This is a genomic window from Psychrobacillus vulpis, from assembly GCF_006861825.1.
Taxonomy (GTDB): Bacteria; Bacillota; Bacilli; order Bacillales_A; family Planococcaceae; genus Psychrobacillus; species Psychrobacillus vulpis.
Genome location: NZ_VDGI01000006.1, coordinates 115343 through 163162 on the forward strand (window position 1 = coordinate 115343; position 47820 = coordinate 163162).

General features: G+C 36.1%; 43 protein-coding genes and 1 riboswitch (1 of these 44 running past the window's edge). Of the genes, 26 read left to right on the plus strand and 17 right to left on the minus strand.

Annotation, left to right across the window (positions count from 1 at the left end; all coding sequences use genetic code 11):
• Nucleotides 1–92: riboswitch (TPP riboswitch) on the plus strand; it begins 12 nt to the left of the window's first position.
• A 98-nt stretch (nt 93–190) separates the two neighbouring features.
• From FG384_RS08005 to thiW, 3 genes are read left to right on the plus strand one after another with little or no spacing between them, the layout of a single operon-like run.
• The gene (locus FG384_RS08005) at nt 191–1468 is read left to right on the plus strand and encodes an acetylornithine deacetylase (RefSeq protein ID WP_142642070.1); all 1278 of its coding nucleotides are present in this window, start codon (nt 191–193) and stop codon (nt 1466–1468) included.
• A gap of 28 nt (nt 1469–1496) precedes the next feature.
• The gene (gene tenA / locus FG384_RS08010) at nt 1497–2180 is read left to right on the plus strand and encodes a thiaminase II (protein WP_142642071.1); all 684 of its coding nucleotides are present in this window, start codon (nt 1497–1499) and stop codon (nt 2178–2180) included.
• 22 nt (nt 2181–2202) lie between these two features.
• Nucleotides 2203–2712 (plus strand): energy coupling factor transporter S component ThiW, encoded by a 510-nt coding sequence (gene thiW / locus FG384_RS08015; protein WP_142642072.1) that lies wholly within the window; start codon nt 2203–2205, stop codon nt 2710–2712.
• Nucleotides 2713–3392: 680 nt separating this feature from the next.
• Here the strand turns inward: thiW and FG384_RS08020 are convergent.
• The 4 genes from FG384_RS08020 to FG384_RS08035 all read right to left on the minus strand — a co-directional run bounded on the left by FG384_RS08020 (nt 3393) and on the right by FG384_RS08035 (nt 7490).
• Nucleotides 3393–5537 carry a type IA DNA topoisomerase gene (locus FG384_RS08020; protein ID WP_142642073.1) on the minus strand — a complete coding sequence of 715 codons (2145 nt, stop codon included), beginning with the start codon at nt 5535–5537 and terminating at the stop codon, nt 3393–3395.
• Nucleotides 5538–5690: 153 nt separating this feature from the next.
• Nucleotides 5691–6368 (minus strand): DUF2306 domain-containing protein, encoded by a 678-nt coding sequence (locus FG384_RS08025; protein ID WP_142642074.1) that lies wholly within the window; start codon nt 6366–6368, stop codon nt 5691–5693.
• A 21-nt stretch (nt 6369–6389) separates the two neighbouring features.
• On the minus strand, nt 6390–7001 hold the full coding sequence (locus FG384_RS08030; RefSeq protein ID WP_166462408.1) for a TetR/AcrR family transcriptional regulator: 612 nt from the start codon (nt 6999–7001) through the stop codon (nt 6390–6392).
• A 165-nt stretch (nt 7002–7166) separates the two neighbouring features.
• Nucleotides 7167–7490, minus strand: coding sequence for a YflT domain-containing protein (locus FG384_RS08035; protein ID WP_142642076.1), 324 nt, complete (start codon nt 7488–7490; stop codon nt 7167–7169).
• 111 nt (nt 7491–7601) lie between these two features.
• Here FG384_RS08035 and FG384_RS08040 point away from each other — a divergent pair, with 111 nt between their 5' ends.
• Nucleotides 7602–8132: a flavin reductase family protein gene (locus tag FG384_RS08040; RefSeq protein WP_240793372.1), complete on the plus strand. Its 531-nt coding sequence runs from the start codon at nt 7602–7604 to the stop codon at nt 8130–8132.
• A 902-nt stretch (nt 8133–9034) separates the two neighbouring features.
• Here FG384_RS08040 and FG384_RS08045 read toward each other — a convergent pair.
• Nucleotides 9035–9772 carry a metallophosphoesterase family protein gene (locus tag FG384_RS08045; protein ID WP_142642077.1) on the minus strand — a complete coding sequence of 246 codons (738 nt, stop codon included), beginning with the start codon at nt 9770–9772 and terminating at the stop codon, nt 9035–9037.
• Between the two features lie 40 nt (nt 9773–9812).
• Entirely contained in the window at nt 9813–10502 is a 690-nt protein-coding gene (locus FG384_RS08050) for a TVP38/TMEM64 family protein (RefSeq protein ID WP_142642078.1), read from the minus strand.
• Nucleotides 10503–10617: 115 nt separating this feature from the next.
• On the opposite strand from FG384_RS08050, the gene FG384_RS08055 reads away from it, so the two are divergent.
• Together FG384_RS08055 and FG384_RS08060 are read left to right on the plus strand one after the other, a co-directional pair.
• Entirely contained in the window at nt 10618–11292 is a 675-nt protein-coding gene (locus tag FG384_RS08055; RefSeq protein WP_142642079.1) for a YdeI/OmpD-associated family protein, read from the plus strand.
• On the plus strand, nt 11293–12024 hold the full coding sequence (locus FG384_RS08060; RefSeq protein WP_142642080.1) for a class I SAM-dependent methyltransferase: 732 nt from the start codon (nt 11293–11295) through the stop codon (nt 12022–12024). It begins immediately after the preceding gene.
• Between the two features lie 32 nt (nt 12025–12056).
• Here the strand turns inward: FG384_RS08060 and FG384_RS08065 are convergent, their stop codons facing one another.
• Entirely contained in the window at nt 12057–12872 is an 816-nt protein-coding gene (locus FG384_RS08065) for a DUF2785 domain-containing protein (RefSeq protein WP_142642081.1), read from the minus strand.
• 170 nt (nt 12873–13042) lie between these two features.
• Between FG384_RS08065 and dacB the strand changes: the two genes are divergently transcribed.
• The 4 genes from dacB (at nt 13043) to FG384_RS08085 (ending at nt 19445) form a co-directional block, all read left to right on the plus strand.
• A complete protein-coding gene (gene dacB, locus FG384_RS08070; protein ID WP_240793373.1) occupies nt 13043–14536 on the plus strand; it encodes a D-alanyl-D-alanine carboxypeptidase/D-alanyl-D-alanine endopeptidase in 1494 nt (497 codons plus the stop codon).
• An 88-nt stretch (nt 14537–14624) separates the two neighbouring features.
• Entirely contained in the window at nt 14625–15197 is a 573-nt protein-coding gene (locus FG384_RS08075) for a TetR/AcrR family transcriptional regulator (RefSeq protein ID WP_142642082.1), read from the plus strand.
• Nucleotides 15198–15301: 104 nt separating this feature from the next.
• Nucleotides 15302–17395 (plus strand): MMPL family transporter, encoded by a 2094-nt coding sequence (locus FG384_RS08080; protein ID WP_142642083.1) that lies wholly within the window; start codon nt 15302–15304, stop codon nt 17393–17395.
• 313 nt (nt 17396–17708) lie between these two features.
• Nucleotides 17709–19445: a methyl-accepting chemotaxis protein gene (locus FG384_RS08085; protein WP_142642084.1), complete on the plus strand. Its 1737-nt coding sequence runs from the start codon at nt 17709–17711 to the stop codon at nt 19443–19445.
• A 76-nt stretch (nt 19446–19521) separates the two neighbouring features.
• On the opposite strand, the gene FG384_RS08090 is transcribed toward FG384_RS08085, so the two are convergent.
• From FG384_RS08090 to FG384_RS08105, 4 genes are all read right to left on the minus strand, one after another.
• Nucleotides 19522–20250 (minus strand): polysaccharide deacetylase family protein, encoded by a 729-nt coding sequence (locus FG384_RS08090; RefSeq protein ID WP_142642085.1) that lies wholly within the window; start codon nt 20248–20250, stop codon nt 19522–19524.
• Between the two features lie 305 nt (nt 20251–20555).
• On the minus strand, nt 20556–21125 hold the full coding sequence (locus tag FG384_RS08095) for a manganese catalase family protein (RefSeq protein WP_142642086.1): 570 nt from the start codon (nt 21123–21125) through the stop codon (nt 20556–20558).
• 15 nt (nt 21126–21140) lie between these two features.
• The gene (locus tag FG384_RS08100; protein WP_142642087.1) at nt 21141–21407 is read right to left on the minus strand and encodes a spore coat protein CotJB; all 267 of its coding nucleotides are present in this window, start codon (nt 21405–21407) and stop codon (nt 21141–21143) included.
• Nucleotides 21404–21622: a spore coat associated protein CotJA gene (locus FG384_RS08105; protein WP_142642088.1), complete on the minus strand. Its 219-nt coding sequence runs from the start codon at nt 21620–21622 to the stop codon at nt 21404–21406. Before FG384_RS08105 ends, FG384_RS08100 begins: the two co-directional genes overlap by 4 nt.
• 464 nt (nt 21623–22086) lie before the next feature.
• Here FG384_RS08105 and FG384_RS08110 point away from each other — a divergent pair, with 464 nt between their 5' ends.
• The 6 genes from FG384_RS08110 (at nt 22087) to FG384_RS08135 (ending at nt 26988) form a co-directional block, all read left to right on the plus strand.
• Nucleotides 22087–22653 (plus strand): NADPH-dependent FMN reductase, encoded by a 567-nt coding sequence (locus FG384_RS08110; RefSeq protein ID WP_240793374.1) that lies wholly within the window; start codon nt 22087–22089, stop codon nt 22651–22653.
• Nucleotides 22654–22798: 145 nt separating this feature from the next.
• A complete protein-coding gene (locus FG384_RS08115) occupies nt 22799–23569 on the plus strand; it encodes an SDR family NAD(P)-dependent oxidoreductase (protein WP_142642090.1) in 771 nt (256 codons plus the stop codon).
• Between the two features lie 40 nt (nt 23570–23609).
• A complete protein-coding gene (locus FG384_RS08120; protein ID WP_142642091.1) occupies nt 23610–24761 on the plus strand; it encodes a thiolase family protein in 1152 nt (383 codons plus the stop codon).
• 229 nt (nt 24762–24990) lie between these two features.
• The gene (locus tag FG384_RS08125; RefSeq protein WP_142642092.1) at nt 24991–25413 is read left to right on the plus strand and encodes a MarR family winged helix-turn-helix transcriptional regulator; all 423 of its coding nucleotides are present in this window, start codon (nt 24991–24993) and stop codon (nt 25411–25413) included.
• 3 nt (nt 25414–25416) lie between these two features.
• Nucleotides 25417–26037: a nitroreductase family protein gene (locus FG384_RS08130; RefSeq protein ID WP_142642093.1), complete on the plus strand. Its 621-nt coding sequence runs from the start codon at nt 25417–25419 to the stop codon at nt 26035–26037.
• 15 nt (nt 26038–26052) lie between these two features.
• Nucleotides 26053–26988, plus strand: coding sequence for a ring-cleaving dioxygenase (locus FG384_RS08135; protein WP_142642094.1), 936 nt, complete (start codon nt 26053–26055; stop codon nt 26986–26988).
• A 126-nt stretch (nt 26989–27114) separates the two neighbouring features.
• Here FG384_RS08135 and FG384_RS08140 read toward each other — a convergent pair whose 3' ends face one another.
• A complete protein-coding gene (locus FG384_RS08140; RefSeq protein ID WP_142642095.1) occupies nt 27115–27312 on the minus strand; it encodes a C4-dicarboxylate ABC transporter in 198 nt (65 codons plus the stop codon).
• 205 nt (nt 27313–27517) lie between these two features.
• On the minus strand, nt 27518–28315 hold the full coding sequence (locus FG384_RS08145) for a TIGR00266 family protein (protein WP_142642096.1): 798 nt from the start codon (nt 28313–28315) through the stop codon (nt 27518–27520).
• A gap of 291 nt (nt 28316–28606) precedes the next feature.
• Here FG384_RS08145 and FG384_RS08150 point away from each other — a divergent pair, with 291 nt between their 5' ends.
• Genes FG384_RS08150 through FG384_RS08160 form a run of 3 tightly spaced genes read left to right on the plus strand, consistent with a single transcriptional unit; the run spans nt 28607 to nt 32456 of the window.
• Nucleotides 28607–30085: an aldehyde dehydrogenase family protein gene (locus FG384_RS08150; protein ID WP_142642097.1), complete on the plus strand. Its 1479-nt coding sequence runs from the start codon at nt 28607–28609 to the stop codon at nt 30083–30085.
• A 15-nt stretch (nt 30086–30100) separates the two neighbouring features.
• Complete coding sequence (locus FG384_RS08155) at nt 30101–31273, plus strand: saccharopine dehydrogenase family protein (protein WP_142642098.1); 1173 nt, start codon at nt 30101–30103, stop codon at nt 31271–31273.
• Nucleotides 31263–32456 (plus strand): acyl-CoA dehydrogenase family protein, encoded by a 1194-nt coding sequence (locus FG384_RS08160; RefSeq protein ID WP_142642099.1) that lies wholly within the window; start codon nt 31263–31265, stop codon nt 32454–32456. The genes FG384_RS08155 and FG384_RS08160 overlap by 11 nt, the downstream gene beginning before the upstream one ends.
• Before the next feature lie 201 nt (nt 32457–32657).
• Here the strand turns inward: FG384_RS08160 and FG384_RS08165 are convergent, their stop codons facing one another.
• Nucleotides 32658–33977 (minus strand): short-chain fatty acid transporter, encoded by a 1320-nt coding sequence (locus FG384_RS08165; protein ID WP_142642100.1) that lies wholly within the window; start codon nt 33975–33977, stop codon nt 32658–32660.
• Nucleotides 33978–34156: 179 nt separating this feature from the next.
• Here FG384_RS08165 and FG384_RS08170 point away from each other — a divergent pair, with 179 nt between their 5' ends.
• Nucleotides 34157–36274: a beta-propeller domain-containing protein gene (locus FG384_RS08170; protein WP_142642101.1), complete on the plus strand. Its 2118-nt coding sequence runs from the start codon at nt 34157–34159 to the stop codon at nt 36272–36274.
• 582 nt (nt 36275–36856) lie between these two features.
• Here FG384_RS08170 and FG384_RS08175 read toward each other — a convergent pair.
• Entirely contained in the window at nt 36857–38323 is a 1467-nt protein-coding gene (locus FG384_RS08175; RefSeq protein ID WP_142642102.1) for a polysaccharide deacetylase family protein, read from the minus strand.
• A gap of 141 nt (nt 38324–38464) precedes the next feature.
• Here FG384_RS08175 and FG384_RS08180 point away from each other — a divergent pair, with 141 nt between their 5' ends.
• Nucleotides 38465–39205, plus strand: a complete 741-nt coding sequence (locus FG384_RS08180) for a threonine/serine exporter family protein (RefSeq protein ID WP_142642116.1) — start codon at nt 38465–38467, stop codon at nt 39203–39205.
• Nucleotides 39206–39216: 11 nt separating this feature from the next.
• Nucleotides 39217–39666, plus strand: a complete 450-nt coding sequence (locus tag FG384_RS08185) for a threonine/serine exporter family protein (RefSeq protein ID WP_142642103.1) — start codon at nt 39217–39219, stop codon at nt 39664–39666.
• Nucleotides 39667–39718: 52 nt separating this feature from the next.
• On the opposite strand, the gene FG384_RS08190 is transcribed toward FG384_RS08185, so the two are convergent.
• A complete protein-coding gene (locus FG384_RS08190) occupies nt 39719–41755 on the minus strand; it encodes a bifunctional diguanylate cyclase/phosphodiesterase (RefSeq protein WP_142642104.1) in 2037 nt (678 codons plus the stop codon).
• 199 nt (nt 41756–41954) lie between these two features.
• On the opposite strand from FG384_RS08190, the gene FG384_RS08195 reads away from it, so the two are divergent.
• From FG384_RS08195 to FG384_RS08210, 4 genes are all read left to right on the plus strand, one after another.
• Nucleotides 41955–42869 carry a DMT family transporter gene (locus FG384_RS08195; RefSeq protein WP_142642105.1) on the plus strand — a complete coding sequence of 305 codons (915 nt, stop codon included), beginning with the start codon at nt 41955–41957 and terminating at the stop codon, nt 42867–42869.
• A 143-nt stretch (nt 42870–43012) separates the two neighbouring features.
• Nucleotides 43013–44749, plus strand: a complete 1737-nt coding sequence (locus FG384_RS08200) for an ABC transporter ATP-binding protein (protein ID WP_142642106.1) — start codon at nt 43013–43015, stop codon at nt 44747–44749.
• Nucleotides 44730–46553: an ABC transporter ATP-binding protein gene (locus FG384_RS08205; RefSeq protein ID WP_205961761.1), complete on the plus strand. Its 1824-nt coding sequence runs from the start codon at nt 44730–44732 to the stop codon at nt 46551–46553. Before FG384_RS08200 ends, FG384_RS08205 begins: the two co-directional genes overlap by 20 nt.
• An 8-nt stretch (nt 46554–46561) precedes the next feature.
• On the plus strand, nt 46562–47431 hold the full coding sequence (locus FG384_RS08210; protein WP_142642107.1) for a GNAT family N-acetyltransferase: 870 nt from the start codon (nt 46562–46564) through the stop codon (nt 47429–47431).
• Nucleotides 47432–47571: 140 nt separating this feature from the next.
• Here FG384_RS08210 and FG384_RS20010 read toward each other — a convergent pair.
• A partial coding sequence (locus FG384_RS20010) for a hypothetical protein (protein WP_205961762.1) occupies nt 47572–47820 on the minus strand: 249 nt, incomplete at its 5' end.

Consider the following 47820-nt stretch of genomic DNA (forward strand, 5'->3'; position numbering starts at 1 on the left):
GGGAGCCTTTTTAGGCTGAGACACATCTTGGATGTAAACCCTTTGAACCTGATCTAGTTAATACTAGCGGAGGGAAGCAGCTGGAACCCTACTATCGTGTGTTTAGTTTAACTATGTAGAAAACAGCCGCTTTCCGTTTATGGAGAGCGGTTTTTTGTTTTCAAAAATATAAATTGGAAGGGGAAAAGGAATGAAGAAGGAAATAGAAAATCGAATTTCTAAAGCAGTAGATGAGCGTAAAGAGGAACTATTACAGTTACTTGCAGATTTAGTTAGTTTTCCGACAGTTAGTCCCCCTGCTAGAAACACAGGTGAAGTGCAAAATTATATTGCAAATTTTTTAGAGGTACACCAATTTGAGACGGATAGTTGGGATGTGTTTCCGAAAGATCCGAATGTAGTAGGGATAAAAAGAGGTACTGATGGGCTACATTATCACAGTTTAATAATAAATGGACATATTGATGTTGCTGAAGTTGGAGATGAGAGCGCATGGACCGTGCCAGTATTCAAGCTAACAAATAAAGATGGATTTGTATTTGGCAGAGGAACCTCTGACATGAAAGGTGCAGTAGCTGCAACATTGTTTGCAGCAAAACTATTAAAAGAGTTAAATATTGAATTAAAAGGTGACTTGCAAATTCAGTCTGTTATTGGAGAAGAAGCAGGAGAAGCGGGAACTCTTTCTTGTTTGGAGAAAGGCTATACTGCTGATTTTGCACTTGTAGTAGATGGAAGTAACCGTCAAATTCACGGTCAAGGTGGAGTTATAACGGGCTGGATAACTATTAAAAGTAAAGAAGTTTTCCATGATGCAATGAGGATGAAAATGTTGCATGCAGGTGGGTTAATAAAAGGAGCAAGCGCCATAGAAAAAATGATGAAAATTATTGCCGGCCTTCAAGATTTGGAGAGACATTGGGCTGTTACTAAACAGTATCCAGGATTTGCACCTGGAACAACCACGATTAATCCAGCGGTTATTGAAGGTGGCAGACACGCCGCTTTTATAGCAGATGAATGCAGACTTTGGGTTACAGTACACTTTTATCCGAATGAAACGTATGAATCAGTGACAGCTGAAATAGAAGAACATTTAAATCAAGTCGCAATGTCTGATCTTTGGTTAAGAGAAAACCCACTCCAATATCGTTGGGGTGGAAAATCTATGATTGAGGAACGTGGCGAAATATTTCCAGCATTAAAGATGGATGCGGAACAGGCAGCGGTTCAATTACTTGCGGAGTGCCATCAGCAAATAGACAAAAATCCAGTCATAATCGGGATGTCCAAATCTGTGACTGATGCAGGTTGGCTAGGAGCAGCGGGTATTCCAACTGTTATTTATGGCCCAGGAAAACTGGAAGAAGCACACTCTGTTGATGAAAAACTAAATATAGAGGAATTACTCTCGTTTACTAAAACTCTGTTGTTATTCATTTCTCAATGGTGTAACACAAAAAAATAAAAAACTATTATTTTGGGAGGTAAGTCGTATGTCTTCTACAAAAAAATTCAGTGATCGATTATTTGAAAATATAAAACCAATTTGGGCTAAAAATCATCAACATCCGTTTGTGCAAGAGTTAGGGAAAGGTACTTTAGCAGAGGAAAAGTTTATACATTACATGAAGCAGGACTACGTCTATTTACTGGACTATTCCAAGTTATTTGCGGTAGGGGTTCAAAAATCACTCGATTTAGAAATGATGACAAATTTTTCGAAAACTCTTCACGACACACTACATTTTGAAATGGATTTACATCGTGCGTTTGCTGCTGAATTTGGAGTAACTCCAGAAGAACTGGAATCCACCAAACCTACACCTATAAATTTGGCTTATACACGTTATATGTTAAACGTTGCTCAAAATGGTTCGCTAGTAGAGTTAGTTTCTTGTTTACTTCCTTGTGCATGGGATTACTGGGAAATAGGAAAATTATTGCGTGAACAATATGGGGATAACTTGTCTACAAATAAATATGCAAAATGGATTGAAACATATGATTCCGAAGAATTCGCAGAAGGTGCAAAGTGGTTAATACAACTAATGGATCAACTAACAGAAGGGAAGCCCGAATGGGAGCTTGAACGAATCGAAGAACACTTTCAAATGACATCTAAGTTCGAGTATTTATTTTGGGAAATGAACTATCAACTAGAAGAGTGGCCAATTTAATAGTGAAGGCGAGATAGAAAAAATGAATAAAACTAGGAAGTTAACAATAACATCGCTCATTGTTGCCATAACAACATTATCTAGCCATCTCATATTTATCCCAGTTGGATTTGCGAAAATATTTCCTATACAACATTTTGCTAACGTATTTTTGGCGGTTTTACTAGGACCATGGTATGCGGTTGCGGGTGCATTAATCGTTTCTACTTTACGAAATCTGTTAGGTACTGGATCTATTTTTGCTTATCCAGGAAGTGTGATTGGTGCACTCTTAGCGGGTATCTTTTATATGAAAACGAAGAAAATTGTGTATGCATTTGTTGGAGAGGTTATTGGTACAGGTATTATTGGAGCAGTTACCACTTATCCAATAGGAGTTCTCTTATTTGGAAAAGAGCTAACGGTATTTGGATTTGTACCAGCCTTTATGATTAGTTCATTTACAGGTTCGTTATTGGCAATTGGTCTTTTAAAGGTGATGATGAAAAATAGAGTTATAGAGGGATTAGTTGAAAAGAGTGTTCATAAATAGTATTGACTCAAGAGTTACATAAAATAATAGCTTGTCTAGTGAGTGGCTTTTTCTGTACTCATTTCAACTACTTGATTCAATACGTAGAGGAAAAAGCTACGAGACTCCTGCGGAAAAACGGAGCAACCAAGACCCCGCACGAGCGCAGCGAGGAGGAGGCTTGGTGATTCGTCCGCGGAAAGCGAGTGGCTTTTTCCATACACAATTAGTATTATTCCATTTTATTAAAATAGACTTAATTATCCCTAGCTGATCGTGTTCATTTGTATATTTTTGGACATCATCGCATAACAACTACTTGATTCAATACGTAGAGGAAAAAGCAGCGAGACTCCTGCGGAAAAGCGAAGCGTCCAAGATCCCGCACGAGCCAGCGATGGCACTGAAAAACTAGAAATTCGTATTTTTGTAGGAACTATTTGTTGATTTTAATTAAAAGAATTTAGCGCGACGCATGAGACTCCGGCGGGAAAGCGAATGCCAAAGCGCTAAATTCTCTTAGCGACTATTTGATAGAAAATTTATTAGAATGACACTTTTCAATGCCTCCAAGCGAGTAGACTGAGGCAATGCCCGCGGAAAGGGAGCCGTTTCACCGATTTTTTTATTAACTAATTTGATTATCTGAACGTTGTTTTTCACATTATCGAAACTTTTTATTCGTTTACGATACAACTGAATTATTTCTCGTTTGCAAAATCTAATTTCAATTTACCTTCTACAAATGATAGGCTAGCATTAAACGATTGGCCGTTTTCTGCAACAAATCCTTTTATGACATTTGTTTTGCCTTTTGTACAAAGAAGTTTAATCTGACTTGGTGTAATCTTCTTCTTTAAAAAGAAGCCATTAAATGTTTGTGTGCACCCATTTTTATAATTCGTACAGCCATAAAAGTTTTTTCTAGCAATTATAAAACCTTGTTTACATTTTGGACATGGCGCAATAGGTTCTTGTTTATACTTAGAACTAGTTGCTTTAGAAGGGACAAGTTTTATATCAATGTTTTTCGTTTTTAATTGATTTGGAACTTCTTGGAGCAAGCTGTGAATAAACTTTGCAATACTTCCAAGAAATCGTTCCCCAGAACCGTCTCCATTACCTATTTTCCGTAAATAAGTTTCCCATTTCGCAGTCATCGATGGACTTGCAAGTAAATTACCTTCAATTGCTTGGCAAAGAACACGTCCTTTATCCGTAATTGATACGATATTTTTCGTTACATCAATATAACCATGACGTTTAATCGTTTCTATAATTCCGCTTCGAGTTGCTTCCGTTCCAAGACCTTCTACTTCTTTTAAAATGTCTGTTTCATTTTTGTCTTCCACAAGTTTTCCACAAGTCTTCATCATGGCAATTAGTTGGCCTTCTGTATAAGGTTTTGGAGGAAGTGTTTTTCCTTCTTTAATTCCAATATTACTTTCTACTTTTTCCTGTTCACGTAAAGGGGGGAGTGTAGACTCTTCTTTTTCTTTATCAGTAGTGGTGCGACTGAACAAAGCTTTCCAGCCTTTATCCCGTTCTGTTTTGCCAATAGTGAAAAAAGGTAATCCATTTACGTCAGTTGTTACTTTTGTTTCTGTGTATAAATAATCCGTATGAAACATACTAAGTGTCGTGCGAACAACTTCTTCATAAAGATTTCTTTCCATAATAGAGAGTCTAGAAAGGACACTTTGAGATGGAATCTTTTTTGTCGGTATAATTGCGTAATGCTCCTGAACCTTCGAACTATCGACGTAACGCTTTTTAGGAGAGAGCGATGCGACAGAGAAGGAGTGGCCAATTAGCTGTTGATAATCGGTTACTTGTGCAGCAAGATAGGAGAACTCACTAGGCGTAATGTAACGGGAATCCGTACGAGGATACGTGACAAGCTTCTTTTCATATAGTACTTGCATCGTCTTCAATACATTCGCAGGGCTCATTTTCCATAACCGATTTGCAGTTGCTTGCAATGTCGATAGCGAATGGAGCTGTGGCGGTGGCATCCGTTTTTCAATCTTATCTACAGAAGTAATAACTCCGGGCGAATTTGGTTGGATAGTGTGTTTTGCAAGAAGTTCTTGAATGATTTCCCTTTTAGGCTCTTTCGCTTTCGCTTTTCCCTTATAAGTTCCTTGCTCTGCAGTAAAGTTTGCTTCAATTTCAAAGAATGGCTCCGAAACAAATTGTTCTATCTCCATTTGTCGTTGATAAATCAGATAGATAGTAGGTGATTGCACACGCCCAATCGGAAAGACTTCTCGAATACCTTGTGATTGCAATAGAAGAGAATACAACCTGGAGCCATTCATTCCAACAAGCCAATCACTAATTTGCCGGGCTTTTGCTTCTTCATATAATAGTAAATCTTTGCGATTATCATGTAAATTAGCGAATCCTTTTCGAACTTCCTCTATTTCTAGTGAATTTATCCACAATCGTTTAATCGTTTGGACTCTTGCACCAGTTTGATTGTATATACTATAGAAGATATTCGAACCTTCGCGATCTACGTCACATGCATTGATAACTGTATCCGTCCCTTTAATAAGCTTTTTCACAACGGTAAACTGCTTGAACTTTCCTTTTGCAACTTGGAATTCGTACCGAGCTGGTAAAATTGGCAAACTGTTCAGTGACCACTTGTCCCATTTCGAATCATATGCTTTTGGTTCCTTTAACTCTACAAGATGTCCAATTCCCCAAGTTATATAGGCTCCTTCTGGAAAGATTGGACAAGGGATGATTTCTAAATAACCTTCATGTCTTTTTACAGTAAAAGCATCGGCATACGCTTTTGCCTGGCTTGGCTTTTCAGCTAAGATAACTGGTTTCATAACAACACCTCTTTCGTACATCCGATAAAACGCTTGTTCTGATTATAGTGTATCAGATTTTAACGAAATCGAAGAGTATTTAAAAAAAGTCCAGCTTTCACTTAACTTTTTATATCTAAAATATTTTGGTGACAAGTATACCAGCTGATAGTTTCATAGTTCAGGATCTAGTTGTCCTTTTGCATTACTGTTATGCATCACTTTAGCATGACTTTTATTTAGCTTTTGTTGAATAAATAACTCTGCAATGATAATATTTGGCACCCAAGCTAACCATGCGATAATAGCATAACTAAGTTCGAAATTCTCTATACCAAACAGCAATACAAACAAAGGTAACCAAATTCTCAATGTGACAGCTGCAAAGGTTAACGAGTAATTTCTTATCATCCACTTTTGATGGTCAAGAATTTTCTTCTCTTTAACTCTAGCAAGAGCTTGATATGCAGATATCAACCAAAATATAGATAATAGGGTAAAACCAAGCTTTCCAGCTAATCCACCTGTAGCATGCAATGCTAGATAAAAGCCTGAAATACTACCGAATAAAATACCAATTAAATAAATTTTTCCTAAATTTTTATGAAGATTAAAATTCTTTTCTCTAAAATTTGTAGATAATGTATAAGGACCAATTACTAATGCCACTACACTTGCTGCAACATGAATAAATAGCATGATATACCAGAACGTACTCAACTTTGAGAGAAACATAAGTTTCATTTGAACAAACCCTGCTTGATTTGCATCCATAATAAAATATTGGGAAATTGAATAACCAGCGACTCCAATCGCTAAAACAGTAAAGACAAACCAAATTTTTTTATTCATAATTCTATCTCCTTCTGAAGTTTAGATTTTGAGTCCCTGAATAATTGTTTGGATATGAAATTGAATTAGTCGATCTTGTTCCCCCCAATTAAATTGTGGGAAAGCAATTAATAGAGATGTAAGACCGTGCAAACTTGCCCAAATCGTATTGCTTACATAAATATCAGGTTGTTCCAACTCATAGTTATTCACGACAAAAGCATTTTCCTGAATTAAATCTTTTACAACTTCGTTTAGTAAAAGAAATCCATTGTACCTATTACTATGTGTTATTAAAAGTGTGTTCATTTCCATATTCATCGTGAAAATGATGTTATAGTAATCTGGTTGTTTCAAACCAAAATGTATGTAGGCTTCACACATTTTAAAAAGCCTAACTTCATATGAATTGTTAAGAGAACTATCATATGCGAGCTTTAGGTCATCATAAAATAGGTTATATCCTTCTTCTAATAAATTTAGTAAAATTTCTTCTTTATTTTTAAAGTAAATATAAATTGCAGTAGGTGAATACCCAATCTTATTTGCTATTTTCCTCATGGACACATTTTGATAACCTTCTTCTAAAAATAAATGACGCGCAGCGTTTATAATTTCTTTTTTTATTTCCGAAGACTCCTTCTTTCGTCGCACATAAATCACTCCTTATTTAAGTTAACAGCGTTAACTTAACACTGTTAATATAGTGTGTATTGGAAATAATGTCAATTAATTTATTTTTTTGGGCGTAAAATTATTTTGAAATATAAATAAAAAATCCCATTCCGCTAAGTAGGGAATGGGATTTGCTAAACGTATTTATTTTTTATGTGCGATTATTATCAACTTACCTTGATCGAGTTCCTGTTCAGCAGCTGCTGCTTCTTCTTTCGATAAACCAGTTGCTTCCATTTTGCTTCGGAGTTTGTCTCCACGCGACGTGAACATATTTTTCATCGATTCAAGGAAGCCTTGTTCTATCATACCAACATCCTTCGTATCTAATGCGTCGTTAATATCGTCTGCTCTCTCTTTGAAGTGTGCGAAAATATGAATATGGTCTCGTGAATATCCCTGAGTTTCTAATTTCTCAATTTCTTGCTTCGCTTGTACGGCATTTTCTACAGTTAATTTGACTGTCATTAAAAATCCCTCCAGTTTTGTGATACAACTATCTTTACCCGCAATGAAATGATTTAAACAAAATGAGTCAGTAAAGAATTACAAAGTGTGAAAGAATAGGGTGAGTTTGTTATGCTTAAAAGAAAAAGAATGGAAGTTGTTCATATGGAAAGTAAAGTAGAACAAATAGCAAGCTTTAAGGCTACAATGGGAAATTATCCTACAGGTGTTACTGTTGTAACAGCGTTCAATCAAAAAGGGGAACCAATGGGACTGACAGTAAACTCCTTTGCATCGGTTTCTTTAGAACCATTGCTAATTTTGTGGTCTATTGATAAACGAGTATTTTCTTATGACGAATTTTTAAAGGTAGACAAATTTACTGTGAACATTCTAGCTGCTGATCAAGGAGATCTATGTACTTTATTTTCCAGCAAAGTAGAAGATCGGTTCAGTCAATGTGAATGGAAGAAGTCAGAACTTAATTTACCAGTGCTCTCTAATACTTTAGCAACTTTACAATGTAGGGTATTTAGCCAAATAGATGCTGGTGATCACACGACGATGATTGGTGAAGTTCTACATATTCAGAATAACGATAAGGAACCTTTGTTGTACCATCGTAGAACGATTGGAGCTATACCAGAAGAGTTTTATAATTAATTAAATACTTCAAAAAAAGATGTACTTCAAATTGGACTTCCTTTCAGTATGTAGATAAAGTAAGATTTCGAAGGTGCCATTTCAGACTATAGACAAACTCAAAGACATTTAAGTTTATCTGCAGTTTTTTATTTTGCATTGTCAACTTTTTGAATTCATTGATTGATTTTCTAGCATCGTAATCTGTTCATTGTAGAGGAGGGCAATGACTCCTGTGGGAGTTGCTTGAGTCTTGGACAATGGAGGGGGAATAGAGAGGGTACTGAAAAATTGTCTGTTTTTTAAGATAAATACTTTTTTTATTTCTAGAAATTCGTTGAAAAAGGCGACACTCCTGCGAGAATAGCGTTAGTCGAAGACCCCGCAGCAAAGCGAGGCCGCTGAAAAACTCTATTACGAATTTATTCATGATAAATATTTGATGTGACTATATTGCACACTATAGGATTTAGTACGGCGGCGTGAGACTCCTGTGGGAAAGCGAGACAGCCGAGACCCCGCACGAAGCGTAGCGCAGGAGGAGGCTCGGCGCTCGCCCACGGAAAGGGAACAGAGCCGTGATAAATCCAGTTTGAAAGTCTTTTTTGCGGAGCTTTCCGGGAGAGCAGATATTTATCAAAAAAATTATGAGAAATTCAGTTTTTCAGTGGCCTCCGGAAAGGGAGCCGTTTCAACGATTTTCTTATTAATTGGACTACTGGATAACCCATCTGGCATGGTCGATTTTATAGATGCCCTCGAGTATAGAGCCCGAAGCGGTTCAAGCAACGCCAGCGGAAAGCTCCGGAAAACCTAATATACCCCTTTATAGAAATAAAAAGACTGTAGAAAATTGTTTTTTGAGAGTTTATCTACAGTATGAAAGGATGTCCAATAAAAATGACATCCTTTCAGAACCACTTTCATTCACCAATATAAAATAGCTTAAACATGATTTCTCTTTGTGGTACATTGAACGTTTCAAACCTTTTTAAGAATGAGGCTTTGTCATAAGTAACGTGGTGTAAACTAATAATTGGTTTAGCATTTGAGAAATCAATAATTCCATAAGGTGCAGTGTCTCCTTTGGATACACCAAGTGATCCTGGATTCAAATATATTTGACGTTCGTTTTGAAAAAAGTGCTCTGGATGATGATGTCCAAAAAAAATAATATGTGCAGGATAGTTACCAAACATTTTTTCCATGTTCTCCAATGTTGGATCTAAAATGGTAAAAAAAGGTTTATCTTTAATGTGTACATTACGTTTTTCTTCTTCCATGTGATAGTGTATTCCTACCATACGAGTACCGTTTATAGTTTTTTCAATCACTCGTGGCAGTTCTTTTAACTTATTGATGTTTTCTGTGGATAATTGTTTTGCAACCCATACATGGTGTTCACGTGTATGCTTATAGTCATCTGGATGTCCTTCTCCATCAATAAGTGACAAGATTGCTTCATCATGATTTCCAGTAATCATCTGAACATCTTGCCGTGAAAAGAGTAAATCGAGTACTTCGTTCGTATCTGGTCCCATTGCAATCATATCTCCCAGACACCAAATTTCTTCTATATCTCCGAGGTCATCAATTTCTTGAAGTACCGCTTTTAGTGCTAACTCGTTACCGTGAACATCCGTAATGATAGCGTATTTCACCTATCCTTCACTCCTAAATTCTATTCATTAAATGAGAAAGCTAATCCAAGGTATCTGCCTTGATAGAGGAAGCTTTTCTTTTATTTCTTACCATTTTAAATAAATAATAAATTAAAACTCCTCCTAAAACGACGATCCAAATAACGTATTCATTCAAATCAGCTTTTAAAATTCCTGCTGGTATGAGGGCAAGTAGAAAAAAATAAAGGAAATTTCCGATTGCGGTAGCAAGAAGGAAGTTTTTCAATTGAACAGTACTAAGGCCTGCAAGTATATTAACAATGCTAGTTGGTACAAAAGGAAAAATCCTTGCTTGAAATACATAAGCGAAACCATTCTTATTTACTTTTTCGATTAACTTATCGCTAAATTTTTCGATAATGACGTCTTGAAAAATGTATCGAGCTCCGTAAAATACAATAGTGGAAGATAGGATACTTGTTATCCAACTCCATAAAAAACCATTAACAAAACCAAATAACGAAATGTTAATAGTAATAACTAATATGAGTGGAAAAACCGTAAATGAATTTTGAATAAGCATAACGAAAAACATGAAAAGAAAAGAATAGATCATATTATTTTTTAAAAATGTACGAATTGCTTTTACATCTCGATCAAGGAGTAACATAATAAGTTCTTGATTAAATATAAAAAATAAAACGAGAAATAGAAGCACACTCCATAGAAACCATTGCTTTTTCGTGAAAGAATTAATAACTGTTTTCATTAGCCACCGTGCTTTCTAATAGTTCTATACTTATTATTAATCAATCTAAGCATTTTGTAAAAAATAAACTAAATTGTTATTCTATTAATAAAACATGGGAAATGGAGGGAGTATTTTGAATTCAACTAAAACAATCATTGAGAAGTTAAATCTTACAAAGTATAACAGGAAGCTAATTCTTCATATGCCTGAGAATTGTAAAGACTTCGAAGAAATTTCATTTGATATGAGCATTCAAGATAGTAAATATGATCTTTTAATTATATTCGTTTTTAATTTAAACGATTATGCAAATTATTTAAAAGAAGTCATCGATAAACAATTAATTGAAAAAAACGGTTATCTATACTTTGCCTATCCTAAAAAGAATAATCCATCTTATAAGGAATATATTGATCGTGACGATATGATCAATCATATTGCCCCTGATGATGAGGGATATGTATTTGGTAGTGACTTGAAATTTTCTAGAATGGTTAGTATGGATGTTACTTTCACAGTAGTTGGATTTAAACTTAACCAAAAGAAAAAGACATCCAATTCAGCAAGTAGTCAATGTGTGGACGACTATATTGACAATGTAAAAGATATTATTATGTATTTAAAGTGTAATGAGAAATTACTTAATTTTTTTAATCAATTGACTCCCGGTTATCAAAAAGATTGGGCTCGTTATGTGTATAGTGCGAAAAGGGAGGAAACGCAACAAAAACGATTACTGGAAATGGAAACTATTCTTGGAGAAGGATATAAATCGAAGGATTTGTATAGAAGAAGAGGGGAAGTATAAATGGAATATAAAGGTGCGAGTGCGTACGACCAATCGGAATTTTTCTCAAATTATATGAAAAGGAGAGGGAGACAAGACAGTCCGAATAATGCCATTGAAGGACCTATAATGTTTGAACTTATAGAGGATGTCCTAGATAAGGAAATTTTAGATTTAGGTTGTGGAGATGCATTATTTGGGAAAGAGTTACTAAGTAGAGGTGCGAAGCATTATTCTGGAGTAGAAGGATCTAATCAAATGGCTACTGCAGCGAAAGTAAATATTTCTAGTTTGAATGGAACAATTCATCTAGCCTCAATGGAGGATTTTCATTATCCAGCAAACTCATTTGATATTGTTACATCAAGATTTGCCATCCATTACATAGAGGACATCCAAAAATTATTCCACAACGTACACAACACATTAAATGAAAATGGTAAGTTCGTATTCAGTGTTCAACACCCCCTTACGACTGCTTCTTTTGAGAGTAAGAAGTCGGGAGATAGACGTGAGAATTGGATAGTTGACGACTACTTTCTAGACGGAGAGCGTAAAGAACGATGGATTGATGAAGTAGTTGTAAAATATCACCGAACGATAGAGCAGTACTTTCGAGCGCTAACAAAAGTTGGTTTTCAAATAGTGGATTTACGAGAGGGTACCCCAAAACGAGAACATTTCAGTAGTGAAGAAGAATTTAAAAGAAGACAAAGAATTCCTTTAGTGTTGGCGTTTTCTTGTGTGAAATAGGGAAGGGGTTATAGAAACCTCTCCCTATTTGTTTAATAAATCTGTTGAATAGTCAATTGTTGTATTTTATTTTGTAAGAAAGGTTGGATATCTTCTTTTACTAGTAAAAAGTAAGAAGACTTTAAAAAGTTTTTAAATGCCAACTTTGCGTAATATGGCTGTAGTTCTCCATTTGCATTTGTATATCTTTCTGAGAGGGATTGTTCAAGCTGCAACAGCCACTCATTAATGGAATCTTCATTAAGATGGTGCTTTGTTAATGTAACAAATGCTCGTGCTAAGCGTTCTTCCTCATCATCTTGATAACCATTAGCAATTGTGAGGAATCGAGAAACATGTTGAAGAACTTTTAGCGCATCTTCTTCGTTTGCAACTGGATGTTTTATAATAGAATCTAACAAATCAGCACCATGAGCTGTGGCATGTGCCCAACCTTTATGTTCTACATATCCTCTTAAATCGGTTTCTTTCTCCATATAATTATGGGTAGCATCGATAACATTTCGAACAATATTTGAGTCAACTATATGGTTTGTTGCGTCATATTCTAATACTGCTGCAAAGACAAGTACAGTGAATGAGCGAGTAAAGACGGAATCTGTTGTAGGTTTCTCAATATTGAGCATCACCAATCGATTATCCAAAAGTTTTTTCAAGATATACTCTAACTGGAAATTATTTAGACTATTATTAAATATTAATTTGCTAAAAGCTCTATATATTAGTTTATCCCTAAGAACAGGATCGATTGAGCCTATATTTTCAATCATTTCATCTAAGAATTCTTCAGAAACAAGTTTTACTTCTCCTGTAATAATGCTATGTAACTTTTCTTTGAAATTTTCCATTCTGTTCTCCTTTAGTCATGTAACTTAAATTCAATTAATTAATGACAGCATATTCCATAAAATGAAAAAAGTCTATTAAAGATTTTTATAAGAACATTATAAATGACAGTATTATCTAATAATTCCGTGCTAAACTAGTAGTATCTAATTTACAAAATAGGAGGTACAGCGTGAATAATTGGGAGAAATTATTGGTAAGTGCGATGGCAGTTTTTATGATAAGCGGAACCGTCTTTATTCCTGTTGCAGAAAATTCAACTGTTGAAGCATCCTCTTCTTATTCGGGTCTGAAAAATTCCGTTAATAGTATAATGTCCGATATTAGAATGCAAAATGCTACGTCCAGTATAATGATTCGTAAAGCTTCAACTGGTGAGGTTATTTATCAATACTACCCAGACAGAAGTATTACGCCGGCCTCTTCTTTAAAGCTTTTAACGGGTGCGGCTGCTCTAGACACTTTGGGAGAAAATTATCGTTTTACTACTGCAGTACTTACAGATGGTAAAGTGAAAAATGGTACGCTAAATGGAAATTTGTATTTACGTGGTCAAGGAGACCCGACATTACTAAAAAGTCACTTTGATAATTTTGCAGATGGATTAGTGAAGCAAGGTGTAAAACGAGTTACGGGAAATCTAATTGGGGATGATACATGGTATGACGCCGTTCGTTTGTCAGCGGGAATATTAGAGGAGGATGAGCCTTATTACTACGCCGCACCAATTTCTGCACTGACATTTTCACCGAATGGTGATTTTGATGCGGGATCTGTAATTGTGGAAGCAACCCCATCAGCTAATGGGAAAGTTACAAAGGTGACACTAACTCCTGCTACAAATGTTTTGCAAGTCGTCAATCAATCCAAGACAGTTCCAAAGGGAAACAAAAATACATTGAAAATTACACGTCAAGTTGGTACAAATAAAGTTATCATTACTGGAAACTCTCCGATAGGTACTTCTGGAAAGAAAGAGTGGATTTCAGTTACGGATCCTACTCTTTATGCTCTAGACGTTTTCAAAAAATCATTAGGCGAAAAAGGTATTACATTTTCCACTTATTCAAAATTTATTCAAGGAAAAACCCCTAAGAATGCTCATGCATTAGTATCAAGAAAATCAATGCCTCTGAAAGATTTAATCATTCCTTTTATGAAGTTAAGTAATAATACGCATGCGGAAATGCTGGCAAAAGAGATGGGCAAAGTGAAATATGGTAAAGGAAGCTGGGACGCAGGTTTAAAAGTAATGCGAGAGTTTGTCGATTCGAATGGATTAGACATAGCAAAATGGAAATTTGAGGATGCATCAGGAATTTCATATTCCAATAAAATTACTTCTAGCCAGTTGTCCCAATTACTATATGTTGTACGTAAAGAACCATGGTATAACACATATATGAATAGTCTTCCAATTGCAGGAGTATCCGATAGATTTATTGGAGGAACACTTAGAAACCGCTTAAATACAGCCCCAGCAAAAGGGAATATCATGGCTAAAACAGGTAGTTTAGAGCATATTAGATCACTTGCAGGCTATGCAAAAACGAAGGATGGCGAAACGCTCATCTTCACAATCTTAACGGAAAATGCCAAAACAAGTACTATACCAGTGATTGACCAAATTGCCACAGCTATTACGAACTCTAGTTCAAGACATTGAAAGTATTGATAGACTAGTTTGAATCTTTAGTGTTTTATGTAGGGTAGGCACTATATATTATACTAGGGTGAGTAATGAGGTGATTAGAATGGCTCGGGAACGGAAATTTACTGATGAGCAATTATTTACTGCGACCAAAGAAATGATTATTAACGATGGTTATGAAGTTTTTACGTTCAGTAGATTGGCCACTATTCTAAATGTTTCAAGAGGCAGCATTTATAAATATTATGAAAATAAAGATGAACTCATATCTGAATTTTTAATGTATGAGATGAATCGCTTTTTAAAAGAGTTTTCTAGTTTGGAGAAAGGCTCTGATTTTAAGACTCAGTTCGATCAATTAATCGATTTCATTTTTCAGCATAGTAATATTCATCAAGTGCTAGAAGTGATTAATCAAATTCCAGTGAATAATACAAAAAGGGTTACTAACAACAAATCCATATTAAGTGAATATTATATTGAGATGTATAAGCAATTCCAAAGCTTTATTGATTTAGGTAGGAAAGAGAATGTCGTTAAAAGTAATTTACCTTCGGCGGTTTTATTGGGAATGATTTTTCAAACGATTGCAATACCAAATCACTTTAATATTCCTCAAAATGAATGGATTGCTTCCATAAAAGAAGTGCTAGGTTATGGAATGTTCAATCAATAATAATTGACATAACTGTCACTTTGCAGATAATGTGTATGACAGTTATGTTTTTTTTATTCAAAGTGACACAAATGTCACTTTACTAAAATAAGGAGAGTGAAAAAATGAAAAATGTTTTACGTCATGTCACGGATTTTGTATCTACGAAAAAAGGTATGTGGATAACACTAGGAGTTTGGTTAGTAATAACTCTATTACTAGCTCTCTTTGCTCCAAATGCAAGTGAATATAAAGTGTCGGGTGTAGCTTCCTTACCTGAAAAAGCAAAATCAGTAATAGCTGAAGAGAATATTGACGAGCATTTTAAAGATGCGGAAAGTCTACCTGGAATTCTAGTGCTCCAATCGAAAAAAGGTGATATTAATACCGATTTATTAGGAGAAGCACTAGATGAAGTGAGCGCTGCTAACATCCATGGTTTAAAAGAATTAATCCCATTTAGTAGCCTTCCTCCACAAGCGGTTGCCGGATTTTTCTCTGAAGATAAAGGAACAGTAGTAATACCATTATCATTTAATCCATCAATCGATACAAAAGACTTAGAAGTAAGTTTAGAAAATGTAAAATCCATTGTTTCTGATCACACGGATATGACAGTATACATGACTGGTCCGGCAGGAATTGCAGTTGATACAATAAATTTATTTTCCAGAGCAGACATCGTTTTATTGCTTTCTACAGTAGGACTTATTTTGGTTTTACTTATCGTTATTTATCGGTCTCCACTCCTTGCACTAATCCCGCTTGTCGCTGCGGCATTTGTTTACGAAGTGGTTAACCAACTATTAGGCTTGTTAGGAAAAGGTGGATTAGAGCTAGCGAGCCAATCTACATCTATTATGTCGATTTTGTTATTTGCTGCAACGATTGACTATTCGTTATTTGTTTTCTCACGATACCGTGAAGAACTGAAAAACCATGAAAGTAAATTCGATGCGATGAAGTGGGCAATGCGTGAAACGGGAATACCTGTGTTTTTTGCTGGAGGTACTGTACTCGCTGCTATGCTAGTATTGTTTTTTGCTAATTTTGGTGATTATCGTAACTTTGCACCGATTTTCGGAACAACGATGTTAGTTATAATGTTTGCATCTGTTACGTTAATACCAGCATTGTTTACACTGTTCGGAAGAAAATCATTCTGGCCTAAAATTCCGAAGTTTGGAGAGACAGAAGTAAAAACGAATACGATATGGAATAAAATCGGTTCTTTTGTTGTAAAGAAACCAATTATTTCTGCGTTATCGATTTTACTCATTTTAGTTATATCTGCACTAAATATGTTCAATCTTAAATATGAATTTGATACGATTAAATCTTTCCCAGATGATATGCCTTCTAGAGAAGGATATGAAATAATCGAACAAAAATTTGAAAAAGGGGATCTAGCCCCAACTACTGTACTATTTGAAACTAAGATTCAAATTACTCCTGAAGTTCAAAAAAGTTTAATGGATCAGCTTTCTAAACAAGACTTAGTAAGCAGTGTTCGTCCAGTTGGTATTTCGGAAGATGGGCTTGCCATGCAATATCAATTAACTTTTGAAGAAAGTCCTTATTCTATTGAATCAATGGATGCATTAGAGAAGATGATAGAGAACTCTAAAAGTATCGTAAAAGATAGTGAGGTTGAAGGAAGTCTTTACTTTGCCGGAGAAACAGCGAACAAAGTGGATGATCGAACGATTAATAATAGAGACTTACTAATTATAGTAATACTAGAGACGATATTAATCTTTGTAATGTTAATATTCTTGACGAAGTCTGTTAAAATGCCAATCTATATGATGGGTACAATATTGTTATCTTTTTTAGCAGCTGTTGGTCTAGGGATGTTCCTATGTAGCTTTTTCTTTGATATTGATACAATCAGTAACCGAGTTCCTTTGTATTCATTCGTTTTCTTAGTAGCACTTGGAATCGATTATAATATCATTTTAATTTCTAGATTTCTAGAAGAACGTAAAAAGCATACTGTTAAAGAAGCAGTACAAATTGCAGTTGCTAATACAGGTGGAGTGATTTCTTCAGCAGGCATATTACTTGCCGCTACTTTTGCAGTATTAATGACACAACCAATCCAAATCTTATTTGTCTTCGGCTTTATTGTGGCTGTAGGGATAATTTTAGACACGTTCTTAATTCGTGGTGTTTTACTTCCAGCATTAATCGTGTTGTTAGAAAAAGATAACAAATAATAAAACGCTTGGTAACAGGTCTTACCTGTACCAAGCGTTTTTCATTCCCCCAAATACGGATATTACAAGAATGTTACTGGTGCCTGGCACCAGTAACATTATTGTAATACTCATCCACTTCATCGGAATAGGTCTAAAGGCTATGTGGTAAAAAAGCGGTTGAGAAAAAATGGTAGTACAGTGATTTTTATCTACTGTTTATTCAATGTTTATATAGTTGTATATCAAATTGAAAGACTATTCTACCGATATTAAATTGTAAGTATTTTTATACAAATATTTTGGGGAAATTATTAGGGAGAAGGGGTAAAGGATGAAAAGAAAATCATTAAGCACAAAAATGGCATTAATCCTTATTACTGTCATGTTATGCTTGTTTGTAGCAGTTTCCGCATTATTCACGATGAGTACTCTAAAAACTGTTCAAGATTCGATTAGAAGTCAAGCGGTAACAACAGCGGATTACTTAGCGAGCAAAGTAGACGGGGATAAATACAAGGAATTTATAGAAAAACCAGTGGAAAGTGATACATATTGGGAATTGCGTGATCATCTAATAAATGCATTAGATAGTACGGGTGTGCTTTATCTGTATACACTTAAAGCAGATGTAAACTCAGTTGAAATAATGATCGATGGTTATCCAAAGGGTACCGAGGGCGCAGCAACCATTGGGCAAAAAACAACTGGAACCACTTATGAGGATGTAAGTGCGGTTTTAGAAGGTGAGTCAGTCAGTACGAAGGTTATTAATGATCCTGAATTTGGAAGATATTTATCGGCGTTTTCACCAATTAAAGACAGTAATGGTGATATAGTAGGGATTTTGGCAGTTGATATTGCAGCGGAGAATGTAGTTGGAATTCAGAATAGTCTGCTTAAAACTACTATTCCTATTGTTGCACTTATCTTTCTTGTTATTATTCTAGTTCTTTCAGCAATATTTTTCATATATACAAAAAGAACATTGGCTCCACTTGGCATTGTCAGCGAGGCATTAGGGGATTTTGCAGAAGGTAAATGGACAGTGGCTTCCAAAAAAGTGGATAGTATTAAACTAAAATCAAATAATGAAATTTCAGCATTGGCTAAATCATTTATGGCTTCTTACGAGCGATTAAGCGCAGTTATGAAGGAAATGACTAACCATTCTACTCAAGTATTAAAATCATCAACTCAGCTTTTTCAAACGATTGAAAAAACAATGGATACCAATCGTGTCATCAATGCAAACATGGTTGAGTTAGCAGAGGGAAGTGCAAAATCATTACAAAATAGTGAAGAGTCTGTTACAGCTTTAGAAGAGATGTCAATTGGCATTCAAAAGATTGCAGATTCTGGAAATGATATGTCGAACACCTCAAATGAAGTGACTTCTTTTATAGGCAAGGGGTATGAAGAATCGAAGCGGGTTGTTGAACAAATTAAAGAAGTTCAAAAAATGGTTCATCAAACTGGTGGAAAAGTAGAAGAGTTAAGTGGTCAATCTAAACAAATCCAGGAAATCACGAATGTGATGACAGGTATAGCCGAGCAAACAAATCTTCTAGCACTGAATGCTGCAATTGAAGCTGCGCGAGCTGGTGAATCAGGAAAAGGTTTTGCCGTTGTTGCGGATGAAGTTAGAAGATTAGCAGAGCAATCAAAACAATCAGCAGAAGAAATACGAACACTTATTGAAAACTTTGAGCATGTAACGGATGAAGTTAGTAGCGTAATGGCTGCAACATCTTCAAAAGTTACAGAAGGTACAAAAGCAGTACAAGAAATTGGACAAATGTTAGAACAGATTGTCCAAACGATCAGTCATATAAATGTAGAAATTCAAGATACTTCAGCAGTTACAGAAGAAATGTCGGCAGGTTCAGAGCAAATCCTTGCGGCGTTTGAAAATATTAAAGCATTCGCGCGTGATGCCGCTACTCAAACTATAGAAGTAGCAAGTTCTACAGAAGAGCAAACAAATGCAATGGGATCATTGGAAAAAATGAGTGATGAACTGCAAAAGGTTGCCCATTCATTAAGTAAGCTTATTGATAAATTTGAATAAGCGACAGTAGGAGTAATAAGGAAAGAGCAAGCCATATTAATATTTGGGTTGCTCTTTTTTTTGGTGGATCCAGACTTTAGTGTTTCACACTCGTACTATTTATTTCTAAGAGCTCAGAAACGGTAACAAACTTATACCCTTGCTCTTTTAGCTCAGGGAGTATTTCCTCCAACGCTTTCACTGTTTGAGAACGATCTCCACCAGCATCGTGAAATAAAACAATATCACCAGGTTTAGCACCAGATATTACTCGCGATACAATTTTATTTACCCCTGGAGTTTTCCAGTCCTCAGTATCTTGGTGCCAAGACCACATAATTACTTTATATCCATTTTGGACGGCAGTATTTATAATACGGTCGTTATAAGTTCCTCCAACTGGGCGATAAAACAATGGATATGTTCCAGTAATATCATGGATAATTTCATTCGTCTTTTTTAATTCCTCAGTAAGTTTTTCAGGAGTAATTTTATATGGATGAGAATACGTATGATTTGCTATTTCATGACCTTCTTGACCTATTTGAAGAATTAAATCAGGCAATTTTTCTGCTCGTTCACCTATAACAAAAAATGTTGCTTTCGCATCGTATTCAGAAAGTAAATCTAAAATTTGTGGGGTATATGTGGAATGAGGCCCATCATCAAACGTTAGTGCTATAACTTTTTCCTCCGTTTTAATCTCCCAAAGTACATATCCTTTTTTTTCATAATAAGGTCTGCCTCTATCCATTGCAGAAGATGCATAAGCGATACAGAAAAATATAAGAATAAATATACCGACTTTCAATAATAATGATTTCATAAAGAATTCCTCCTAGCCTTACTCATTTGGCGGAAGTTTTAAATGCCTTTTATCATTGAAATTATTGTTCACCGATGCACATTGAAATATACCGAAGTATTTTGAGTAAATGTCTCGTGGCTAACGCGGAATAGAGTATTATGTAAAAAAAGGAATTTTCTCCAAGTAAGACGTTTTCAACCAGAAATAAACAAAAAACGCCTGGAACAGGACAACAGCCCATAACCAAGCGAAGCGATTTGTTACTGGTGCCAGGCACCAGTAATACCAGGCAACAGTAATAAATTTGTAACAATCGAATGTAATTAAAATATTTTTTTTCGGTCTCTTTCGTCTTTTAGAAGTTCTACTGCTTCGCGAAAGCGTAGTGAGTGGATGTTTTCTCTTTCTCTTAAAAATCTTAAGGCATCATTTATACCAGGATCATCAGAAATATCGATTAACCATTGATAAGTTGCACGAGCTTTTTCTTCAGCTGCTATATCTTCATATAAATCTGCAATCGGGTCTCCTTTTGACTGGATATAAGTTGTAGTAAATGGTACACCACCAGCATTTTCGTAGAATAGCGAATGACCATGGTTGACAAAGTGTGCACCGAGTCCTGCTTTTTCTAGCTGTTCTGGCGTAGCATCTTTTGTAAGTTTATAAATCATCGTTGCAAGCATTTCAAGATGAGAAAATTCTTCTGTGGAAATATCAGTTAGTAGACCAATTACTTTATCTGGTACTGTATAGCGTTGATTCATGTACCTTAAAGCAGCAGCGAGTTCTCCGTCAGCACCACCATATTGTTCCATAATATACCTTGCAAGCATTGGATTACACGTCGTTACTTCTACAGGGTATAGCAGTTTTTTTTCATAAACCCACATTGCGTTTCCCCTTTCTCAACGTTGCCACGGCCATGGTGTAGAATTCCAGTGCCACCCTACTTCAATTGCCTGTTTTGAAGGGACAGACAATAGAGAAAGTGGGCCGAATCTAGATTCATACTGTTTCCGTACTTTTTTTGCTTCTTTGATTGCTTCACGCCACTGATTCATCGCTTCTTCATCGTTTGGGTGTGTATCGGTGTATAAAGTAAGTTCCACTACGACAAAATCCATTTGTTGCACTTTTTTTAACAAATTCCACTCTTCATCAGAAGCATTCATGAAATTCCCTCCTCACTGTAAAATCCATCCACAAATGATGGCCAAAGGGATCCATGTTTTAAAGCTTGTTCTGGTGAATATTGTGGCAGGCCAGGTTTTTGAAAATTCGTGAAAAGTTGCGGAGGTAAAACAAAGGTCTTTACTAAAATTGGGGGACAAGGGTCTCTTGGAGAAACATAAGGCTTATAGCTTCCTCGGAATAATGAACGATCCAAACGAAATCACTCCTTCAGACTATCCTATGAAAAGAAGATTTATATGATACTATGTGGACAAATTGTAAATGTATTTTTAATGGGTAAAATAAAAAAGTTCCCTAATAATCACCTAGATTCATAACGATAGGATTTTCTCTATTAACAATGTTTATATTCAAAGAAGAAAAGTTAGGATACGAATATTACAAGATTATTACAGGTGCTATTACAGGTGCCAGGCACCAGTAATAAATTTGATACAAATATCATTTGGGTGATTAGTGCATTGTTATGAGGGGGATGATATTGGGGTATGTATTTGAGCAGGAGGTTTGACACTCTGTTTCATAATGATTTATAGTTATCTTGAATTTAAAATATATTAAATTGAGATATATAAATTCAGAATAACAGAATTGGTGGTATGCAACATGGGTTTTCTAGACAAATTATTCGGTAGAACCAATCAGGAGGAAACAACAATGACTGTAGAAAAGTTAAAAGTTGGTATTGTAATCGGAAGTGTTCGTCAAGGACGTAATGCGGAAGCTGTAGCTAAATGGATGTACGACTTCGCAACAAAACGAAATGACGCAGAGTATGAGTTAGTGGATCTTGCAAACTATAAATTACCTTTATTAGGTGCAGAACTTGCTGCATCAGAACAAGATGCAGCAAACGCGGCTATTAAAGCTTGGTCTGAAAAAATGGCTTCGTTTGATGCTTACGTTTTCGTAATACCTGAATATAACCATGCAATTGGTGGTGCACTTAAAAATGCTACTGATTACTTGAAGCCAGAAGTAGCAAACAAAGCTGCAGGTTTTGTTGGTTATGGTAGTTTAGGTGGTACTCGTGCACATGAAAATATGCGCTTAATCCTTGGAGAATTATCTGTTGCAGATGTTCGCACTGCTGTTACATTCTCACTTATGACGGACTTTGAAAACATGAGTGTATTCAAACCTGCTGATTACCATGCAGGAAATGCAAATGCCATGCTGAATGAACTTCTTGCATGGGGTGGCGCATTAAAGACTATTCGTTAATATTGAAAGAATTGGGTCAAGAGAAATTATCAATTTCTCTTGGCCTTTTTTATGTTAATTAATCGTATCTCTTTAAAAAAGATAATATTAATTTATAATTTAATTATTAGAATTTTAAAATATTTTAATAAAGGGGGGAATGGAAATGGATATTAAATCAAAAGTTGTACTAGTTACTGGCGGAGCATCCGGGTTAGGATTGGGAACGGTAGAGAACTTAGTTCAAAAAGGAGCAAAGGTCGTTATTTTTGACTTGCATGAAGAAAATGCAAAGAAAGTAAGAAAACAATTAGGAGAAAATGTATCATACTTTATCGTGGATGTATCAGATGAAATAGCTGTTAAAAAAGCAATGCAAAATATTATGGATGTTTTTGGAGCTATTCATATTTGTGTAAACTGTGCTGGCATCGCACCTCCACAAAAGACGATAAGCAGATCTGGTGCGATGCCATTAGAAAACTTTAAGCAAGTAGTTGATATTAATTTAGTTGGTACGTTTAATGTACTGCGTTTGGCTGCAACGGAAATGACCAAAAATAAACCCCTTACTGAATCTGGAGAAAAAGGCATTATTATAAATACAGCATCAATAGCAGCTTTTGATGGTCAAATGGGCCAGGCTGCTTATAGTGCAAGCAAAGCTGGTGTGGCGGGAATGACTTTACCAATAGCTCGTGATTTATCTGCATACGGTATACGTGTCAATGCGATTGCTCCTGGATTATTCCGTACACCACTTGCAAATACATTGGATGAAAGAATAATAGAAAAACTTGAGACGATGGTCGAGTTTCCTAAACGTTTGGGACAGCCTGGAGAATTTGCTTCTTTAGTTATGTTCATGATTGAAAATGAATATATCAATGGAGAAGTAGTTCGATTAGATGGTGGAATTCGAATGCAACCCCGTTAATAAGAAGCCCTTAAATCATGTAAATAGGGAGGGAATAAAAATGAGAGAAGTAGTAATAGTTGATGGAGTTCGAACAGCAGTTGGGCGTAGAAAAGGAATATTTGCTAGTTATCGATCAGATGAACTAGCAGCTCTTGTACTCGATGAACTAGTGAAGCGTGCAGGGGTTGAAAAAGCAGAAATAGATGATGTTATTTTAGGTTGCGTTACTCAAACTGGAGAGCAGGCAGGAAATATTGCACGAACAGCAGCACTAATTGCAGGTTTCCCAATTCACGTACCAGGTGTCACAATCGATAGACAGTGTGGATCAAGTCAGCAAGCTGTCCATTTTGGAGCTCAAGCTATAGCCTCAGGTGATATGGACATGGTCATAGCAGGTGGAGTGGAAAGTATGACGAGGGAACCGATGTTTACAAACATAGGTGATACAAAACTCAGTTCAAAACTAATAGAAAAATATGAAATAATAAACCAAGGTTTGTCATCCGAGAGAATGGTTAAGAAATGGAATTTGACACGTGAAGATCTCGATAAATACTCCTCTAATAGTCATAGCAAAGCATTAGAGGCCATTAAAAAAGGCCATTTTGTGAATGAAATTGTTCCAGTAGAAATAATACAAGAAGATGGTACTAGAAAGAGCGTTACAGTCGATGAAGGACCTCGATTAGGAACGACAGTGGAAGTGCTTAGTGGATTAAGAACGGTTTTCGATGAAAATGGTGTAATCACAGCAGGTAATGCTAGTCAGATGAGCGATGGTGCTTCAGCAGTCCTTCTAATGTCCAAAGAAAGAGCAAAGCAATTAGGATTAAAACCGAAAGCGCGCATCGTCGCTCGAAGCGTAACTGGATCCGATCCAACACTTATGTTATCTGGTCCTATAGAAGCGACTAGAAAAGTATTATTAAAGGCTGGACTTTCGATTAATGAAATGGACACATACGAAGTAAACGAGGCTTTTGCACAAGTTCCTCTTGTATGGTTGAAAGAAACCGGAGCTGATCCAGAGAAATTAAATCCAGATGGAGGCGCTATTGCGTTGGGGCATCCACTAGGAGCGACAGGAACAAGATTATTAGTTACTTTGATGAATAGACTAGAACGAACAGGTGGCCGTTATGGGTTACTTGCCATTTGTGAAGGGATGGGAATGGCCAACGCAACCATAATTGAACGTATAGAATAAGAGGAAAATAGAAACTAGTATACAGAACAGCTTAGACTAAAGAATTAGGACGTATAGTTCCATAACATCGATGTAATTTTTTTTACACATTAAGTAAGACCTCGATTTCATGTTTAAAAGCATGGAGCCGAGGTTTTTTCATTGTTTGACACGTAATACAAAATAGAATATAATATCTTTAATTCAAGATAATTAAATTCGAGATAAAATAATGTTAGGAGGTGATTAGTTGAACGGAAACTTATCATTGAAGTCATTTGTTGTACTGATGAAATCATCCAAAGCCATTCAAGAACGGGTTAAAAAAGATATTAGTAATCAAGATTTAAAAATTTCGGAGTTTACTGTGTTAGAAGCTTTATATAGTAAAGGAAAACAGACGGTTCGACAAATTTCAGATGCAGTCCTCATAAATTCGGGTTCCATCACTTATGTAATAGACAAATTAGAGGACAAGGGTTTGTTGGAAAGAAAAGACTGTAAAGAAGATAGACGAGTTGTCTATATTCAACTAACAAGATTAGGGAAACAATTTATGGATGAAATATTTCCTAAGCACCAGTTAGTAATTGAAGAAATTTTTTCGGAAATTACGAACAAAGAAAAAGAACTATTAATTGGTTTATTAAAAAGGGTTGGAAAGAAGGAATAAGCTTTGACTGAATTTATAGAGTTAGTGAAAAGTCGACGTTCTGCTAGTAACTTTTTGAAAGAAAATTCAATGACACAGAAAGATTTTAAGGAAATATTTGAATTGGTGAAACTTGCACCATCTGCATTTAATCTTCAACATACAAAATATTTAGTAGTGACGGACCCGGAAGTAAAAGAACAATTAAAAACTGCTGCAAATGGGCAATATAAAGTTCAAGCTGCTTCTGCTGTTATTTTAGTATTAGGGAACAAATTAGCTTACAAAAACACAGCAGCTATAAATGAAGGATTACTCATGTTAGGTATCGTAAACAAGCAAGAATATGATTTTATGGTAGAAGATACAGTTTCACTATATGAGACTAGAGGGGAAGCTTTTCAACGAGATGAAGCAATACGCAATGCTTCTCTTTCTGCAATGATGTTCATGCTTGTAGCAAAAGACAAAGGTTGGGACACTTGTCCGATGATTGGATTTGATCCAGAAGAGACTAAAAAGATTTTAGGAATAAGCAATCAATATGAGCCAGTATTAATGATTACAATAGGTAAAGAAAAGCTCGAAAGCAGAAAACCAAGAGGTTATCGTAAGCCTGTAGGTGAATTTGTATCATACGTATAAGGAGAGGATTTAGCAATGAAAAAAACAGCGGGAATACATCATATTACAGCAATTGTCGGGCATCCACAGGAGAATGTCGATTTCTATGCAAGTGTTCTAGGACTTAGATTAGTAAAGAAAACAATAAACTTTGATGATCCAGGAACATATCATTTATATTTTGGGGATGAAGGAGGTAATCCTGGAACAATTATAACGTTCTTCCCGTGGGTTGGTGCATTTCAAGGGAAGATCGGTGATGGTCAAGTAGGTGTGACTTCTTACGGAGTTCCTGTAGGTGCGATGACATTTTGGGAAAAAAGACTAAAGAAATTTGGTATCAAATTTCAGACAACAGAACGTTTTGGAGAAACGTATCTAACGTTTGAGGATACTCATGGACTTCGATTAGAAATAGTGGAAAGAGAAGAAGGAAATCTAAACAACCGCACGTTCGGAGACATTACACCGGAAGTTGCAATAAAAGGTTTCGCCGGTGCTACATTATTTTCAGCTCAACCAGCTAAAACATCGCAATTACTGGAAGAAGTAATGGGATTAGAAAAGATAGGAGAGGAAGGAAATTTAATAAGATTTAAATCATATGGGAATATCGGTAACATCATCGATGTAAAAACAACTTCAAGTGGGCATGGCCAAATGGGTGTTGGAACGGTTCACCATATAGCATGGAGAGCAAAAGATGACACAGACCAATTGGAGTGGCAACAATTTGTAGGTGAAAACGGGTACGGAGTAACACCAGTACAAGATAGAAATTATTTTAATGCGATTTACTTTAGAGAACATGGGGAGATTTTATTTGAAATCGCAACAGATCCTCCTGGATTTGCACATGATGAATCAATTGAAACGATGGGCCAAAATCTAATGCTTCCATCACAATACGAGCAGTATCGCGATCGGTTGAATGATTCGCTAATTCCGATTAAAGTAAGAAGCTTTGATTGATTTGAAAGCAATCATGTACGGATATTTTAAGCATAACTAAATGAGGGACATGCTAAAAATAGCAAGAAAAAAGGCATGTGCGGTATATGACCCCGGACATGCCTTGGTCTTATATTCACTGTTCAGCTATTGTAGATATGGAAGAAAGAACGCAATTGCGCCAAGTACAATAGAACTCCAAGCCAATAATTTTTGAGGAGAAGTTAAAGTAATTAAACCTAAAACGACCGCAGCACCACCTAAGTACATAGGATAGTAGAAGAATCCGACAACTGCTAGAATAATAGCTAACCAACCAGTCCAAATACCTAAAGAAGCTTTCATTTGAATCACCTCCATTCCTATTAATAGAACAATAACGAGGGGATATTGTCCTTTTGTTTAGTATATGAAAGCCTAAATCAAAGAAAGTAAACAATTTGCGGATAAAAAGATCAATTTGAATGATGAAAAGTAATATGGTAGAAAATATTTATTCAATAAAAAATGATGCCCCTATAAAAGGAGCATCTTATTTCATTTATACTTATTATTTTCCGCCTAAAAGGTCGAACAGTCCACCAGCGATGCTACCTTCTCCTTTAGAGCCTCCACCTGGAGTTTGAGGTGCAGCAGCAAACACGCGGCTTGCTAAACGACTAAATGGCAAAGATTGAACCCAAACAGTACCTGGTCCTCTAAGTGTTGCAAAGAACAACCCTTCTCCACCAAATAGGGCAGTTTTTACCCCTTTTACCATTTCAATATTATAGTCAACATCAGAAGTCATCGCTACTAAACAACCTGTATCAATTCGTAAAACTTCACCTGGTTGTAACACTTTTTTATGGATTGTACCCCCAGCATGAACGAAAGCAAGTCCATCGCCTTCAAGTTTTTGCATGATAAATCCTTCACCACCAAAGAATCCAGTTCCTAGTTTACGTTGAAATTCAATTCCAACAGTAACTCCTTTTGCAGCAGCTAAAAAAGCATCCTTTTGACAAATGATTTTGCCACGGTGTTCACTCAAATCCATCGGAATAATCTTCCCTGGATAAGGGGAAGCAAAATAAACATGTTTTTTCCCACTGCCAGCATTCGTGAATGTAGTCATGAATAAACTTTCTCCAGTTAGCATACGTTTACCTGCGCCCATTAATTTACCCATGAGACCACCGCCACTAGAACCCGAGCCGTCGCCAAAAATTGTTTCCATCGCAATGCCGTCTTCCATCATCATTAAGCTACCTGCTTCAGCAACAACCGTTTCTTGTGGATCTAATTCGATTTCTACGAATTGCATATCGTCTCCATGTAATTTGTAGTCTATTTCATGATTGTTCATTTTTATTTTCCTCCTCAGATTTTCATAATTATTTATACGAAACAAAAAGTTAAAAGTTTCACACTGAATATTCATATTTTTTAAAAAAATTTAAAGGAATTTAATAACAATTATAGAATGTATTAATAAAGGAAACGTTTACATTTGAACTTTATTCGGCAGTAAGTTGCTAAATAAAGAAAAGCCAATAGCGGATGTTATAGATTTTGTATAGGAGTTCACACGAAAGCTCCATGCGAAATTTAGGAAATCTACGCCAAGGCAACTTTCATTAAGAAAAGAGGGGAAACAATGAAGTTAACTAATTTTATTGATGGAACATGGCAAGAAGGTGAAGAAGTAACATACACAGCTGTTCTAAATCCGGCAAATGGTGAACAGTTGGCGGAAGTGAGAATGTCAACGAAAGAAGACGTGGATCTAGCAGTTAAGGCAGCTGTGAAGGCCCAAAAGAAGTGGGCGCTTGTACCAGCTCCAAAACGAGCAGATTATTTATATGAAATTGGCAGATTGATGAAAGAAAAGAAGGAACATCTTGCACAGGTATTAACAAAAGAAATGGGAAAAGTAATTGAAGAAGGTCGCGGTGAAGTCCAAGAAGGAATAGACATGGCGTTTTATATGGCAGGAGAAGGGCGACGTTTATTTGGAGAAACGACTCCTTCAGAACTAGCTGATAAATTCGCCATGAGTGTTCGAGCACCTATTGGAGTGGTTGGCCTTATTACGCCTTGGAACTTTCCAGTAGCAATTGCTACGTGGAAGTCATTCCCTGCAATTGTAGCTGGGAATACATTTATTTGGAAACCGGCTACTGAAACACCAATGATGGCATATGAAATGGCGAAAATATTTGATGAAGCCGGATTGCCACCAGGTGTAGCTAATATTGTATTTGGCTCTGGCTCTGATGTTGGAACTGCAATGATTGAACATCCTGATGTAAAAGTTATTTCATTCACTGGATCCACAGAGACCGGTAGTAGGGTGGCAGAGCTTGGAGGACGTCATTTAAAGAAAGTGTCCCTTGAGATGGGTGGGAAAAATGCAGTTATTGTATTGGATGATGCAGATTTGTCTCTGGCTGTTGAAGGAATTCTTTGGAGTGCATTCGGAACAGCAGGTCAGCGTTGTACGGCATGTAGTCGAGTGATTGTGCATAAAGATGTAAAGAACGAGTTAGAAACGATGCTACTTGCGCAAATGGAAAAGTTGACGGTTGGCGATGGTTTGGATGAATCAGTCAAAATAGGACCTGTTATAAACAAAAAAGCTTTAGATAAAATACACTCGTATACAAAAATTGGACAAGAAGAAGGGGCGAAACTTCTAGTTGGTGGAGAAGTATTAGATGACGGTGAGTTAGTGAAAGGAAATTACTATGCTCCCACACTATTTACGGATGTGACACCACAGATGAGAATTGCTCAAGAAGAAATCTTTGGACCAGTAGTTTCACTAATTGAAGTTAACTCATTAGAAGAGGCAATTGAAGTGAATAATGGAGTTAAATTTGGTCTTTCAAGTTCTATTTTTTCTAAAGATGTAAATAAGATTTTCCGTGCTCAACGCGATTTAGATACAGGTATTGTTTATGTTAACGCGGGAACGACCGGTGCTGAAATTCATTTACCTTTTGGAGGAACAAAAGGAACAGGTAATGGGCATCGAGATTCAGGAGTAGCAGCATTAGATGTATATACGGAATGGAAAAGTATTTACGTTGATTTTAGTGGGAAATTACAGCGTGCACAAATAGACACAGAATAATAGGGGGATAACTACATGAAGGTTGCTGTATTAGGTGCAGGATTAATGGGAAAAGAAGCAGCTCGCGATTTGGTGAAAAGTCCTAATGTGGAAAAAGTTTTATTATGTGATTTAGATGTGGGACAAGCAAATATGTTTAGAGAAAGATTACAAAATTCTAAAATTGAAGTTTGTAGATTAGATGCAAATGATGATGAAAATATACGACAAATTATGGAAAAGGTAGATGTAGTCATCAATGCATTGTTTTATACATTTAATGAAAAAGTGGCGAGGCTTGCGGTAGAAGTTGGTGTGCACTCAATCGATTTAGGAGGGCATATAGGAGGAGCTACAGATGCAGTACTCTCACTTAATGAACGTGCAAAAGAGAAAGGGATTACACTTATTCCAGATTTAGGGGTAGCTCCTGGAATGATTAATATTCTTGCAGGATACGGAGCAAGTAAATTAGATAGAGTTTCAGGAATTCATTTATACGTCGGTGGCATTCCAGTAAAGCCAGAAGGAACTTTTGGATACAATATTGTCTTTTCATTAGAGGGAGTTTTTGACCATTATACAGATCCTTCTCATGTTATTCGGGATGGAAAGTTACAAGAAGTGGAATCACTATCAGAAATCGAATCTATATTCTTTGAAGAATATGGTGAATTAGAAGCATTCCATACAGCAGGTGGTACATCAACTTTACCTAAATCGTTTCCTAACATAGAAACGTTAGAATATAAAACTATTCGATACAAAGGGCATGCGGATAAGTTTAAATTGCTTGTTGATCTAGGATTGACGAACAAAAGCACGGTAGTAAATGTGAACGGAAATATGGTGAAAGCTCGTGACGTATTAAGAGAAGTCCTAACCCCTCAATTACTACTAGGTGAAAAAGAAGATGCAGTTTTATTGCGAGTTATCGTAACTGGAATACAAGATGGTGAAAACGTGAGCTACATCTACGAATTGGCAACAAAAAAAGACAAATTATCTGGTACAACCGCGATGGCACGTGCAACAGCAAACACAATCTCTGTAGTTGCACAAATGATTGGAAATAATGTTATTACAAAACGTGGGGTATATCCACCAGAACTGATTGTTCCAGGAGAACTGTATATTAAAGAAATGGCAGCACGTGGCGTTTATATTATGGAGAAAGTTTTGTCAGAGGTGAGCTATAATGAACTTTGAATTTTCAGGGGAACAGCAATTACTTCGAAAAACAGTAAGACAATTTGTAGATCATGAAATAATTCCTTATATTGCAAAATGGGAAGAACAAGGTGCATTTGATAAAGGTATTTGGAAACAATTAGCGGAACTTGGTTTAATGGGCGTTTGTATCCCGGAAAAATACGGCGGTAGTGGAATGGATTATAATTCGCTTGCTATCGTTTGTGAAGAATTGGAGCGTGGAGATACTGCTTTTCGTACAGCAGTATCAGTGCATATCGGATTAAATTCGATGACGTTATTGCAATGGGGAACGGAAGAACAAAAGCAAAAATATTTAATTCCTCAAGCAATGGGAGAGAAAATAGGAGCCTTTGGACTGACGGAACCAGGAGCGGGTTCAGATGTTGCAGCAATGTCAACAGTAGCAGTGCTAGACGGGGACAACTATGTCATGAATGGCCAAAAAACATGGATATCCCTTTGTGATGCTGCTGATCATTTTATCGTATTTGCCTATACGGATAAATCCAAAAAACATCATGGCATCAGTGCATTTATCGTTGAACGGTCGATGGAAGGCTTTTCTTCAAAAGCGATTAAAGGAAAGTATGGTATTAAATCAGGTAATACAGGCGAGTTATTTTTTGAAAATATGCGTGTTCCAAAGGAAAATCTTCTAGGAAAAGAAGGAGAAGGCTTCAAAATTGCAATGGCGGCACTCGATAACGGAAGGTTCACTGTTGCAGCTGGAGCAGTAGGCTTATCATTAGCGTGTTTAGAAGCAAGTGTGAAATATTGCCACGAACGTGAAACTTTTGGTAAAGAAATCGGGAAGCATCAGCTCGTTCAGCAAATGATTGCGAAGATGGAAGCAGGCCTACAAATGAGTCGTCTGCTAGTATACCGGGTAGGAGAACTCAAAAATAAAGGCGTACGAAACACACGAGAAACGTCTCTTGCGAAATGGCAAGCATGTGACTTTGCAAATAAAGCAGCAGATGACGCGGTACAAATTCATGGTGCATACGGATACTCAGATGAATATCCTGTTGCAAGATATTTGCGCAACTCGAAAGCACCTGTTATTTATGAGGGGACAAGAGAAATCCATACCATTATGCAAGCAGAATACGTTCTAGGGTACAGGGAAGATAAAGAACTCTCACATATGCTTCCAAAATGGCCATTTGAACAATAAGCAAAAAGGTTTTCTTGAAGAGTATTTCAAGAAAACCTTTTTATATGAGGAGCTGTCCTAATTTAAAACTTAGCAAGACATCTCCTGAGAAGGGGATGTGATTTTTATTTTAAAAATAAGAAATTATATTTTTTTTATTCAGTGCTTGTCGAAGTCCTGCAAGAAGTAGATCTCCAACATAGGCGCATGGATTTTTCTTAATTAAAAAAAGTAAAGTCCAATACTAATAACAATTCCGCTTAATATTAGGACAAATACACAGAAGCCCATAATATCTTTTGCACGTAATCCAGCAATTGCAAGTGCTGGAAGTGCCCAGAATGGTTGGATCATATTAGTCCAAGCATCCCCCCACGCAATGGCCATTGCTGTTTTCGCATAGCTTAAGTCTAATGCAGCTGCCGCATCTAGCATAATCGGTGCCTGAACAGCCCATTGTCCACCACCAGATGGAATAAAGAAGTTAACAATACCAGCTGCGTAAAACGTGAACAAATAGAAAGTATGCTCATTTGAAATGCTAATAAATGCTTCAGATACAACTCCTGCAAGTCCAGAAGCTACCATCATTCCCATGATACCAGCGTAAAATGGGAACTGAATAACAATGTCACCAACCGTTTTAGCCGCATTTTTAACAGCGACTAGGAAACGCTTCGGCGTACCATGACATACAATACCAAGTGTAATAAAAATGAGATTCACGATATTTAAGTTTAAGTCAAAACCTTTTGTGATGAAATGTTGGACAAGGTATACAAGTCCAAGTAAACCGATTAAAACGGATAGTAAATAACTATTCTCTAATCGTGAAGCCGGTGTTTTCACTTCATTTTGTTCATTTTCATCCTCAGTATCTTCTTCTAATAAAGAAGGGTCAATACTAAAAGTATCCTCTTTGCTAGGCATCATCCATCTATTTAATAAAGGAACCGAAATAAGTAGTGCAATAACAATAACTAAGTTATATGTAGTGAATAAAGTTTCGGTAGTTGGAATAACTCCCATTTTTTCAGCGAAAGGATGTCCTTCCGTTGCAATGGAAAGAGGAATGGATCCTGCTAACCCTCCATGCCAAATGATAAATCCAGAGTAAGCGCTCGCAATAAGTAATCGATAATCGACGTTTTTCACTTTACGTGCAATCTCTTTTGCAAACAACGCCCCAATTACTAAACCAAATCCCCAGTTGATCCAACATCCAATTAAAGAAACAACTGATACTAGAAGAATGGCAGAACCAGGTGATTTTGCTGTACTAGCCATTGAGCTAAGCAATTTCTTGAATACCGGGCTACTTGCTAAAACATGTCCTGCTAAAAGTACGACAACCATTTGCATAGTAAAAGATAGTAATCCCCAGAAACCATCTCCCCAGTATGTTGCCATTTGAAGTGGAGTAGAATCTGTTAATGTTACTCCAAGTAAAAATACTAATAAAGTTAGTATTGCAACAAAAATATATGGATCAGGTAAATACCTTTCCATTAATGCGTTTGAAAACCGAGTAAGTGTCTTCACAACAAATCCCCTTTGCTTATTTAATACATCCCCTTCACCTAATATGATAGAGGATAATTGGTAAAATCTCTATTAAATTTATAATATTTTGACAGAAAATTATTTATCTTTGGAGTGAAACCAATTGGAGAATTTTGAGTCTAATGGATTAACTATGAAAATAAGAAAGGAAGAATGTTATGAAAAAGTGGATTATTTCAATAATTGGTATCGTTTTAATAGTAGGCTTAACAAGCGTATTTTATTTCGCTAAATTTGAGGTAAGTGCACAAAGTGTCGTGCTGTCCAACCAACCATTCACTGCAACATTATCTTCTGCAATTAGCAAAGATGCTTTGGATAAAGGAGAGGTGTATGTAGTTAATCAACAAGGTGAAAAAGTAAAGGCAGAGTATACTCTTTCTAAAAACGGAAAGTCCATCAAGATAAAAGGGTTGGAAGAAGGTGCTTATACACTTTATGTGAAGAACAATTTAGGTTTCGGAAAAACAAAATTTCCATTTAAAGTGTATAAAGAATTACAATCTGTACAATCGAAAGAAGAACTTGAGGCTTACTTCGAGTTAGTGAAAAAAGTGCAAGGCAACAATGGAGAACATACAGTTGTTTTAGAAGACACGAAGGCTTCCAGTTCCAAAGAATCCTCCAATGCTAATGGAGGAGACCACTCTACTACGAATAACCAAGTAGAAGGTGTAGATGAAGCAGATATGGTAAAAACAAATGGTTCTCATATATTTTCTATTAGTGAAAATAACGTAGTGATTGTCAATGTAGAAAATTCAAAGAATATGAAGGAAGAAGCTAAAATTAAGCTTACAGATGATTTTTATCCAACTCAATTATTATTATCGGATCAAACATTAATGATTATTGGACAAAAGAATGTTTTCCGTACACTTGAAATGAATTCTACTCAAGATAGTGCCAAAATAGGCATGCCGATGGATTCAATGACAACTGTTTATTTTTACGACATTTCCAATCCTGCTTCTCCAAAATTGTCTAGAGAAATTGCGACTGAAGGTTTTATGAATGGAGCGCGTTTAACAGACAATACGCTTTACTATGTGACGACGGTATATCCAAAGTTTTGGATGATGAAAGAAAATGAGGATGTAGAACTCCGTCCATTTACGTTCGATTCAAAATCAGGAGAGGAAGCACAGCCTCTAAGCTTTGATTGTATAGCTATCCTTCCAGGTTCATTGGAGGGGTCATATAGTATTGTTTCAGCTATAGATTTATCTAATCCAGTAGAAAACGAAGTATTAACGAAGGGCTATTTAGGTGGAAGTGAACAACTTTACATGTCAAAAGATAACCTATATTTAACTTCCACTATTTATGAAGCTAATACCTCTAATGCAAAGAAAATGATATGGAATCCAGGTGAAATGGATACGGAAGTATTTAAATTTGCACTCAACAAAACATCTGTACAATTTGTAGGATCAAGTCGTTTAACAGGAACTATACTTAACCAGTTTTCAATGGATGAGCATAATGGATATTTCAGAGCAGTAACAACTAAAGGGAACTTCTGGGATGATAAAGAACCATCTGAAAACAATCTATTTATATTAGATGGGGGTATGAAGCTCGTTGGTTCTATAACTGGTCTTGCAAAAGATGAGCGAATTTATTCCGCAAGGTTTATGGGAGATAAAGCATATATGGTGACCTTTAAACAAACCGATCCACTTTTTGTCATTGATGTCTCTGTTCCAACAGCACCTAAAGTATTAGGAGAACTAAAAATACCTGGTTTTAGCAATTACTTGCATCCACTAGATGAAAATCACTTAATCGGTTTTGGCTATGAAACAAAATCAGTTCCACAAGAAGGAAGTGATGAGCCACTTATCATGACGGAAGGAATGAAAATTTCCCTTTTTGATGTAAGTGAATTTGCAAATCCAAAAGAAATGGATACAGAAGTAATTGGAGGTCAAGGCACATACTCTCCAATACAATACGATCACCATGCGCTATTCCAGCATAGTGGTAAAAATCTATATGGCTTCCCAATTTCGATTTATGAAAAGGGGAAAGGTCAAGAGTATTCCCATTTTAAACAAGAAGGCGCATTAGTATATGAAATTACACCGGAAAATGGAATTGTCTTAAAAGGTGATTTATTAAAACCAAAAAATCCAAATCAAGAATACGAGGAATGGGAAAGAAGTATCCAACGTATGCTTTACGTAGAAAATAATTTATACACAATTGCTCTAAAAGAAATAACAAGTTACAACCTTAATACCTTTGGAAAAATAGGAAAGATCACGTACTAATAAAGAGAGTGACTGCAAAAGTCACTCTCTTTACTTTTGTATAATTTATAGTTATCTCGTAAGTATTAATCGAAAATTCGAGGGCATGTAACCGCAAGAACAATGCGCTAGTGCAAATTCCTTCGGCTTATGCGCAAAATCACACGGTCTAAGTGCAAATTCCAAGTGTCTAATCGCAAATTCGAGCCGTGTATGCGCAAGATCAATGCGCTAGTGCAAATTCCTTCGGCTTATGTGCAAAATCACTCGGTCTAAGCGCAAGTTCCAAGTGTTTAATCGCAAATTCGAGCCGTGTATGCGCAAGGTCAATTGGCTAGTGCAAATTCATTCGGCTTATGCGCAAAATCACACGGTCTAAGTGCAAATTCCAAGTGTTTAATCGCAAATTCGAGCTGTGTATGCGCAAGATCAATTGGCTAGTGCAAATTCATTCGGTTTAAGCGCAAAATCACACGGTCTAAGTGCAAATTCCAAGTGTCTAATCGCAAATTCGAGCCACGTATCCGCAAATTCAGTCTACTTAATCGCAAACTAAAACCAGATATCCGGAAATCCTCCAACAAGCAAAAAGAAAAGGGGGGCTCAAAATGAGCCACCCTTTAATTCTGTTACAGTTACAAATGAGTAACCTTCTTCTTGTAAGAAAGCAAGTACTGCGTCTAGTCCATCTGCAGTAGAAGGATGGATGTCATGCATTAATACGATAGAACCATCTTTGACATGTTCTTTCACATGAGTAAGTAGATGATTTGCATCGCGATATTTCCAATCTTGCGTATCAACATCCCAGAGTACGACAGGAAGTGAAGTTTGAGCGCGAACTGTTTTGTTTACTGCTCCATAAGGTGGTCGGAATACAGTAGGTTTACTACCAGATGCTTTTTCGATTGCATTGCTAGTATTATTAATTTCTAATGCAATTTTTTGTGCGGAAGCTTTTGTAAGATCAGGGTGGTTCCATGTATGGTTTCCTAATTCATGTCCAGCTTCTTTCATTTCGTTGATAATTTCAGGATAGAAAGAAACACGACTTCCAAGCATAAAAAAGGTAGCTTTTGCATTATACTTTTTAAGTGTATCTAATATTTTTCCTGTTGTTTCCGGATTTGGACCATCGTCGAACGTTAGCGCAACTACTTTTCCTTCTGTTTCTGGTACAGTGTCTTCTGAATCATCTGATACAATAGAATCCTCCTTCGTTGGTACATCTTTAGAAGGTTCTTGATCAACTGTAATGATCGGAAGCCTATATTCCTCTGCTAAAATACTATTAATGTCTGAGAGTGGAATGGAGATAGATGGTGCTCCTGCTGCACCCACTGTAATTTCATAATCATTATAATAAAAGACAATTGAATCCTTCTTAAGGGCAAAATTTGAAAAGTTCTCCCATTTAGGAGCTGTCTTTTCTTCCAATTGTTCTGGTAATACATATGAGTTTAATTGCTTGTCAGAAGTAATTGTATCCTTCACCTTGGAGGAAAGACTAGCAAGTGATTTTTCGTTATTGTTAAGTAGGTCTTCAATAGTGAGCATATGTCCAGACTGGTTATTCAATCGAATAATTTTCGTTTCGGAGACTCCATTTGCTCCACCTGTAAACATATTCGAATGAAAGACAAATGAATAATACCCAGTAGGATGTTGGAATACTTCAAATGAAATATTTAATTCACCTTTTACATGTTTATTCGTTTCGTTTATGTAATTTGTTTCTTCTAAGTATAGTGTTTTTATTTTCTGTGTATATGCTTTCACTATTTCGTTGAAACTGGGTACATCACTTTGCGGATATTGAATTGCGTAAGGGGTAAATTCGTCGTTGGAAGTTTCTGTAATAATGCGAATTCCTTCGTAAGCAGAATCGCTTTCATTGATCTCTTCTTTTGATTCATTTGGCGGGCTAGCATTTACCATTTTTTCCTCTTGTTTAGCCGAAGTCGGTAGTAAAAGAAGAAAAGCCATTAAACTGCTTAATAAAACAATTGCAACGATGAAGGTAATATCAATCCAGCGACCTCTTTTTCTGGATCGTGTATTTGTGGACATGGTGATTCTCCTTTTCTAGTACAAATATATTATATTAGATTTGACGGTCGAATGTATGATAAAGTTTTAAATTAGATTGTTTTTATTTTTGGTGTTCGATAAAATTATCGTACGTAGTAGAAGGGGGTGTTCCAATTGACAATGACAAACTCTGAATTAGTTGTAGAGTGCTGTTTACTTGCTGGTCGATTAATGATGGAAAGTGGCGCAGAGACGTATCGGGCGGAAGATACAATGGATCGCATGGCTATTTCGCAAAAGCTTACAGATTCCCAAAGTTTTGTCATGCCAACTGGAATTATTTTCAGTGGAAATAAAACACTTCCTACTAAATTAGTGAGGATTAGTAGTAGAACAACCGATCTAGAGAAAATTGCCAGTGTGAATGCGGTATCTAGAAGGTTAGTGAAAGCTGAAATAACATTAGAAGAAGCTTACGACGAGTTAAAGAAAATAGAAAATGGGCATAGAAAGTATCCATTTTGGATTCAAATACTAGCTGCTTCAATTGCATCTGGGGCATTTCTTTTGTTATTTGGTAATAAACTGGAGGATGTTCCTACTGCCTTAGTTGCTGGAGGACTAGGGTATATGGTTGCAAATCTTTTAGAAGAAAAGACTAGGGTCAAATTTTTCGCAGAATTTTTTGCAGCTATCGTTGTAAGTTTTATTGCTACTTTATCAGTTTCACTTGGGTTAGGATTAGAAGTTGATAAAATCATAATTGGTTCGGTCATGCCACTTGTGCCGGGTTTACTCATTACTAATGCTATACGTGATTTAATGGCTGGACACTTTATCTCTGGTGTATCGAAAGGAGCAGAAGCATTTCTTACTGCTTTTGCAATCGGCGCTGGTGTAGCATTAATATTATCGTTTTAGGAGGACGTTCCATGTCTTATTTATTTCAAGGAATATTAAGCTTCGCTGCTGCAGCTTCTTTTGGAATATTGTTTAATGCTCCAAAAAAGTCACTATTATCGTGTGGTCTTGTAGGGATGACTGGGTGGCTTATTTATGCTGTAGTAGATCAACTCAGTAATGATCCAGTAGAGGCTTCTTTTGCTGGTGCATTTACTATTGCGTTTGTTGCCCATATAATGGCAAGACATTATAGAATGCCGGTAATTATTTTCAGTGTCGCCGGAATCATTCCATTAGTACCTGGTGGTTCTGCCTACAATGCAATGCGTAATATCGTGGAAAAAGACTATAATGTGGCAATGGAATATGGCTCACTTGCATTTATGATTTCTGGTTCTATAGCGATGGGCTTAGTATTTGCAGAGATTATTACACAATTATATTTGAAAGTTATGGGAAGACTAAAATTAAAACCGTGAAGAAAGGAAGGACCTTTCTTCACGGTTTTTGTGTTAATGACTTAACCTTTTCTTAGTTGTTAATATTACCTTCGCTTCTTAATAAATCCTCTACTTCTTTGGAACTGATAGGGTGACTCACATAATATCCTTGAATGGCGTCACAACCCATTTCTTTTAAAAGTGTATATTGTTCTTCTGACTCAACACCCTCAGCGACTACTTGAACGTCCAATGATTGTCCAAATTGTATTAACCCTTGAACGAGTTTCTGTAGTTTTTCTTGTTGCAGGAGTGAATCAATAAAATTCTTATCAATTTTCAATTTGCTAATTGGAAGAAGCTGCAAATAACGAAGAGATGCATATCCAGTTCCGAAATCGTCTAATGCAAATACTATCCCATCTTGCTGTAAAGTCTGCATCTGTTGAATGATAGATTTCTCAGCTTCTGCCTCTAGTGCAAATTTCTCTGTAAATTCAATTTGTAAAAGTTCTGGTGAACAATTATACTTCTCTAACATTTTTCGAATTGTTTTCACCATATTTTTATCCCGAAATTCTCTAATCGAGGAGTTGAAGCTCACCTTAATCGGTAGACCTTTGTTTTGCCAAATGGAAGCTTGCTCACAAGACTTTTCAAGCATGAAAGTGCCTATTTCATTGATTAATCCAGTTTCCTCCGCAATCGGAATAAGTTCTTCAGGAGATACAACACCAAGTACATCGTCTTCCCATCTTACAAGCGCCTCTACCGCATTTATTTTACCTGTTACCATATCTTTTTGAGGTAAATACATAACGTGAAGATCATTGTGATTCAGCGCCTCTAATAATCGTTTTTCGATTTGTAATGCTCGACTTAACTTATTATGACCGGATTGGGAAAGACTAGCGATAGTTCCTCCACCTTCTTGCTTGATCTTTTGCATAGTAGCATTGGAAGCTTTTAATAAATGTAAATAAGATTGTTGGTCTTCTGGATATTTAGTAATGGAACCACTTATGGTAATTGGGATAGCCTTGTTGTTTAAATAAATTGGATTTTGTTTTAAATAATTTGTAAAACCTTGTATGTACCAATCGCTTAAAGGAGTAATGAGCGAAAATTCATCTCTGCTCATACGAGCGATAATTGTCTCTTCAAAATATATTTTTAGTCTCTTTGTAAACTCGATTAACATGATTGATTCAGTTTGATCGTTGAAAATCTCTTTTAGTGTGTAAAATTGATCGATACTAATAAAAACAAAAGAAAAGTTTCTATCTTCTTTTATATAATTGGTCACAACATCTTCTAAACGATGTCTACTCATTAATCCAGTTTCTGTATCCACATAAGCAATTTGTTCTAAACGAGATTGTAATTGTTTCTTTTCTGTAATTTCTTCTTCCAATAATAAATAGTAGAGCGTATTATTTTTTGTATCGGTTATGGATATAGCAAGTAAATTCACCCAATAATTTGTTCCGTCTTTTGTTACCTTTTCAACAGTACCTTGGAAGTTTTCACCTCTTTGGAGTGTTTGCATGATTTTATCGGCAACGGCAATATGATCAGGAGTATTCGGGAATAACTGCCAAAATGATTTCCCTAAAATACGTTTTGGAGTCCAATTACTTTTCTTTAAAAACTGTTCATTTGCATAAGTGATTAAACCTTCTTTGTCTAAATAGACGAGCATAAATGAATCAGATAATCCCTTTTTTAGAAGTTGCAATTCCAAAAATGAACTCTCTTCTGAGTTTGGAATATAATCGTTATCTATTAGAAATAAAACATATCGTTCGTATTTGAATGTAAATGATTTTGCGACGACTGAAGCAACAGTCTGATCTCCATTGGAAGAATGTAGATGGACAGAATTATATCGGACTGGCTCAACATTTCGTAAAAGTCTTTCGAAAATAGTAGAGAAATGTCCTGTTAAACTACTATTAAATAAGGGATTAATTTCCCCTTTAATTTGTTCTAAGCTATAGCCGAATTGCTTTTCAGCTTCTCTACTCCACCAAATAATTCGACCATCTCTATCAGTCAAAAAGGTCGGATAAGGTATATGACTGAAAATAGTACTGCTCGAGTCTAGTAATTCATCTATCTGATGCATACTCACGACCCCTTTCATTATTATCTATTAATTATATAGAATACAGGGAAATTAGTCATTACTATAGAACAATATATTCACATTATTAAAATATATAGGTAAATATACATAATTATTTTATCGGCTATCAGGCCTTTTTTACGTTGATTTGCCAAAAACTTAAAGTAAAATTATAAGAATAGGAAAGAGGTAGATATAAGTGGATCGCTGGAAAGGTATTGTCTTAATTATTATCGGATCGATGTTATGGGGAGCGACTGGCCCAATGATGGAATGGGTATTAAACAATAGTAGTATTTCCGTACCGTTTTTTCTTACAATACGCTTAATCACTGCAGGTGCATGTATTTTGTTGTTTATGAAAATAAGGGGCCAAGAAATATTTAATATTTGGAAAGAGCGTATCTGGCTAAAGCAACTAATAATATTCGGTATATTTGGAATGCTTGGTGTGCAATATACGTTTTTAGCTGCAATCGAAGCAAGTAATGCATCTATCGCCACTTTACTTCAATTTGTAGGGCCAATCTATATTATTTTGTATATCTCGTGGAAAAGCAAAATGTTCCCACCGAAATATCAAATTGTTGGGATAATAGGGACGCTTGTTGGATTGTTCTTTTTATTGACGAATGCAAAAGTTGACCAGTTATTAATAAGCAAAGAAGCCTTGTTTTGGGGGATTTGTGTTGGTGTTGCGTTTGCTCTATATACTGTATATCCAGCTAGACTAATGAAAGAGTGGGGGGTACTAGTAATAGTTGGTTGGGCTATGCTTGTAGGTGGTATAGTGCTTGCAATTGTGACACAAGTCTGGAAATCAGATGAGTGGGGTAATTTAGCAGAGTTCCCAATCAATATTATGACTGCGGTAATAATTTTAATAGGAACAATTGCGTTTATCCTCTTTTTATCTAGTATGAAATACATAACTGCCGTTGAAACTAGTATTCTATCGAGTGTAGAGCCTTTAACTGCTATGATTATTTCCGTCATTTGGTTAGGACAAATTCTTGGAGCATGGCAATATTTTGGGGTAGTAGTAATGCTTATTTTTGTTACTTGGCTTTCGATAGCTGGAGAATTTAAGTGGAAAAAGAGAAAATCAGCTTGAGAAGAATGCAAATTAGTAGGAATAATCTATGAGATGACTTGATATTTTAAGTCATCTTTTTCTATATGTTCCAGATTGAATGTGGCATAATAGATTTACAGATAATTAATTCGGGTGACGAAGAATCTAGGGGTGTTGTGTTAGTGAAAACAGTACTATCTTATTTATCTCCTTATAAATGGCTTGTAATTACAGCGTTACTTTTCATGCTTATAGAGCTTTCTGTAGAACTTGTTCAACCGCTATTAATAGCAGCCATTATCGATGAAGGAATTTTAGCAAATGACCAGCAAAAGATTTTCTTTCTAGGAAGTATTATGCTAGGTCTCTCGGTTATTGCGTTTTTTGCTGGGATTATTAATACGTTCATAGCATCTCATGCAGTTCAAAGTTATGGTTATGATATTCGGCAAGCAATTTTTAAGAAAATTCAATCGTTCACAATGGCCACTTTTTTTAAATTTCCAACCGCTAGTTTAATTACTCGTTTAACAAATGATGTAACAATTACACAAAACGTTATTTTCATGGGTCTACGAATTATGCTACGAGCACCTTTGTTAGTGATAGGAAGTATTATTATGTCTTTTTTAGTACATCCATATCTAGCATTATTTTTAGTAATTGGAGCACCTTTTTTAGTTGTTTTCTTATATATAATGAGTCGAAAAGGACTTACTCTGTTTGGTAATGTACAAAAAAGTGTAGATAAAGTTACACGTAAGGTCCAAGAAAATTTGCAAGCGGTAAGATTAATAAAAGCCTATTTACGTGGAAACTTCGAATCTACTCGATTTGCAGGAGTAGCTGAAACGCTAAAAATGGATAATGTGAAGGCATTTCGAATTATGGAGTTGATACTACCAGTTCTTTTATTTGTTATGAACGTAAGTTTAATGGCAGTTTTGTGGTTTGGAGCAAAGGAGATCCAAACTGCGGATGCTCAAATGGGAGAGTTAGTGGCTATTGTTAACTATGCAATGCGCATGACGGGTGCCTTTTCGATGTTTGCTTTCATAATCATATTTTTCTCTCGAGCAAAAGCTTCTGCTGAACGTATGGAGGAAGTATTACTCGTACAGGAAGGGATAGAAGAGATAGATAATGATTTAAAAAGAGAATTTCCAAGAGAGGGGAAAATTGAATTTCAGCATGTGTCCTTTCATTATCCAACGACAAATACTCCGGTGTTAAAGGATGTATCTTTCTCCGTTCAACCTGGTTCGAAACTTGCTATTATGGGCGCAACAGGATCTGGAAAATCAACGCTATTGAACTTAATCCCTCGATTTTTTGAAGCAACGGAAGGTGAGATACTTGTTGATGGCATAGATGTGAAGGAGTGGTCTTTAAGAGAGCTACGACAAGTGATTGGGGTTGTCCCTCAACAATCTATTCTTTTCACTGGAAGCATAGAAGACAACTTAGGGTGGGGGGATTCCACGGCGACAACCGAGTTATTAAAAGAGGCAGCGAAACAAGCACAAATTCACAACTCTATTGAACAATTCCCAGATCAATATAATACGAAAGTCGGACAAAAAGGGGTCAATCTATCTGGAGGTCAAAAGCAAAGACTATCGATTGCCCGTGCACTAGTTCGAAAACCAGAGATTCTATTATTAGACGATAGTACGAGTGCGCTAGATGTATCGACAGAAAATGCATTATGGGAAGCGTTAGAAGATGAAAATGCAACGATGTTAGTCATTACACAAAAGGTGAGAACTGCGCAAGGTGCAGACCAAATTCTTCTATTAGATGAAGGAGCAGTTTCCGCATATGGTACACATAATGAGTTGATGGAAAGCTCTTCTTTATATCGAGAAATCGCAGAATCACAACAGGAGGGAGACGATCATGTTGAACTTCATTCGTAAACCATTTGGATATGAACCTATTGTTACAAAAGAAGATTTGAAAAAAGATAATAAAAAGAAAATAGATAAACCTTCCGACTGGAAAGGTGTACTTACCCGTATTTGGAAATTAGTAGATGAACAGCGTTTCTTGTTAATTATTGTGCTCTTAATGGTCGTTGCAAGTTCAGCTTTGGCATTACTAGGACCGTATATGATTGGTGTCATTATTGATGAGTACATTACTAAAGCTAAATTTGCAGGGCTTGCGAAAATGATTGGCATTTTAGTATTTGTATACGTATTCTTATCGGTCACTATGTACTTACAAAGTTATTGGATGATTGGAATCTCGCAGCAAACAATTTACCGATTGAGGACTGGCCTATTTAATCATCTTCAAAAACTACCGATTTCCTTTTTTGATAAAAGACAGCACGGCGAGCTAATGAGTCGAATGACAAATGATATCGAAAATGTTAGCCAAACATTGAACTCGTCTTTCATCCAAGTATTTTCGAGCATATTAACTTTAGTAGGGACAACGGTCGTAATGCTTATGCTAAGTCCTTTGCTCACATTTATTACACTAACGATTGTTCCTTTCATGTATTTCGCGATGAGATGGATAACGAAACGTACTTCTAAATTATTTAAAGAACAGCAAAAAGCAGTCGGTGACTTAAATGGAATGATTGAAGAAACCATTTCGGGTCAACGAATCGTCAAAGCATTTTCTCAAGAGAGTCGGATGCTTGAGGAATTTTCAGTGAAAAGTGATCGTTTAAAAAAGACGGGATTTTGGGCTCTGATATACTCAGGCTTTATTCCAAAAGTAATGAACTTACTTAACAATGTGAGTTTTACACTTGTTGCTGCTGCAGGTGGAATCTTAGCTTTCTATGGATATGTCTCCATTGGAGAAATTGTTATTTTCACTGAATATGCACGCCAGTTTACTCGACCATTAAATGACTTAGCGAACCAATTCAATACGGTCCTTTCTGCTATCGCGGGTGCTGAGCGAGTTTTTGCTATTATAGATGAAAAAACCGAAGTAGACGCAGCAATGGACAACAAAAACTACAAGCTAAAAGGTAATGTAACTTTTGAAAACGTGACCTTTCAATACAATCAAGATGAAGAAAGTCCAACGATTCAGCATGTTTCTTTTCACGTGGAAGCTGGGCAAACAGCAGCCTTACTTGGTGCAACTGGAGCTGGTAAGACGACGATTATGCAGTTACTTGCTCGATTTTATGAAGTAAATGAGGGGAAAATTTTAATAGATAATATACCTATTGATAAATTGCCAAGGCAAACTTTACGTAGTCAAACTGCATTCGTATTACAAGATCCTTTCCTCTTTGAAATGACTGTACGAGAAAATATTCGTTATGGAAAATTAAACGCAACAGACGAAGAAGTGTTAGAAGCAGCTAAAGAGGCTAATGCGCATGAGTTTATAAAGAAGTTGCCAAATGGATACGATACTGTATTAACTGCAGATGGTGGCGAGATTAGTCAAGGACAGAAACAGTTATTATCAATTGCACGTGCGTTAGTAGCTGATCCTGCTTTACTATTACTAGATGAGGCAACCTCAAGTATTGACACCGTAACAGAATTAAAAATCCAGGAAGCGCTGGAACGACTAATGCAAGGTAGAACTAGTTTTGTTATAGCTCATCGATTGAATACCGTTCAAAAAGCGGACCTCGTATTTGTAATGGAAGGAGGAGAGCTTGTAGAATCTGGTTCTCAAGAAGAGTTGGTAAAACAAAAAGGTCGATACTACAATATGCTAAACAATTCGAAAAAATAGGAGGATATATGAATATATCTTGTATGACAATTTCAATTCCGATAGATGTAGATACATTGGAAGAAATAAAAGAATTAATACAAATCACAATGCTTGAAGACCAACTAAACTATACGTCAATTTTAAGTGTTGATGAACTTACCGATTATCACTTAAGAGGGCTCTGCGTGTTAGCATATGACGATGATACAGATAAACTAGTAGGCATTTTATCTGCTGTTGATCGTATTGCAACGTTAGATTTTGAATGGAGTGCAGTTGTTTTACCAAGTGCCCGCAGGAAAGGTATTGGAGAGCAGCTAGTCATGGAACTGACAAGAAACTTAGAACTAAGAGGAGCTGGGTCAGACCTTGCATTAGTTCCAGAAAAAGCGGAAGCTGGGAAGCAGATGTTAAAGAAATTAGGATATATACATCACTTTTCAGAACGAACAATGGCTGCAAATGCAGAAAAAAAAGAACTTACAAGTAAAATAGAAATCAGCCCATACAGCATTATAAATGAATCGGATATCATCGAAGTACTTGTTAGTGCATTTGGGGATACAGTTGAAGAAGCAAGAGAACTAATTGCTTTTAATATTCAATCGCCAAATCGTCGTCTGATGCAAGTCACAGTCGAAGACGAAATAGTTGGAACTGCTTCAATCGTGGATGATTCCGAAAAATTATGGGTAACTGCGCTTGCAGTGCATGAAAAAGCTCGTGGAAAAGGGATAGCAAGTACTATATTAAACTGGTCTAAAAATGAAGCATATCGTTTAGGAAAGCCTTTTGTATATTTAGATGTGGAGACGGACAATGAAGACGCTTTATCTGTTTATAAAAGAGCAGGATTTAAAACGGTTCATCATACGAACTTCTATAAAAAAGGATGACCGTCTTGGTCACCTTATAAGACTATTTAACAAATGCTTGGATTCAGCCGCTCTCTTTGTTATTGGGAGTAGAAGTGAAGTTTATTAGATGCTTTAATTTTGGTTAATAATCTTTGGATTGCTCATAAAAATCGTCCTTTCTAATAAATGGTTGTGCTAACTGCCATTTTACAAGAAGAGACGATTTTTTGCTTATTTTTAATAGATTTAATTAAATAGTTGATTAGACGTTGCCAGATGAGGTTGTCGAATATTCCAATACATAAGAAAATCGTTGAAACGGCTCCCTTTCCGGAGGCCACTGAAAAAGTCCATATAGTTTCACTTTTAATGAAGTTCCCCCGTAGTTTTCCGAAGCTTACCGCTCGCTTTCCACGGGCGAAGAATTT

What these genes read in the sequence shown, in the direction of transcription:
- FG384_RS08160 (WP_142642099.1), top strand. Translation starts at nt 31,263, where the DNA reads ATGAACTTTGAATTTTCAGGGGAACAGCAATTACTTCGAAAAACAGTA.
- FG384_RS08100 (WP_142642087.1), bottom strand. Translation starts at nt 21,407, where the DNA reads ATGAATGCTTCTGATGAAGAGTGGAATTTGTTAAAAAAAGTGCAACAA.
- FG384_RS08085 (WP_142642084.1), top strand. Translation starts at nt 17,709, where the DNA reads ATGAAAAGAAAATCATTAAGCACAAAAATGGCATTAATCCTTATTACT.
- FG384_RS08205 (WP_205961761.1), top strand. Translation starts at nt 44,730, where the DNA reads ATGTTGAACTTCATTCGTAAACCATTTGGATATGAACCTATTGTTACA.
- FG384_RS08065 (WP_142642081.1), bottom strand. Translation starts at nt 12,872, where the DNA reads ATGGAAAATTTCAAAGAAAAGTTACATAGCATTATTACAGGAGAAGTA.
- FG384_RS08120 (WP_142642091.1), top strand. Translation starts at nt 23,610, where the DNA reads ATGAGAGAAGTAGTAATAGTTGATGGAGTTCGAACAGCAGTTGGGCGT.
- FG384_RS08170 (WP_142642101.1), top strand. Translation starts at nt 34,157, where the DNA reads ATGAAAAAGTGGATTATTTCAATAATTGGTATCGTTTTAATAGTAGGC.
- FG384_RS08050 (WP_142642078.1), bottom strand. Translation starts at nt 10,502, where the DNA reads ATGAAAACAGTTATTAATTCTTTCACGAAAAAGCAATGGTTTCTATGG.
- thiW (WP_142642072.1), top strand. Translation starts at nt 2,203, where the DNA reads ATGAATAAAACTAGGAAGTTAACAATAACATCGCTCATTGTTGCCATA.
- FG384_RS08075 (WP_142642082.1), top strand. Translation starts at nt 14,625, where the DNA reads ATGGCTCGGGAACGGAAATTTACTGATGAGCAATTATTTACTGCGACC.
- FG384_RS08180 (WP_142642116.1), top strand. Translation starts at nt 38,465, where the DNA reads ATGACAAACTCTGAATTAGTTGTAGAGTGCTGTTTACTTGCTGGTCGA.
- FG384_RS08080 (WP_142642083.1), top strand. Translation starts at nt 15,302, where the DNA reads ATGAAAAATGTTTTACGTCATGTCACGGATTTTGTATCTACGAAAAAA.
- FG384_RS08035 (WP_142642076.1), bottom strand. Translation starts at nt 7,490, where the DNA reads ATGACAGTCAAATTAACTGTAGAAAATGCCGTACAAGCGAAGCAAGAA.
- FG384_RS08145 (WP_142642096.1), bottom strand. Translation starts at nt 28,315, where the DNA reads ATGAACAATCATGAAATAGACTACAAATTACATGGAGACGATATGCAA.
- FG384_RS08020 (WP_142642073.1), bottom strand. Translation starts at nt 5,537, where the DNA reads ATGAAACCAGTTATCTTAGCTGAAAAGCCAAGCCAGGCAAAAGCGTAT.
- FG384_RS08060 (WP_142642080.1), top strand. Translation starts at nt 11,293, where the DNA reads ATGGAATATAAAGGTGCGAGTGCGTACGACCAATCGGAATTTTTCTCA.
- FG384_RS08150 (WP_142642097.1), top strand. Translation starts at nt 28,607, where the DNA reads ATGAAGTTAACTAATTTTATTGATGGAACATGGCAAGAAGGTGAAGAA.
- FG384_RS08025 (WP_142642074.1), bottom strand. Translation starts at nt 6,368, where the DNA reads ATGAATAAAAAAATTTGGTTTGTCTTTACTGTTTTAGCGATTGGAGTC.
- FG384_RS08110 (WP_240793374.1), top strand. Translation starts at nt 22,087, where the DNA reads ATGACTGTAGAAAAGTTAAAAGTTGGTATTGTAATCGGAAGTGTTCGT.
- tenA (WP_142642071.1), top strand. Translation starts at nt 1,497, where the DNA reads ATGTCTTCTACAAAAAAATTCAGTGATCGATTATTTGAAAATATAAAA.
- FG384_RS08190 (WP_142642104.1), bottom strand. Translation starts at nt 41,755, where the DNA reads ATGCATCAGATAGATGAATTACTAGACTCGAGCAGTACTATTTTCAGT.
- FG384_RS08140 (WP_142642095.1), bottom strand. Translation starts at nt 27,312, where the DNA reads ATGAAAGCTTCTTTAGGTATTTGGACTGGTTGGTTAGCTATTATTCTA.
- FG384_RS08155 (WP_142642098.1), top strand. Translation starts at nt 30,101, where the DNA reads ATGAAGGTTGCTGTATTAGGTGCAGGATTAATGGGAAAAGAAGCAGCT.
- FG384_RS08115 (WP_142642090.1), top strand. Translation starts at nt 22,799, where the DNA reads ATGGATATTAAATCAAAAGTTGTACTAGTTACTGGCGGAGCATCCGGG.
- FG384_RS08040 (WP_240793372.1), top strand. Translation starts at nt 7,602, where the DNA reads ATGCTTAAAAGAAAAAGAATGGAAGTTGTTCATATGGAAAGTAAAGTA.
- FG384_RS08090 (WP_142642085.1), bottom strand. Translation starts at nt 20,250, where the DNA reads ATGAAATCATTATTATTGAAAGTCGGTATATTTATTCTTATATTTTTC.
- FG384_RS08005 (WP_142642070.1), top strand. Translation starts at nt 191, where the DNA reads ATGAAGAAGGAAATAGAAAATCGAATTTCTAAAGCAGTAGATGAGCGT.
- FG384_RS08210 (WP_142642107.1), top strand. Translation starts at nt 46,562, where the DNA reads ATGAATATATCTTGTATGACAATTTCAATTCCGATAGATGTAGATACA.
- FG384_RS08185 (WP_142642103.1), top strand. Translation starts at nt 39,217, where the DNA reads ATGTCTTATTTATTTCAAGGAATATTAAGCTTCGCTGCTGCAGCTTCT.
- FG384_RS08095 (WP_142642086.1), bottom strand. Translation starts at nt 21,125, where the DNA reads ATGTGGGTTTATGAAAAAAAACTGCTATACCCTGTAGAAGTAACGACG.
- FG384_RS08135 (WP_142642094.1), top strand. Translation starts at nt 26,053, where the DNA reads ATGAAAAAAACAGCGGGAATACATCATATTACAGCAATTGTCGGGCAT.
- FG384_RS08175 (WP_142642102.1), bottom strand. Translation starts at nt 38,323, where the DNA reads ATGTCCACAAATACACGATCCAGAAAAAGAGGTCGCTGGATTGATATT.